The 54,553-nt window shown below is 62.0% G+C and carries 68 protein-coding genes (1 of these 68 running past the window's edge); 66 read left to right on the top strand and 2 right to left on the bottom strand.

Annotation, left to right across the window (positions count from 1 at the left end; all coding sequences use genetic code 11):
• Window positions 1-128 precede the first annotated feature (128 nt).
• The 9 genes from CR157_RS16715 to traN are packed head-to-tail and all read left to right on the top strand — an operon-like array spanning window position 129 to window position 10,378.
• The gene (locus tag CR157_RS16715; RefSeq protein WP_181422092.1) at window positions 129-845 is read left to right on the top strand and encodes a DsbC family protein; all 717 of its coding nucleotides are present in this window, start codon (window positions 129-131) and stop codon (window positions 843-845) included.
• Complete coding sequence (gene traC / locus CR157_RS16720) at window positions 845-3,292, top strand: type IV secretion system protein TraC (RefSeq protein ID WP_110284676.1); 2,448 nt, start codon at window positions 845-847, stop codon at window positions 3,290-3,292. Before CR157_RS16715 ends, traC begins: the two co-directional genes overlap by 1 nt.
• A complete protein-coding gene (locus tag CR157_RS16725; protein WP_146218710.1) occupies window positions 3,285-3,653 on the top strand; it encodes a hypothetical protein in 369 nt (122 codons plus the stop codon). The genes traC and CR157_RS16725 overlap by 8 nt, the downstream gene beginning before the upstream one ends.
• A complete protein-coding gene (locus CR157_RS16730; protein WP_110284678.1) occupies window positions 3,646-4,158 on the top strand; it encodes a S26 family signal peptidase in 513 nt (170 codons plus the stop codon). Before CR157_RS16725 ends, CR157_RS16730 begins: the two co-directional genes overlap by 8 nt.
• Window positions 4,133-5,383 carry a TrbC family F-type conjugative pilus assembly protein gene (locus CR157_RS16735; protein WP_181422093.1) on the top strand — a complete coding sequence of 417 codons (1,251 nt, stop codon included), beginning with the start codon at window positions 4,133-4,135 and terminating at the stop codon, window positions 5,381-5,383. Before CR157_RS16730 ends, CR157_RS16735 begins: the two co-directional genes overlap by 26 nt.
• Window positions 5,383-6,054 (top strand): EAL domain-containing protein, encoded by a 672-nt coding sequence (locus CR157_RS16740; protein ID WP_110284679.1) that lies wholly within the window; start codon window positions 5,383-5,385, stop codon window positions 6,052-6,054. Before CR157_RS16735 ends, CR157_RS16740 begins: the two co-directional genes overlap by 1 nt.
• Window positions 6,051-7,067 carry a TraU family protein gene (locus tag CR157_RS16745; protein WP_110284680.1) on the top strand — a complete coding sequence of 339 codons (1,017 nt, stop codon included), beginning with the start codon at window positions 6,051-6,053 and terminating at the stop codon, window positions 7,065-7,067. The genes CR157_RS16740 and CR157_RS16745 overlap by 4 nt, the downstream gene beginning before the upstream one ends.
• A gap of 9 nt (window positions 7,068-7,076) precedes the next feature.
• Window positions 7,077-7,583, top strand: a complete 507-nt coding sequence (locus tag CR157_RS16750; protein WP_110284681.1) for a DUF2726 domain-containing protein — start codon at window positions 7,077-7,079, stop codon at window positions 7,581-7,583.
• Complete coding sequence (traN, locus tag CR157_RS16755) at window positions 7,580-10,378, top strand: conjugal transfer mating pair stabilization protein TraN (RefSeq protein ID WP_110284682.1); 2,799 nt, start codon at window positions 7,580-7,582, stop codon at window positions 10,376-10,378. The genes CR157_RS16750 and traN overlap by 4 nt, the downstream gene beginning before the upstream one ends.
• A gap of 38 nt (window positions 10,379-10,416) precedes the next feature.
• On the opposite strand, the gene CR157_RS16760 is transcribed toward traN, so the two are convergent.
• Window positions 10,417-11,268 (bottom strand): hypothetical protein, encoded by an 852-nt coding sequence (locus CR157_RS16760; protein ID WP_110284683.1) that lies wholly within the window; start codon window positions 11,266-11,268, stop codon window positions 10,417-10,419.
• Window positions 11,269-11,438: 170 nt separating this feature from the next.
• Window positions 11,439-12,242: an AcaB family transcriptional regulator gene (locus tag CR157_RS16765; RefSeq protein WP_110284684.1), complete on the bottom strand. Its 804-nt coding sequence runs from the start codon at window positions 12,240-12,242 to the stop codon at window positions 11,439-11,441.
• A gap of 538 nt (window positions 12,243-12,780) precedes the next feature.
• Here CR157_RS16765 and CR157_RS16770 point away from each other — a divergent pair.
• The 57 genes from CR157_RS16770 to CR157_RS17055 form a co-directional block, all read left to right on the top strand.
• Window positions 12,781-13,179: a hypothetical protein gene (locus CR157_RS16770; protein ID WP_110284685.1), complete on the top strand. Its 399-nt coding sequence runs from the start codon at window positions 12,781-12,783 to the stop codon at window positions 13,177-13,179.
• A gap of 247 nt (window positions 13,180-13,426) precedes the next feature.
• Complete coding sequence (locus CR157_RS16775; RefSeq protein ID WP_110284686.1) at window positions 13,427-13,627, top strand: hypothetical protein; 201 nt, start codon at window positions 13,427-13,429, stop codon at window positions 13,625-13,627.
• A 281-nt stretch (window positions 13,628-13,908) separates the two neighbouring features.
• Window positions 13,909-14,922 (top strand): AAA family ATPase, encoded by a 1,014-nt coding sequence (locus CR157_RS16780; protein WP_219999966.1) that lies wholly within the window; start codon window positions 13,909-13,911, stop codon window positions 14,920-14,922.
• 194 nt (window positions 14,923-15,116) lie between these two features.
• A complete protein-coding gene (locus tag CR157_RS16785; protein ID WP_110284688.1) occupies window positions 15,117-15,698 on the top strand; it encodes a hypothetical protein in 582 nt (193 codons plus the stop codon).
• Between the two features lie 113 nt (window positions 15,699-15,811).
• Window positions 15,812-16,849, top strand: a complete 1,038-nt coding sequence (gene bet, locus CR157_RS23230) for a phage recombination protein Bet (RefSeq protein WP_110284689.1) — start codon at window positions 15,812-15,814, stop codon at window positions 16,847-16,849.
• A 67-nt stretch (window positions 16,850-16,916) separates the two neighbouring features.
• A complete protein-coding gene (locus CR157_RS16795) occupies window positions 16,917-17,930 on the top strand; it encodes a YqaJ viral recombinase family nuclease (RefSeq protein WP_110284690.1) in 1,014 nt (337 codons plus the stop codon).
• Between the two features lie 225 nt (window positions 17,931-18,155).
• The gene (locus CR157_RS16800; RefSeq protein WP_110284691.1) at window positions 18,156-19,568 is read left to right on the top strand and encodes a DUF3150 domain-containing protein; all 1,413 of its coding nucleotides are present in this window, start codon (window positions 18,156-18,158) and stop codon (window positions 19,566-19,568) included.
• Window positions 19,569-19,678: 110 nt separating this feature from the next.
• Window positions 19,679-20,332 (top strand): hypothetical protein, encoded by a 654-nt coding sequence (locus CR157_RS16805; RefSeq protein ID WP_110284692.1) that lies wholly within the window; start codon window positions 19,679-19,681, stop codon window positions 20,330-20,332.
• Window positions 20,333-20,398: 66 nt separating this feature from the next.
• A complete protein-coding gene (locus CR157_RS16810; protein WP_258364212.1) occupies window positions 20,399-22,357 on the top strand; it encodes a VWA domain-containing protein in 1,959 nt (652 codons plus the stop codon).
• Window positions 22,358-22,706: 349 nt separating this feature from the next.
• Window positions 22,707-23,309 carry a hypothetical protein gene (locus tag CR157_RS16815; RefSeq protein WP_110284693.1) on the top strand — a complete coding sequence of 201 codons (603 nt, stop codon included), beginning with the start codon at window positions 22,707-22,709 and terminating at the stop codon, window positions 23,307-23,309.
• A gap of 71 nt (window positions 23,310-23,380) precedes the next feature.
• The gene (locus tag CR157_RS16820) at window positions 23,381-23,854 is read left to right on the top strand and encodes a hypothetical protein (RefSeq protein WP_110284694.1); all 474 of its coding nucleotides are present in this window, start codon (window positions 23,381-23,383) and stop codon (window positions 23,852-23,854) included.
• A 10-nt stretch (window positions 23,855-23,864) separates the two neighbouring features.
• Window positions 23,865-24,191, top strand: coding sequence for a hypothetical protein (locus CR157_RS16825; RefSeq protein ID WP_110284695.1), 327 nt, complete (start codon window positions 23,865-23,867; stop codon window positions 24,189-24,191).
• A gap of 445 nt (window positions 24,192-24,636) precedes the next feature.
• Window positions 24,637-25,071, top strand: coding sequence for a hypothetical protein (locus tag CR157_RS16835; protein ID WP_110284697.1), 435 nt, complete (start codon window positions 24,637-24,639; stop codon window positions 25,069-25,071).
• A 222-nt stretch (window positions 25,072-25,293) separates the two neighbouring features.
• A complete protein-coding gene (locus CR157_RS16840) occupies window positions 25,294-25,662 on the top strand; it encodes a hypothetical protein (RefSeq protein ID WP_110284698.1) in 369 nt (122 codons plus the stop codon).
• 102 nt (window positions 25,663-25,764) lie between these two features.
• Window positions 25,765-26,361, top strand: a complete 597-nt coding sequence (locus tag CR157_RS16845; RefSeq protein ID WP_110284699.1) for a hypothetical protein — start codon at window positions 25,765-25,767, stop codon at window positions 26,359-26,361.
• Between the two features lie 79 nt (window positions 26,362-26,440).
• The gene (locus CR157_RS16850; RefSeq protein ID WP_110284700.1) at window positions 26,441-27,163 is read left to right on the top strand and encodes a hypothetical protein; all 723 of its coding nucleotides are present in this window, start codon (window positions 26,441-26,443) and stop codon (window positions 27,161-27,163) included.
• A gap of 96 nt (window positions 27,164-27,259) precedes the next feature.
• Entirely contained in the window at window positions 27,260-27,784 is a 525-nt protein-coding gene (locus tag CR157_RS16855) for a hypothetical protein (RefSeq protein WP_110284701.1), read from the top strand.
• Between the two features lie 58 nt (window positions 27,785-27,842).
• The gene (locus CR157_RS16860) at window positions 27,843-28,166 is read left to right on the top strand and encodes a hypothetical protein (protein ID WP_110284702.1); all 324 of its coding nucleotides are present in this window, start codon (window positions 27,843-27,845) and stop codon (window positions 28,164-28,166) included.
• A gap of 299 nt (window positions 28,167-28,465) precedes the next feature.
• Window positions 28,466-28,960 carry a hypothetical protein gene (locus CR157_RS16865; protein ID WP_110284703.1) on the top strand — a complete coding sequence of 165 codons (495 nt, stop codon included), beginning with the start codon at window positions 28,466-28,468 and terminating at the stop codon, window positions 28,958-28,960.
• Window positions 28,950-29,273 (top strand): hypothetical protein, encoded by a 324-nt coding sequence (locus CR157_RS16870; RefSeq protein ID WP_110284704.1) that lies wholly within the window; start codon window positions 28,950-28,952, stop codon window positions 29,271-29,273. Before CR157_RS16865 ends, CR157_RS16870 begins: the two co-directional genes overlap by 11 nt.
• Window positions 29,274-29,479: 206 nt before the next feature.
• The gene (locus CR157_RS22665) at window positions 29,480-29,635 is read left to right on the top strand and encodes a hypothetical protein (RefSeq protein WP_181422094.1); all 156 of its coding nucleotides are present in this window, start codon (window positions 29,480-29,482) and stop codon (window positions 29,633-29,635) included.
• Complete coding sequence (locus CR157_RS16875; protein WP_110284705.1) at window positions 29,625-30,077, top strand: hypothetical protein; 453 nt, start codon at window positions 29,625-29,627, stop codon at window positions 30,075-30,077. Before CR157_RS22665 ends, CR157_RS16875 begins: the two co-directional genes overlap by 11 nt.
• A gap of 95 nt (window positions 30,078-30,172) precedes the next feature.
• A complete protein-coding gene (locus tag CR157_RS16880; protein ID WP_110284706.1) occupies window positions 30,173-30,919 on the top strand; it encodes a hypothetical protein in 747 nt (248 codons plus the stop codon).
• 313 nt (window positions 30,920-31,232) lie between these two features.
• A complete protein-coding gene (locus tag CR157_RS16885; RefSeq protein ID WP_110284707.1) occupies window positions 31,233-31,628 on the top strand; it encodes a hypothetical protein in 396 nt (131 codons plus the stop codon).
• 95 nt (window positions 31,629-31,723) lie between these two features.
• The gene (locus CR157_RS16890; protein WP_146218711.1) at window positions 31,724-32,209 is read left to right on the top strand and encodes a DUF5983 family protein; all 486 of its coding nucleotides are present in this window, start codon (window positions 31,724-31,726) and stop codon (window positions 32,207-32,209) included.
• Between the two features lie 94 nt (window positions 32,210-32,303).
• Window positions 32,304-32,576 (top strand): hypothetical protein, encoded by a 273-nt coding sequence (locus CR157_RS16895; RefSeq protein ID WP_110284709.1) that lies wholly within the window; start codon window positions 32,304-32,306, stop codon window positions 32,574-32,576.
• A gap of 134 nt (window positions 32,577-32,710) precedes the next feature.
• On the top strand, window positions 32,711-33,634 hold the full coding sequence (locus CR157_RS16900; RefSeq protein WP_110284710.1) for a hypothetical protein: 924 nt from the start codon (window positions 32,711-32,713) through the stop codon (window positions 33,632-33,634).
• A 150-nt stretch (window positions 33,635-33,784) separates the two neighbouring features.
• The gene (locus CR157_RS16905; RefSeq protein ID WP_110284711.1) at window positions 33,785-34,237 is read left to right on the top strand and encodes a hypothetical protein; all 453 of its coding nucleotides are present in this window, start codon (window positions 33,785-33,787) and stop codon (window positions 34,235-34,237) included.
• 72 nt (window positions 34,238-34,309) lie between these two features.
• Entirely contained in the window at window positions 34,310-34,783 is a 474-nt protein-coding gene (locus CR157_RS16910) for a hypothetical protein (RefSeq protein WP_110284712.1), read from the top strand.
• Window positions 34,784-34,853: 70 nt separating this feature from the next.
• Window positions 34,854-35,312 (top strand): hypothetical protein, encoded by a 459-nt coding sequence (locus tag CR157_RS16915; protein ID WP_110284713.1) that lies wholly within the window; start codon window positions 34,854-34,856, stop codon window positions 35,310-35,312.
• Between the two features lie 300 nt (window positions 35,313-35,612).
• The gene (locus CR157_RS16920) at window positions 35,613-37,499 is read left to right on the top strand and encodes a phosphoadenosine phosphosulfate reductase domain-containing protein (protein WP_110284714.1); all 1,887 of its coding nucleotides are present in this window, start codon (window positions 35,613-35,615) and stop codon (window positions 37,497-37,499) included.
• Window positions 37,500-37,897: 398 nt separating this feature from the next.
• Entirely contained in the window at window positions 37,898-38,128 is a 231-nt protein-coding gene (locus CR157_RS16925) for a hypothetical protein (protein ID WP_110284715.1), read from the top strand.
• Between the two features lie 263 nt (window positions 38,129-38,391).
• Window positions 38,392-38,922: a hypothetical protein gene (locus tag CR157_RS16930; RefSeq protein WP_110284716.1), complete on the top strand. Its 531-nt coding sequence runs from the start codon at window positions 38,392-38,394 to the stop codon at window positions 38,920-38,922.
• Window positions 38,923-39,017: 95 nt separating this feature from the next.
• Window positions 39,018-39,506: a hypothetical protein gene (locus CR157_RS16935; RefSeq protein ID WP_110284717.1), complete on the top strand. Its 489-nt coding sequence runs from the start codon at window positions 39,018-39,020 to the stop codon at window positions 39,504-39,506.
• A 64-nt stretch (window positions 39,507-39,570) separates the two neighbouring features.
• A complete protein-coding gene (locus CR157_RS16940) occupies window positions 39,571-40,098 on the top strand; it encodes a hypothetical protein (RefSeq protein WP_110284718.1) in 528 nt (175 codons plus the stop codon).
• Window positions 40,099-40,103: 5 nt separating this feature from the next.
• On the top strand, window positions 40,104-40,310 hold the full coding sequence (locus CR157_RS16945; RefSeq protein ID WP_110284719.1) for a hypothetical protein: 207 nt from the start codon (window positions 40,104-40,106) through the stop codon (window positions 40,308-40,310).
• 280 nt (window positions 40,311-40,590) lie between these two features.
• Window positions 40,591-40,833, top strand: coding sequence for a hypothetical protein (locus CR157_RS16950; protein ID WP_110284720.1), 243 nt, complete (start codon window positions 40,591-40,593; stop codon window positions 40,831-40,833).
• A 103-nt stretch (window positions 40,834-40,936) separates the two neighbouring features.
• On the top strand, window positions 40,937-41,293 hold the full coding sequence (locus CR157_RS16955; protein ID WP_110284721.1) for a hypothetical protein: 357 nt from the start codon (window positions 40,937-40,939) through the stop codon (window positions 41,291-41,293).
• Window positions 41,294-41,615: 322 nt separating this feature from the next.
• Window positions 41,616-41,933, top strand: a complete 318-nt coding sequence (locus tag CR157_RS16960) for a hypothetical protein (protein WP_110284722.1) — start codon at window positions 41,616-41,618, stop codon at window positions 41,931-41,933.
• A gap of 78 nt (window positions 41,934-42,011) precedes the next feature.
• Window positions 42,012-42,266: a hypothetical protein gene (locus CR157_RS16965; protein WP_110284723.1), complete on the top strand. Its 255-nt coding sequence runs from the start codon at window positions 42,012-42,014 to the stop codon at window positions 42,264-42,266.
• A 43-nt stretch (window positions 42,267-42,309) separates the two neighbouring features.
• Window positions 42,310-42,699 (top strand): toxin of addiction system, encoded by a 390-nt coding sequence (locus tag CR157_RS16970; RefSeq protein WP_110284724.1) that lies wholly within the window; start codon window positions 42,310-42,312, stop codon window positions 42,697-42,699.
• 106 nt (window positions 42,700-42,805) lie between these two features.
• Entirely contained in the window at window positions 42,806-44,560 is a 1,755-nt protein-coding gene (locus CR157_RS16975; RefSeq protein ID WP_110284725.1) for a DNA cytosine methyltransferase, read from the top strand.
• 101 nt (window positions 44,561-44,661) lie between these two features.
• Window positions 44,662-45,090: a hypothetical protein gene (locus CR157_RS16980; protein WP_110284726.1), complete on the top strand. Its 429-nt coding sequence runs from the start codon at window positions 44,662-44,664 to the stop codon at window positions 45,088-45,090.
• Window positions 45,091-45,154: 64 nt separating this feature from the next.
• A complete protein-coding gene (locus CR157_RS16985) occupies window positions 45,155-45,898 on the top strand; it encodes an RHS repeat protein (protein ID WP_181422095.1) in 744 nt (247 codons plus the stop codon).
• Between the two features lie 178 nt (window positions 45,899-46,076).
• The gene (yfbR, locus tag CR157_RS16990; RefSeq protein WP_110284728.1) at window positions 46,077-46,676 is read left to right on the top strand and encodes a 5'-deoxynucleotidase; all 600 of its coding nucleotides are present in this window, start codon (window positions 46,077-46,079) and stop codon (window positions 46,674-46,676) included.
• Window positions 46,677-46,724: 48 nt separating this feature from the next.
• Window positions 46,725-46,925 carry a hypothetical protein gene (locus tag CR157_RS16995; RefSeq protein WP_110284729.1) on the top strand — a complete coding sequence of 67 codons (201 nt, stop codon included), beginning with the start codon at window positions 46,725-46,727 and terminating at the stop codon, window positions 46,923-46,925.
• A complete protein-coding gene (locus tag CR157_RS17000) occupies window positions 46,909-47,163 on the top strand; it encodes a hypothetical protein (protein WP_110284730.1) in 255 nt (84 codons plus the stop codon). The genes CR157_RS16995 and CR157_RS17000 overlap by 17 nt, the downstream gene beginning before the upstream one ends.
• Window positions 47,164-47,342: 179 nt before the next feature.
• Complete coding sequence (locus tag CR157_RS17005; protein ID WP_110284731.1) at window positions 47,343-48,245, top strand: hypothetical protein; 903 nt, start codon at window positions 47,343-47,345, stop codon at window positions 48,243-48,245.
• A 90-nt stretch (window positions 48,246-48,335) separates the two neighbouring features.
• Entirely contained in the window at window positions 48,336-49,181 is an 846-nt protein-coding gene (locus CR157_RS17010) for a hypothetical protein (protein ID WP_110284732.1), read from the top strand.
• A gap of 89 nt (window positions 49,182-49,270) precedes the next feature.
• Window positions 49,271-49,933: a hypothetical protein gene (locus tag CR157_RS17015; RefSeq protein WP_110284733.1), complete on the top strand. Its 663-nt coding sequence runs from the start codon at window positions 49,271-49,273 to the stop codon at window positions 49,931-49,933.
• Between the two features lie 80 nt (window positions 49,934-50,013).
• On the top strand, window positions 50,014-50,523 hold the full coding sequence (locus tag CR157_RS17020; RefSeq protein WP_110284734.1) for a hypothetical protein: 510 nt from the start codon (window positions 50,014-50,016) through the stop codon (window positions 50,521-50,523).
• Window positions 50,524-50,952: 429 nt separating this feature from the next.
• Window positions 50,953-51,522, top strand: a complete 570-nt coding sequence (locus CR157_RS17025) for a hypothetical protein (RefSeq protein ID WP_110284735.1) — start codon at window positions 50,953-50,955, stop codon at window positions 51,520-51,522.
• 89 nt (window positions 51,523-51,611) lie between these two features.
• Entirely contained in the window at window positions 51,612-51,908 is a 297-nt protein-coding gene (locus CR157_RS17030) for a hypothetical protein (protein WP_110284736.1), read from the top strand.
• 104 nt (window positions 51,909-52,012) lie between these two features.
• Entirely contained in the window at window positions 52,013-52,627 is a 615-nt protein-coding gene (locus CR157_RS17035) for a hypothetical protein (RefSeq protein ID WP_110284737.1), read from the top strand.
• A 72-nt stretch (window positions 52,628-52,699) separates the two neighbouring features.
• Complete coding sequence (locus tag CR157_RS17045; protein ID WP_146218712.1) at window positions 52,700-53,602, top strand: hypothetical protein; 903 nt, start codon at window positions 52,700-52,702, stop codon at window positions 53,600-53,602.
• An 82-nt stretch (window positions 53,603-53,684) separates the two neighbouring features.
• Entirely contained in the window at window positions 53,685-54,236 is a 552-nt protein-coding gene (locus CR157_RS17050; RefSeq protein WP_110284740.1) for a hypothetical protein, read from the top strand.
• A 102-nt stretch (window positions 54,237-54,338) separates the two neighbouring features.
• On the top strand, window positions 54,339-54,553 hold the beginning of the coding sequence (locus CR157_RS17055; RefSeq protein ID WP_110284741.1) for a hypothetical protein. Its footprint extends 403 nt past the window's final position; the window shows 215 of its 618 coding nt (coding positions 1-215); its start codon is at window positions 54,339-54,341; the stop codon falls past the right edge of the window.

Genomic DNA, 54,553 nt, shown 5'->3' on the forward strand with positions numbered 1-54,553 from the left:
TTCGTGCCGGGCTTTTTTGTGACTACCTCCTCGTCGTGCCCCTCAAGGGCATCTCGGGGCAGGGGTGGTTGCTTGCCTCGGGGATATGCTGAGCCCCATTCCAACGTCCTCCCTCGATGGGGTATCTGATGCGAGCACTACTCACCTCTGCACTACTGGCCGGAAGCGTGGTGGCAGGCCCGGTCATGGCGCAAACGAACTTCGAAGACTTCAACTTCTCCGACCTGGACATCCGCGGTGTTGTCGAGCTTCCGATCACGGGCATGAGTGCGGTCGACAACGGCGGACAGGTATTTTTCACCTCGAGCAATGGTCGCTTCGTGATTGTCGGTGAGATCTACGACCTCTGGAAAGGTGGCTCGCTGGATACCATGAGCCAGATCCAGGACGCCGCCACCCGAATCCATCTGGATGGTCTGCAGATCGACACCGCGAACCTCAATACGGTGTCGTTCGGCACCGGCGAGCGCACGGTGACCATATTTACCGACCCGCTCTGCGAGCATTGCCACGCACTGACCCAGGAAGCCAAGCAATACGCCGACGACTTCACCTTCGAACTCGTAGTTGTCCCGGCACTCGGTGACCGCTCTCACGAGCTGGCGAAGCAGCTGTACTGCGCAGAGGAGAAAGATGCTCAAGGCGTGGATGCGCTACTGAACGGCACCATCGACACCATGGCCACTGTCGCCGACTGCGACACCACTGGCTATGAACGCACCCTGATGACGGCAGAACTGCTGGGTGTCGACGGGGTTCCCTTCGTCATAGCCGACGATGGGCGGGTCAACCGTGGCCGCCCGTCGAATTTCGCGGATTGGCTCTATGCCGGGGAGGAGGGCTGATGGAAGTCGTCATCAACCAAGGTCGTCGCGACAAGCTGATCTCCAAGGAGATGCGTGCCGGGTCGCTGATCCCCGTCCTGGCTTACGATCCGACCAACCAGCTGTTCCTGAACGATGACCAGACGCTGGGGTTCGCTTTTCTGTGCGAACCGCTGACCTACGGCGATGAGAAGATCCAGGAGCGCGTCTCGGGCCTGCTGAACCAGCAGTTTCCGTCCGAGACAACGCTTCAGTTCATCATGTTCCGGTCGCCCGATGTAACCAACAAGCTCAACAACATGTTGACCCTGAGAGATGGTTTCAAGCATCCGTTGCTTAGCAAGGTGGTCGAGGAGCGTGCCGAGTTCCTGCGTAAGCACACCATGGAGAACCTGCACTCAGCATCCAACAAGGGGGTCTTCGACAACGGTCTGGTACAGGACCTCAAGCTGATCATCACCTGCAAGTGCCCGATTCGTAATCACAAGCCGGATAACGACGAGATCGATGAAATGGTGCACCTGCGCACCAAGATCGAGTCGGCGCTCAAGACCATTGGTACCAACCCTCAGCCCATGACGGCGAAAGGCTTCGTTCGGGTCATGGGCACCATGCTGAACTGGGGTCCGGGTGCGTCGTGGCGGTCTGGGCCGGATGGCTGGGATGAAGACAAGCCGCTGTGCGATCAGGTCTTCGACTACGGCACGGACATCACCGTGACGAAGGATAAGCTGACGCTCGGTGACTATCACGTCAAGGTGATGAGCGCAAAGAAGCTCCCGCCGATGTTCTACTTCGGCAATGCGCTGTCCTACGTGGGCGATATCTCAGGTGGCACCTCCTCGGTTCGTGAGAACTATATGGTGGTGACCAACGTCTTCTACCCGGTCCCTCAAAAGACCAAGGATAAGCTGGAGCAGAAGCGGAAGTTCACCATCAATCAGGCCTATGGCCCGCTGCTGAAGTTCGTCCCCATCCTGGCCGAGAAGAAGGGCAGTTTCGACATCCTCTATGACTCCATCAATGATGGAGCGACACCGCTGCAGATCAGCTACTCCGCCGTCATCTTTGCCCCGACGGAAAAGCGTGCACAGGCCGCAGCCACATCGCTGGCAGGCTACTGGCGGGAAAATCGGTTCTCGCTGCTGGAGGACAAGTTCGTCAACCTGCCGATGTTCATCAACTGCCTGCCGATGTGCACCGACCGGGCGGCAGTGCGAGACCTGAACCGCTACAAGACAATGACCAGCGAGCAGGCAACGGTCCTGCTGCCGATCTTTGGCGAGTGGAAGGGCACCGGCACCTTCCACGCCGGACTTCTGTCGCGCAACGGCCAGCTGATGTCGATGTCGCTTCATGACTCGAACACCAATAAGAACCTGGTGATAGCGGCCGAGTCCGGCTCGGGCAAATCATTCTGGGCCAACGAACTCCTGCTTTCCTATCTCTCTGAGGGAGCCCAGGTATGGGTGATCGATGCGGGCAAGTCCTACCAGAACCTCTGCTCGGTTCTGGATGGCGACTTCCTCCAATTCTCAGACGGTGCTGACATCTGCCTGAGTCCCTTCGAGTTGATCCAGAACTACGAGGACGAGGAAGACGCCCTGGTCTCCCTGGTCAGTGCCATGGCTTCGGCGAAAGGCCAGCTGGATGAGTTCCAGATCGCCTCATTGAAGCAGGTCATGTCCCAGCTCTGGCTCGAGCACGAGCAGAAGCTGAAGGTGGACCATATTGCGGAGCGTTGCCTCGAGTCGAGCGATCAGCGTGTACGCGATATCGGTGCCCAGCTCTTCGTGTTCACCACGAAGGGCAGCTACGGCAAGTATTTCGCCCACGACAACAACGTGAAGTTCAAGAACCAGTTCACTGTTCTCGAGCTGGACGAGCTTCAGGGTCGCAAGCATCTGCGCCAAGTGGTACTGCTGCAGCTGATCTACCAGATCCAGCAAGAGGTCTTCCTGGGCGAAAGGGACAAGAAGAAGATCGTGTTCATCGATGAGGCCTGGGACCTGCTCAAAGAGGGCGAGGTGTCGGTATTCATCGAGCACGCCTATCGCAAGTTCCGGAAGTATGGCGGCAGCATGATCATCGCCACCCAGAGTATCAATGACCTCTACGAGAATGCTGTAGGCCGCGCTATCGCCGAGAACTCGGCTTCCATGCATCTGCTCGGCCAGACCGAGGAAACCGTCGAGTCGGTACGCCGTAGCGGCCGCCTGACGCTGTCCGAGGGCGGGTTCAACATGCTGCGTTCCGTTCACACTGTGGCCGGCGTGTACTCGGAAATCTTCGTCAAATCCAAGAGTGGCATGGGCGTTGGCCGCCTGATCGTGGGTGAGTTCCAGAAGCTTCTCTATTCCACAGATCCCGTCGACGTCAACGATATTGCCCGGTATAGCCGGCAGGGTATGCCGGTCCCTGATGCCATCAACCAAGTGCTGCGTGATAGGGGGCTTGCCCATGACTGACACGATCAAAGCCACCGCCCAGCGTGGCCCCGGTGGGATGACGCTGTTCACCCTCTTCGCCCTTGCCGCGATCCTGGTCATGGGGTTCTTCCTCCATCAGCGCCTCAGTGACGTGGAGGCCACCAGTAGCGATGTACCGCCTCCGGCGCTGATCGTCGATTACGACCAGGTCTTCGCGAGCTTCCCGAGTGATGCGACGGACGAGGAGATGGAGGCCCTGATCATCAACCTGAACCAGAGAATCATCAGTCTCCAGGAGGCCGGCTACCTGGTGCTGTCCGCAGATGCGGTGCTTGGCGCACCGAACTCGCTGCGCGTTTCTCCCGAGTATCTCCTGAGCGAGGAGGGCGGTGATGAGTAAGCGCCAGCACCAGTCAACGCCACGCTTCGTCGCCAAGATGGGGGTCGTGGCTGCCCTCATCCTGACCACTGGGTACACCTTTGCCAGTCGCTACCACTTCGGCTTGGATACCCAGGAGGTGAAGTGCATTGGCGACTACAGCCTGTTTCTCGTGGATCGCCACGACCGGGACCTCCAGCCCGGGAACATCTACGCCTTTTCCGCCCAGGGCGTGGAGCCGTACTTCGAAGAAGGGACGCAGATGGTCAAGATCCTTCGAGGGGTTCCTGGAGACCACATTCGTGTCACCGAACAAGGAGATGTGTTCGTCAATGACAAGCTCATCGGTCAGGGCCTGATCCTAGCCGAGGAGGTGGGAGGTACCCCTGCCGACTTCGCTGGTGAGACGGTGCTCGACGAGGGCGCTTACTGGTTCATGGGTGAAACGCCATACAGCTTCGACTCCCGTTACTGGGGAACCGTCTCCGAGGAGCAGATCATTGGACAAGCACGCCCGATCATTTAAGCCGTCTCGCCTGGCTGCGGCCATGCTCCTGGCATGCACCTCGCTGTCCGTTGGTGCCGGCGAGCGAGGTGCCGCAAACCCGCTCACGGACGAAGATCTCGCCTGGGTCGAGCAGGGAGAGAAGGTCATCGAGCAGGCCCAGGACCGGATGGGCCAAGAGTCGCTGTTTCCTGACAACTACGAACGCGCTGAAGATGACGCGAAGCAGTTCTTCGCCGACCTGCGTCGCACCAACCCCACTCTGAAGGCCATGGATGCTCAGCAATCCCCGGAAGGGAAACGCTACGCTAACTACAGCACCCTGATCTTTGCCTCGTTCTCCCTCGAGCAGGAAGGGTTGGAGGACATTCTCGAACTGGCCTCTCTGGACGAGCAGATGGTCGTCGCGTTTCGAGGCATCCCCGATGACATGGAGATCGCTGAGGGGGTCCGTTTCCTTCAGGAACTGGCGCTGCAGTATGACCCCATACCCAACATCGTCCTCGATCCTACCCTGTTCCAGGACCATGACGTTTCAGTCGTCCCGACCATTGTAAGGCTCGAACAGCGCACCACCGTGGATGGTAATGACCGAGATGTCGTGGCACGTGTCACGGGCCTCTCAGACCCTGCATGGCTGGAACGTCAGATTGAACTGGGCGAGAGCGGCGACCTCGGAACGCGTGGGCCGGTAGCCGAGATTGGCGAGCGTGACCTGGTCGAGGTGATGAAAGAACGCGTCATGGCCATTGACTGGGACCGGAAGCGGGAACAGGCCCTTGAGCGATTCTGGACCAACCAGGAATTCGAATGGCTGCCGCCGGCCACACGCTCACGGACCCGTCGTCTTGACCCCAGGGTCCAGGTCCTTGAAGACATCATCGGACCCAACGGCGAGGTCATCGCCGAGCAGGGCCGGATCATAAACCCTCTCGACTCTGTTCCCTTCACCCAGGCCATTGTGGTGATGAACGCCACCGACCCTCGTGAAATGGAGCTGGTCCAGGAGGCGCTGCCCGACATTGCCAGTCAGCCTGGCGTGGCGCGGATGACCTTCATTGCCACCGAGCTTGACGCCGACGAGGGCTGGAACAGCTACACCGCGGTCTCCGACACCTTCGATGCTCCGATCTATCTGCTCACGCCGGACGTCAAGGAGCGCTTTGCCCTCGAGTACACGCCATCGGTGATCACCAGTGATGGTGAGGACTTTATCGTGCGGGAGCTCACCTGGGAGGACGTGTGATGACCAGCAGCCTGCTTGCACTGCAACCGATCGTCTGTGGGAAGACACGTTCGCACAGAGCATACGAAGCGCTGGCCCGCTTCCCCGGGCCAAACGGGCTGCGGGGTCCCTACGATGCGCTGAGGGATGGTCAGTGGGCCGCCTTGGATCGCGAGATGCTAAAGCATCTCCGTGATTGGACCCGCCTGGGCAACCGTCGAAATTCCCCTCTGTTCATCAATCTCTCCGCTGAGACTCTCGCGAACGACGATGATTTCGAGGCCTGGCTGGAAGACTTCGATGCCTTCCAGGCCGCAGACCAGACACCGGTGACTCTTGAGGTCAGTGAGTTTGTCGACGACGACCTGCTTGACCGGCGCTGGCCGAAGCTCGCCGCCCTCAGCCATGGCATTGCCCTCGATGACTTCGGTGCCCGCTTTGCCTCCTTGGACCGGCTCAAGGGTTACCCCTGGGCCATCTGTAAGTTCGAATGCGCGAGCCTCGACGCACCAGCGACCCAGGAAGCCATGACCTTCTGCCGACGCCGAGGCATTCAACAGGTGGTCGAGCGCATCGAGTCGTCCAATGATGCGGCCCGGGCCAGCGGCGTCGACCTGCACCAGGGGTACCACTACGGCCGCCCTCAGGCGGTCGCCATCGATTACAACGTACGCAAGGTGGGGGAGGCATGAAACGACTTCTCTGCGGGGCTCTCCTCGCGTTCGGCTGTGGCTTGGGCGCCAACAGCGCACTTGCCGCCGATCCCGGCTGCTCAAATTCCAACCTGATCGGCCCCAAGCTCGTGACCGACGTGTGCTGGAATTGCCTGTTCCCCATTCGGGTCGCCGGCGTGCCCCTGGGAGGCAGCAGCAACATGGTTCCCGAAGGTGCTGCGGATCGCCAGGTTTGCGCCTGCCAGGACAACAATGGCGTTCCCCACCCGGGCGTGGTCACCTCTTTCTGGGAGCCTGCTCGTCTGGTCGAGTTTCAGCGCGTGCCGGGTTGTTCCTCGGTGCTCAACGGCACCCAGTTCCCGATGGATCGCACGTTCCAGGGCATGCACGGCGGCACCGACTATGACGGTGGTGACGGTGCCTTCATGCACTATCACTACTACGCCTTTCCGCTGATGCTGATCATGGACATGTTCGTCTCCGGCAAGTGCAACGCGGACGGCTATACCGATCTGGACCTGATGTACCTCAGTGAGCTCGATCCTACCTGGAACAACTCCGAGCTAGCCTTCTTCACCAACCCTGAAGCCGCCGCCGTAGCTAACCCGATCGCCGCCGCTGCCTGCACCGCCGATGCCGTGTCATCTACTGCCGGACGCCCGCTGACCTCGATGTTCTGGTGCGCGGGCGCGTGGGGAGCCATCTACCCGATCTCGGGACACCAGACGGGGGGTGACGACGTGATGCGCACCAGCAGCCTGCTCAAGACCCGTGTCATGGCCGCCCTTCATCGCCGTGGCCTTGCGTGGCAGACCATGGGCACCTCGGCCATGTGCGGCGGTGGCCACATTCGTCCGACTCTGCCCAAGAGCCAGTACAAGTTCAGCCTGATCTACCCACTGCCGGAAACCGAGCGTGCTCATGTGATCGGCGAGTCCACGCTGCGCTGGGGGCTGGGCAGGACTATCCCGGGCATCGGCAACGACCCCATCTACACGATCTGGCGCTGGAATGACTGCTGCAACTGGTGAGGTGCGGATATGACGGAGCTATGGGTCGCCGCCGGGCTGCTCTTCGCCATCGTGGTGGGGGTGGCCTACTGGGGGTCGCGGTACCCCTACAAGGCTCAGAAGCGGCTGTTCTCCAATGCAGAGTGGCACTTCTATCAGAACCTGGATCGGGCGATCGGTGGCAGCTACCTGATCATGGCCAAGGTTCGCATCGCCGATGTGCTGACGGTACATGGGCGCAAGTCCCAGTCCAGGGGGTGGTGGCGAGCCTTCACGCGCATCAGCTCCAAGCATATCGACTTCATCATCTGTGATCGTGACAACGGCACCATCCTCTGCGGTATCGAACTGGACGACCGTTCTCACTTCCGCGGTGACCGCCGGCGCCGTGATCGCTTCGTCAACGGCGCCTTTGAGAAAGCCGGTTTGCCACTTCTCAGGTATCCCGTCCAGCGCCGTGGGTATGACATCCACGGCTTGAGGCGTTCTGTCCTTCAGGCCATCGCTGCGGCTCGCTCTCAAGGAGGTTTCGCATGACCCGCCACGGAAAGTTCTATCGTGCCATCGCCTGCGTGATGGTCATGCTGATGTTCTACATGCCCATGGCCGCTTTCGCGCAGTCTGTCGGCCCCCTGCCGAGTTCGGCGGACACCGCCAGGCATGCCAATGAGGGCCAGAGCTACGGCGAAACCATTGCACCAAGCGACATCGGCAGCTATGACAATGGCAAGGTAACGTTCCCGGGTGGGGGAGACGTCTCCCTCAACGAGCTGTTCCCGGACGCCCAGAGCGAGGAGGGAGGGAGCTCGAACTTCCCTCACGCCCAGCCGGAGGGAAACCTCAAGTCAGAAGCATCATCAGACCCGGGCCTGAATGCCATCGGGGGGACGGCGCTCTCGGGTATGCGATCGGAGGTCAGTCAGCCGGGCGGCCCAACCTCCATCCAGGGCATGGCCTATGAGGTCATCCACAAGGCGGGTGAGCAGTCGCGGCCGGATTTTTCCAACGACCCAATGCTCAACGCCAGCCGGGACACCTACGAGAACATCGACCTGGTGACCGAGGGGTTCTCGGACTGCAGCGTCGACGAGCAGATGAAGGAGTCATCATTCGAGGCACACGTCCCCGACTACAACCAGTGCATTCGCCGCAACAAGCCGGAAGGCGACTGCACCATCACCCACCATATCGAGATCGACACCGAGCCGACGGACCTGGTGTTCATCATCGACCGCTCAGCGTCCATGGACTCCGAGATCGCCGCATTGCGCGAAGGTGTGAGCAACTTCGCCACCCTTCTCAGCCAGGGGCGCAGCTCCAACCTGCGGGTCGGCGGCGTTGCCATGCGCAACGACAACCACCTGACCATGCACCGTAAACTGACTTACGACATCAATGCCTTCCAGAACTGGATAAATGGCGTGGTCACCGAGGGTGGGCAGACCAGCTCATGGAACGTGATCAACTGGACCGCTCAGAATTTCAACTGGCGCTCTGATCCTGAGGTTCACAAGGTCATCGTCATTATTGGTAACGACGATGACTGGGGGAGCTCGTCACCAGCGGTACAGAACCTGGTGGCCAAGGGCATCGACCTGTACGTCTTCCACAACAACTACACGAAGAGCTGGTACGGCACTCATGTCGATGACACCTTCGACAGCCGCACCTTCATGCGGCTCGCCCAGTTCTTCACCGTGGTCTACGACTACTGGGCACCGGACCAGTGCATCGACGATGCTATAGCGACTTTGGAAGAGTTCTGTGATGGCTCCTACTCCCAGTACCCGACGAACCCTCGGGACTGTGTCGACATCGATGGTTTCTATGTCTGCCCCGGTGACCCGATCTACAAGCAGCTGACGGCGCCACCGATCCCCGATGTTGACCGCCTGGCGGCTCGCGTCGACGTTACACCGCTCACCTGTGACTACGATCAGGGCACCGAGACGTGCTGGACCGATCAGTACGGTGATACCCAGTGCGTATCCAGTGGCGAAGCGATCGAGGAGTGCGCTCAGTACGAGAACGACCCCCAATGCGGCTTCGTGAAATCCGAGTGCGTCGATGGGGCAGAAGGGTCGAAGGGGACCTGTTACGTCCACGACGAGACCTGGGACTGCGGTGAGAGCTACGAAATTCCCACCCTAGAGAAGGAAGGCGAGTATACCTGCGCCGGCCCGATCCGCTGCATGGGTAGCGAGTGCTTCGACTTCCAGCCTGAGCAGAGCCAGGACTTCGCCCGGGCCACTGCGATGATGAATGCCGCACAGCATATGATCTCGGACATGACCTGCGAGGAGGGTCAAACCGGACAGGCCTGTACGATTTTTAAAGGTGATCCGGAGGAATGCAAAAAAGCTGTCAGCGGAACGGTAGACTGCTGTGAGAAACCGCAGGGTGTCTCATTAAAAGATTACCTAACACTCATTATGATGACACCCAAAATCGACTCCGCCATTATGGGTCTTGAACAGACCGATAAATTTTCAAGTATTGCTGGGGCTTATAATCATCTTCGGCAACCTGTGACTGATAGCTGGTCAACTATCACATCTCCCTTTACCTCTCGTCTTGAAAGCGCCACCGGGGCTTTCGACACACTCAAAGGTACAGTGCAAGATGCCATACTGGATGCTGTTCAGCCTTTGAAGGATAAATTGGCTGAGATGACGGCTGAGACGATTATGGGAGCAGCAGAGGATATCGCAATGGATGAGGCCGCATCGGCTGCAGCCAGCGAGGGTGCAGAGTCGTTTTCTCAGCAGCTTCTTGGCGAGGCTGGGGCGGCTATGCTTGGGAATATTATGTTGGCCTACCAGATATATGTTGTCTCAATGCTAGTTATCCAGCTTATATGGAAATGTGAAGAGGAAGAGTTTGAGTTAAACGCTAAGCGTGAACTCAAGTCCGCCCACTATATTGGTTCTTATTGTAAGACTAAGGTCTTGGGTTATTGTGTTGAAAAGCGTGAATCCTATTGTTCATACAACTCACCTCTGTCCCGTATTATGCAAGAGCAAGTTAGGAAGCAGCTCGACATGAGCTGGGGAACACCAGAAAATCCAGAATGCGGTGGAATTCCAGTTGCGCAGTTGGATCAGGTAGATTGGGATCTGGTGAACTTGGATGAATGGCTGGGGATTCTTCAGTCGCAGGGACTTTACAAAGGGGCTCAGGATTTTGATTTGAGCTCGATTACAGGGGCAGGTTCGCATTTGGATATCGATGGAAATCGAAATGATGCTATCGAGAGGACGCTGGGTCGCTTTGAAGATACGGATATCGATGCCTTTCGAGCGAACAGCCGGGATGAAATGCGACTGAAATAATATGGGAATGGCCGGACGAGATCCGGCCGAATCTTTGGTTAGATTGTCTTGATAAACAGCTGAGGTTCACCTCTTTCAAGGATCATGGGCGGTTGATTCTCTGTCGGTGACAGATAAATGTAGAACCATGACGGCATGTTGGCGGAAATCTTTGCCGCTACAGCGATAGAGGATATATCTGCCGACTCTTGAGCCTTGAAAACATATCGCATGGAACTGTTATGGTTAGTCGCTGGATATGAGAAGGATTCAACATCTAATCCCACAGCCTGCGGTGTTGGCTTAGCCTGATTTCTCGACGGGGGGACAAGAAGTGACACTATGCACAGCTGCTCCACTGTTGCTGCCGATTCGTATGAGTAGCAGCCGCGTTGCTCATTGACTAAAGCTAGTGTCGTGCCAGTACGGTTTGCAATTGCGTCGTGTTTGATGGTCTTGTCGGTGTAGTCTACGGAGAAGCCGAGATCCGCGGCGGACTGCTGTACTGCTTCGAAAAACCGAGTGTGCAGAATATCGTTGGCTTCATCACGATTGTTCGCTTCCGTCACCGGGACGAAGGCAAAAGCGCTATCACGTTCCATGTGCCCCGGTGCTGCAAACAGGGCGCCAGCAAGCCCTAGGCCCAGCGAGGTCCCGCCGGAGAGCCCCAGGCCCGCAGAGCTGTTGAACAGGGCCGCGTCGCTGAAGGCGTTGGTGATGTTGGTCATCGCCGAGCTGTATTCCTCGTCGCCCAGTGCGGTATCACGTGCCTTGTACAGTCCACCCGCCTGAGCCAGGTTGTAGGCGCGGCTGTTGTCCTCGCTGTACCTCGTGGTCGTGGCGGTGGTGGCACAGCCGGCTATGGTGGTCGCCAGCAGGGCAATCCCGGTCAGCTTGGTGAGAGTCTTCATCGTCTCGTCCCCTTGTTTTTGCCCCCGGCGGGGCGTGTTGGTGTGTTCTTCTGGTTCCATTCTACCGATCGACGCGATTACGCAAGCCTTCGATATGGGAGGAAAATCAGGCCCAAAAAAGCCCCTTCGACCGCGGTGGGCGAGGGGCTATGAATCGTCGTGACGGGCTATCAGGTGCTCGACGCCACTTCGGCCGTGGCCTTGGTGGCATCGTCAGCCTTCTCCTCGGTCTTGCCGGTCTTGGTGTCCGGGGCCTTCTTGGCGCCAGCGGCGGGCTTATCCGCTTCCTTGGCATCATCCTCGTCGTCGATGTCGCCATCCACCTCGCTGTCATGTCGATACGGCGCGGCGGCGTCCACCTCCTCGTGCTTGCCCTGGTTGTGGGCGGCCACGCGGGCACGCTTCTCGACCCCGATGATGCGGGAGGCCAGGCGGTTGAGCAGCTGCTGCCACTCGAGGCCGGCCTGGGTGCGCTGCTTGCTGGTCAGCAGGCCGTGCAGCCACAGGCTGTCGATCTTGGCCATCAGGCTGTCGAGCTTGCGTACGAGCCGCAGGAACTGGGCCACCTGGGGGGAGGTGATCTCGACGTCGAGGCTGATCGGGTTGGTGTAGCTCGGCACGTCCTGGATCTCATGCTGCGTGAACAGCACGTCCATCTGCTGGATCTTCTCCTCCAGCTGCTCGTCAGCCTTGGCGATGTGGCCCTGGACGATCTGGGACACTTCGTCGACCTGCTCGCGGACGCCGATGATCTGCAGGATCACGTCCAGAGAGAACAGGCTGTAGCTGACCCGAGTCAGGGAGCGCTCGACCACGCGCTGTGCCTGCAGGGTGTAGACGGTGAGGTTCTGCTTGAAGACCGGGCGCGAGTAGACCGGCTTCGGCTCGGACTTCTGGGACTTCCCCCGGGCGGGGGCAGTGGTTTGTGCAGCGGCTTGAGCGCTGGGGCTCTGAGCGACGGCGGTGTCAGTCATGGCGAATCCATCCATTGTGACAGGTTTTTGGTAAACGCCTTGCCACCATACCCCCGTGTCAACCATCGCCCCCTGTCGGGAAACGCCCTTTAAGGGCACGACGAGAGGGGTGTCACCCCCTGGATGATGGTTTATATTGGGGGTGTTAAGTCGCTCTGCGGCTTGCACCTGAAGGTAGCGCTGGCCTTCCCAAACAATCAGCAATTTTCCCCGCCACACCCTGTGGCACCTCTCGCTCCGGCGAGATCCCTGCGATGTCACCCTCGTGGTGTCGTCGTGTACCGAGAAGTGGTGCGTCTCACGCCCACCTCCCGGCGGCCCGTTGTTCAGGTCGTTACCCCCCCGTGGTTCGCTCAGCACCCCTCAGCCATCTGGTTGTGGCGCTGTTGTGTCCGGTACCTGCTCGTTCTCGCTTCGGTGAGTTCGTTCCGGTGCACCCTTGCCAGACCCTCGGACTCGTCTGAGGTCATTACCTACCCACTAGGGAGGCCCACTCCCTACATGGGGGTGCCCTCCGCCTATTGATGAGGAATCTCTCATGAGCAACGTTGAAGCATTCACCCTGCAAATCCTGATCGGTGGTCTGATTCTGTGTGCAGCCATCCTGTGGCTCACCGTCAAGCTGCTGGTCAAGACGGCACGACAGGCCATCCCTGTCATTGCCAAGGGCATTGCTAAGTCGACCCCGGCCGTTTACGCCGGTGTCTCCAAGGGCGTCTTCACCGCAGCCTCTGCGGCGCGTCGCTCCGGTGTTCACCACACGGTAGCCAATGCTGCCAATGTGGCGTCTCTGCGCTGTGTCGCTTCGCTGCAGGCCCTGGCCTGTCAGAGGAAGCAGCAGCCTGAGGAAGCAGCAGCACCTGTCGATCTCGGCAGCTGCTGGGACCAGTACGAAGCTCCCGCCTACCAGCGGAAGGGTGTCGTGCTGTCCTTCTGATGCTTGACTGACCCACGCCGGGACACTTCTCCCGGCAGGGGGCGGTGTCCTCTCAACCAGGAGATCGCTCCCATGGATCTACTGCCGACGTTGTTGTTCGGTATCAGCATCGCATCCCTGTCTGGCGCTGCCTTCAGCTACGCCTGGGCAACCGCGGACTGACCTTTGGCCTCTGGCCGTTTTCAACCCTCACGGGGAGCACTTCCCGTGATGGGGAGTGCTCCCTGCCTTGCTTGGAGCACTTCCCATGGAACGCTTGACTCGTATCTACGTAGAGATGGACATCCTTGCCTGGCTGGCCATGAACAGCATCCTGATGCTGCTGGTGGGTTCAGCCCTGGTATGGGTGGCACGCCTCGCGGCTCGGAAAATCTCCTATGCCCTCTGGGAGCGTCGCATTCGTCGCATCCAGAACGGTCGCCGTGAGGAGAGTCTGCGCAGATCATGATGTGGTGGACACGGAGGGGGCATCGCCCCCTCTGCTGTTCCCTTGCGACACCGGCCCAAGCGGGCCCGATGGTCGTATGCCCAAGCGGTGTTGTCCCGTCATAACAGCACCACTCGGACATCCGATTCTCGTGATGCTTCGGCATCGCAGAAGGAGGTAGCGCTGGCCTCCCGAAACAAGCAGCAACTTTCGTCTGACCTTACCTGCCCTTGCCGGGAGCCCACTCCCGCAAGGGGATGGGTGTCTCTCGGCTCAAGGCCAACTTGACTGGAGATCTACCCATGACCGTTTCAGCCCCTTACCAGGAGTTCCCCGTTGCCACCACGTTTGGCCTCGAAGTTCCGGCCAAGGTGATGGCGCTCGGCTTTGCCGATGCCAGCAACCCGCATATCCCCGCCAAGAGCGACGGTTATGCGTTCCGCCGAGTGTTCCTCCGGGAGCTCTTGGCCTTTCTGCGAGACCCGTCCGGTGACGCGCTGTATGTCACTGGTCCGACGGGCTCAGGCAAGACCTCCGGGATCTGCGAGGTGGCCGCCAGGCTCAACTGGCCGGTCCAGCAGGTGACCTGCCACGGCCGGATGGAAGTGACCGACCTCATTGGTCATCACACCCTGATGTCCCGTGTCCCCGGAGAGACGCCTGTCATGACCTTCCAGCACGGCCCCCTCGCGGTGGCCATGCGTGAAGGACACATCCTCCTCCTGAACGAGGTGGACATGATGGACCCCGGCGAGTTGTCCGGCCTCAACGACGTGCTGGAAGGGCGGCCCCTGGTCATCCCCCAGAACGCCGGCGAGGTCATCAAGCCCCATCCGATGTTCCGGGTGGTGGTGACCGGCAACTCGGTCGGCAATGGTGACGCCACTGGGCTTTACCAGGGCATCGCCATGCAGAACCTGGCTGCCATGGACCGCTACCGCATCGTGGAAGTGGACTATGCCAAGCCGGAGGTAGAAGCCAAGATCCTCGCCGCTGTGGCGGGGAGGCTGCCCGAGAACCTTCGTGATCGCATGATCAGCGTTGCCAATGAAATCCGTCGCCTGTTCAAGGGCGAGGAGGGCATGGGTGGCGAGATCGCTATCACGATGTCGACTCGGACACTGGTTCGCTGGGCCAAGCTCTCGATCCGGTTCCACAAGGCGGTCAACCCCCAAGGGGAGCGCAACGCGCTGGCCTATGCCCTTGATCAAGCCCTGCTGCGCCGGGCCCGCCCTGAGGAGAAGGAGGCCATCGTTCGCATCGCGAGCGATACCTTCGGCGACCAATGGGTGGACGGCGATCAGGGGGACGATTAAGGCCCTGGCCTGCCCCCGGTACACGCTGGGCACTTCGGTGCTCGGCGTGGCCTTCCACCCAGGCTTCCGGCCTGAACGTGTGTCCCGGAAGTGCTGGGTGTCTCACGACCCCTGGCACCGAGACCATTCTTCCCATCTCATCACCGCCGCGATCCAAGTGGGCAGGTGGTAAACGCAGATGACGTGAGGTTGATATGAGTGACGTTGCACAGGAAATGAATGCCCAGCCGGGCATGGCAGAGTGGAGCTGGCTGCTGCATCCCCCCAAGGATCAGTCCGTCATCCCGCTCAGGAAGGGGTTCATTCGCGGTGTGTTCGTTGACGCAGCCAAGCGGCTGGGCTTCAAACACGTCCAGGATGCCCCTGACGTTGAGAACAACGATGCTGACGGGTATCTCCCCAACGTCCTGATGGACACCGGGTCGGCCCGCATCGTTGTCGATCGCAAGATGCAGGATAACGAAGTGAACCCCGACACCCTTGAGGGTGGTGGATCGTTCACGGCAGCAGCCGGCCACAGGCCGCTCCTGGTGCTGTTGTTCCTGCAGAAGCGGTGGCGTGAGGAGTTCAACACCAGCGAGGGCGATACGATCGAGATCTGCGATGCGCAGCTTGATCTGTTCAACCTCACCAACTGGGAATCCCTCCAGCCGTTCATCGAGGCGTATCAGTTCGATGCACCGACCATGCGTGAGGATGCCGTGGCCCTGGGCCTTGTGGCTCCCATGCTGGATTACGATGCCATCGGCTGTGCCGAGATGGATGCCTACTTCTAACCAACGGCTTCGGTCGTGACCTGCTAGCCGCTACCACCCGGTAGCGGCTTCCCCCAGGGGACACCACGCCCCTCGGGGCATGGTGTCTCCGCTCTCTGCATGAGGAGACTGCCATGAGCAATGCAACTGTCCACCAGCATCCCGCCGCTCAGAACGAGAAGCGCAAGCTGCTGACCCGTTTCGCCGAGCGATTCGAGATCGAAGAGAAGGTCCTGCTGGACACGCTGAAGACCACCGTCTTCAAGCAGCGTGATGGCTCAGCCCCGACCAACGAGCAGATGGTGATGCTCATGATCGTGGCCGACCAGTACCAGCTGAACCCCTTCACGAAGGAAATCTACGCCTTCCCTGACCAGCAGAACGGCATCGTGCCGGTGGTTGGGGTCGACGGTTGGGCACGCATCATCAACAACCACCCCCAGTACGCGGGGATGGAGTTCGTCTATTCCGACGAGATGGTGAAGATGCCCGGCGCCAAGGTAGATGGCCACGTGTGGATCGAGTGCGTGATGTACCGAAAGGACATCGACCGCCCGATCCGGGTCCGCGAATACCTCGACGAGGTGTACCGCGAACCCTTCGTGAAGAATGGCTACACCAAGATCGGGCCGTGGCAGACGCACATCAAGCGGTTCCATCGCCACAAGGCGATGATCCAGTGCTCTCGCCTGGCCTTTGGCTTCACGGGGATCTACGACAACGACGAGGCAGAGCGCATCGTCGGCGGCGAGGTCGACGTGACCCAACAGGGTAGTCATAGCTTCCAGCGCCCCCAGGGCAGCGAGCAGGACGAGGCCCCGCTTCGTGAGCTCACTGATCCAGAGAAGGCGGCGATCGAGCCCATGCTCCAGAAGGCCATCCAGCGTTCCCAACAGCTGAACAACTGGACGCCGGCAGAGCAGTGGGTCCGGGAGAGCTTCCCGAGTGCCGAGCAGAAGGCGTATGCCCTGTCTCGCCTCGAGCAAGCCAAGGCCGCCACGCAGGCGGACCAACCTCCCCAGGAACCCCAGGACGCCACGGCGCCGCAGGGTTCTGCCACACCGGAACAGCAAGCGGCACCTGCTGAACCGGCCAAGCACCACGCCCCTGGTCACGATGAGTTTCCTCGCCCCGAGGATCGCTTCGATGATGAGGATGGCGTTGGTTTCTGACCCCGCCCCGGGTGGAGCTCCCGCCTGACGGCGGGGCTCTGCCCTCTGATCCAGAGAGGAGGGCTACATGAAGATCGTCGATCTGATCCAAGGCGATGATGCCTGGTTGGCATGGCGCAAAGGCGGCATCACCGCCACTGACGCGGCCATCCTGCTGGACCGCTCGCCCTACAAGACGCGCTGGCGCTTGTGGGCCGAAAAGTCCGGCTTCGCCCGGGAAGTCGATCTCAGCCTCAATCCTCTGGTTCGCCGGGGGAGAGAGAACGAGGCGCTTGCCCGCAAGGCGTACGAGGAGCATGCCGACGACATCGTGTTCCCGGTCTGTGTCGAGTCATCCGTGCACCCTCTGATGAGGGCCTCACTGGACGGCTTGAACTCAGCCAACGAGCCGGTGGAGTTGAAGTGCCCCAGCGATAAGGTGTGGGCCGAAGTGATGGCCGACGGCCGGCAGAGCCGAGCGTTCAAGCTCTACTACTGCCAGGTCCAGCACCAGATGTTGGTGACAGGGGCCAAGCGTGGCTGGCTGGTGTTCTGGCATCAGCAGCATGGCCTTGAGGTCTTCGAGATCAAGCTGAACGAGCTGCTGCTCAGGAAGCTGATCCAGGCTGCCGCCGAGTTCTGGCGGCAGGTGCTCGACCACAAGGAGCCACCCAAGGACCCGGAGCGCGACCTGTTCATCCCCGAGGGGGACGTGGCGAAGGAGTGGATCTACGCCGCGGAGCAGTATCGCTCTTATCAGACGGAGCTGGATGAGCTCGAGGCACGCATCAAGGTGCTCAAGGGCCATCAGGCACCGCATCTGGACCGTCTCAAGGACTTGATGGGGGAATACTTCTACGCCGACTACGCCGGCGTGATGGTGACCCGCTACAAGGCCAAGGGACGTATCAACTACTCCCGGCTGCTCAACGAGCAAGCCGGCAACCTCCAGGAGGGTGATGTAGAGCAGTACCGGAGCCCGCCGTCAGAGCGCTACCGTGTCACCGTCACGGAGTCGCTGGCGCCACGCAACATCGTCGATGAAGAGGCGCTCGCGCCACTTGACGAGGCAATAGAAGACGTGGACTCTTGTTTCTGGTAACTTCAAGGAAGGGGCGAGCAATGCTCGCCTTTTTCCAGAACCGCTTCGCCGCTGAGGCGATTCTGGAAAAAGGTTTCCTCTCCTCTGGAGAGCGAAAAACGTGGTAGCGCTGGCCACGTTCAACTAAACAATCAGCAATATCCCTTCCATGACCTAGCCCATCGGGTGCCACCACCCGACAGGGCAGGTGCATCTGGTGGGCTTCTTTCGTTAAGGAGCACCACCATGATCTCTCCCTCTACTACCACTACCGCGTCTCAGATCCAGCATCTGGACCAGGTGTGCGTGATCCATGCCGACTTCGATATCTGGAGCGGCCAAACCCGTCTTGATCCGAAGGACCTGAAGTTGGGTGTCGGGGGTGAAATTCCTCCGGAGAAGCTGGCGCTGTTGGGTAGCAAGAAGATCTGCGACCCCGCTCGCCTCAAGGGCTTCTCTCGTCTCAAGACCAAGGCTCGCCGCGTGCTGGCGCACTATGGCCTGCCTTTCATGAGCGGATGGGCGGTACCGGCCGAGAGGCTGGATACCATCATGAAGCAGCTCGACCAGATCAAGGACGAGTTCGAGAAGGTCCGCCAGACCTTCCTGACGCAGTACGACACCGCCGTTGAGGCGTGGATTGCCGACAACCCGGGCTACGAGGACATCATCCGCGCAGGCGCGATGCCCCGTAGCGTGGTGGAGAAGCGGATCGGGTTCGATTACGCGGTCTATCACATCCGGCCCGCCGGCGCTGCCTCCGAGCAACAGCTCGGCCGGCAGGTGGAAAGCCTTGGCAATGATCTCTTCTCGGAGATCGTCAAGGAGGCCAATACCTTCTACGAAGAGAAGCTTCGCGGTGCGTCAGAATTGTTGACCTCCACGCGGCCGACCCTTCAGAAGCTGTACGACAAGGTGGATGGTCTGTCCTTCCTCAACGCAGCGTTCGACCCGCTTGCCCGTCTGCTGAACGAGACGATCAAGGGGTACGCGACGTATGCCTCTGGAGGACGCATCCTGGCGCCCTACCTGTACCAGGTGGTGGCGGCAGTGTTGATCTGCTGTGACCGGCAAAAGATCGAGGGCTATGCCAACGGCACCGTCCAGGTGCAGGACATGGCGCCCGATCCCAGCAGCCTCGCTGCAGACCAGGCTCCGGCCCCGTCTGCTGCCGATGTTGCACCGGCCCCCACAGCTACCGAGCCGACCCCCGAACCGTCTGTCCCCGACGTTGCTGGCGCTGATGCTCAGCCTCAGTCGCCGGACCAGCCGGCACAGGGTTCAAGCCCGGTGGAAGCACCGCAACAGGCGGAGTCGCCAAGCTCGCATCGCGACAGCGATGAGAAGGAGGTGGCGTCCGAGGCTCCCGCCCAGGAGGCAGAGCCAACCATGCCTGTGACGGAAGCCGAGCCGGCGCTGGATGCCTCACCCGAGGCGCTCCAGGCGTCGATGGATCGCTTCTTCGCTGATTTCGAGACCGACCAATCCCCTGCGCCCGACGCAGAGGAGGAAGCGGTCGAGAGCAGCGCAGTCGCGCTCCCCACGCCGGCCCCGGCGCCTGTCCAGCCAACTGCACCGGCCATGCCGATGCAGGCGGCTCCCGCTCCTGAACCGGTCCCGGTCCCGGAGCTGGATGATGACGACGACTGGGCCTGGTAAGGCCCGTTCACGCGCCACCTTCGGGTGGCGCAGTCATCACCTTTCTTGCCACCCAGGCGGGGCGCCGTTCCCGCCTGGGGACGTGGCCTCGCACGCCTTGGAGACGTGCCATGCGCTACGTGCACTACTACACCCAGAAGGCCTCTGTTCCCGAGGAGCAGTGGGCCGCCTTCAAGAGCAAGCTGAAACTCGCCTTCAACAACCTCCCGGACAGCTCGACTAGTGCCGGAGGGATGTACAAGGACCGGCCGTTGGTCCTGTGCTCCGGCACGGGGCAGCAGGGGGTCCAGGAGGCAGACAAGCTGTTCGTCACCGGGCAGGGGGATGACTTCGAGGGTGAGGCCGTCTGGATCAACGGGTCCCGGCTGCTGGACCTCGATGCGGAAACCTTCATCCTGCCCAACGTGCTCGACCCCAATAACCAGGAGTGGATGCACTGCAATACCGAGTGCAAGCCCTACGACTGGTTCGTGGTCACGGCACTGATCCTCATCCACCACGAAGCCCCGGGTTGTTTCGAGATCTCCTCGGACGGCCGCAGGGAGCACTGGGAACCGGTCATTCGCTGGCTGGCCCCGGTCGTGGGACATGTGCTGTCGCTGCCGTCGGCAGTGGATGGAGTCGGGAATCGGTACTATCCCGACGACCAGCGCTTTTCCGATAGGTTCGGAGACGCCCTGGATGAAGAGATGGAGCCGAAGCCCCGGCCGGTTGCCGATCCGTTCGAGAACCGGTTGGTCGGACTCCCGAGCTTCTATTTCTAAACCCTTGAGGGGCACCACACCCCTCCGGGGGGTGGCCTGTCCCGCCTTTGATGCAGGAGCACCACCATGAAACCCATGAAGCGACGTACCATCGAGAATGCCCTTCCCATCGTGGCTGCCGCCTACGGGCGCAAGTTCGGTGTGAAGGTCAAGATCGGTCAGGACATGGCGTACACCGATGGCAAGAGCATCGTGGTACCCAACATTCCTGAAGACTGGCCCCACAAGGATGCCCTGTGGGGTTACCTGGCGCATGAGGCGGCCCACATCCGGTTCACCGACTTCTCGGTGGACATGGGCATGGGAACGCTGAAGCACCTGCTCAACATCGTCGAGGATGCCCGGATCGAGCGCGAGATGATCGCGATCTATCCCGGTACCGCCCGTTCCTTGAACGAGGTGGCGCGGTACATGGCTGCGGCTGGCCATTACCAGATCCCCAACGATGACTCCCCGGCGGCCTCCATCCTGGAGGGTTTCTGTCTCTACCACCTGCAATGCCGGGTGGTGGGGCAGGACGCCATCTCGGACATCCTCGAGGCCACCCGCGTGGTGTTCGAGAGGAAGTTCCCGAGGGGGGTGCAAGTACGGCTCCATGCGCTTCTGCGCAAGGTGCCGGCCCTGAGCAACACGGCTGAGGCGATGCACCTGGCCCGTGAAATCCTGAAGATGATTCAGGAGGAAGCGGAGAAGGAGCGGGAGCAACAGCAGCAGGGCGATCAAGGTGATTCGCAGCAGGCGCAGCAACAGGCCGGCGGCGGTGATCCTGATGACAGCGCTTCCCAGGGCTCTGGGTCACCCGGTCAGGATGATCAGGGTGATCAGGATGGCGGCGACGACAGCCAGAAGGCCGGCGGTAATGGCCAGCAGGGTGACGACGCCGATGATCAGGATGGTCAGGCTGGGAAGGGCGGTGACGATGCCTCTCAGGGTGACGACGCTTCGCAACAGCGAGGTGCTGGCGCCAATGAGGGGGATGGAGATGATGCGAACGGCCAGCAGGCCTCTGGCGATGACCAGGGGCAGGACGGTCAAGCGGACGCCTCGAAAGGGGATGATGCGAGTTCGCAGCCGGCAGGCAGCCGCGGCGCCGGGGCAAAGGATGCCCCATCTGGCGACGATGCTGCTCAGGTCCTGCAGCAGGTGCTTGCGGCAGGAGACGGCGACCACATCGGCGATGCCCATCAGTCGCTCCGTGAGGAGCTGGATGGTGTCGCACGACGTGAGGGTGATGCGAGCTACCGCACCGTGCGCGAAGCGACCGACATCGTCTCTCGAGACGCTGCCGGGAATGCGATGCGCGATGAGGTGAAGCGCACCACCAGTCGTATCCGCACTCAGCTGCAGGGGATGGTGCAGGCCAGCCAACGGGTGGCCCGGCGCACCGTTCGCCACGGCAAGCGGGTCGATGCCAGTCGTCTTCATCGCCTGCAGTCCGGCGATACCCGAGTGTTCCAGCGCAACACGACCAAGCGGCGTCCGAACACCGCGGTCCACCTCCTGGTGGATGCCAGCGGATCGATGAACCGTCAGGCCGACTGTGGCGATCGCATGTACCAGGTGGCCAGCAAGGCGGCCATGGCGATCGGCATGGCGTTGGAGGCGATCAACGGGGTCAACCCGGCAGTCACCTACTTCGGGGGCGACGGACACCAGCCGGTGTTCAGCGCAGTACGGCATGGTGAGAGGGTGGCGCCCAACGCGGGCAAGTTCACCTTCGCGCCGACGGGTACCACGCCCATGGCAGAAGCGCTCTGGTACTCCGCCTTCGAGCTGGTTCAGACGAAGGAGGAGCGCAAGATGCTGATCATCGTGACGGATGGCGACCCGGATGAGCCGGAAGCCACCCAGGCGGTGATCGATCTTTGCACCGCTAGCGGCGTTGAGGTCATCGGGATTGGCGTCGTGTCCGGTGCCATCGCGAGGTTCGTCTCGAACCACGTGGTGATCGACCAGGTCGAGGATCTGCAGAAGACCCTGTTCCGGCTGATGGAGCAGACCCTGACGGCAGAATTGGCTGCCTGATGGGTGTTCCGCCCGAGTGGCGATCAGGCTGTTCCCCGCGCAAGCGGGGGGCAGCCTCTCTTTTCTCGCGCCCTTGGAGGGCACGTCGGCAGCGTGTCATCGGGTCGACGACGAGCTAGAGTCATGATGTCTTGGGTTGCCATTGCCGGTTGTCGAGAGCCGGCAACGGCAACCCTGGATTCTCTCTCCTCTGGAGAGCGATCAGTGGAAGCGCTGGCCACTGTCAAAACAATCAGCATTTTTCCCAACCCACTGCGGGCGCCAGCTGGCGCTTGAGCAGTTCCCCAGCCTGGCGGGCACCTTCCCGTCAGGGAGGGCGTGCGCCTGGCCACGACCAAGGAGCACACCCATGTCTGCATTCACCCCCGCACCGATACTCGTCCATGGCGCACTGACGCCGTTCCCGATCATGTGCCTGACCGTCGGCGCGGCAACGCTGCTGGAGGTCGTCGATCAGTACGATGTGCTGGATAACCTCTTCGGACCCTCGGAAGGCCTGGTGGTCGATTTCGTGGCGTCAGGCGAAGACGAGGCCAGCGAGCTGGCAGAACTCGTCGGCTATCCCGGCGCCCCGAGCGATCTTCAAGGCCACTGGCTGGTGCTGGAATGCGCCATGCCACGCTGCGAGACCGAGCTCGAGACCCTGGCCTACGCCAGTGCCATCGCGCCCTTCGCCTCATTCGAGAGCAACGGGCGCGTGACGGACCCTCGGCAAGCCATTGAGCTTTTCGAGACTGGCATCAAGGGGCTGCGCACTCGGGTCAAGGCCGAGATGCTCTCAGGAGCCATCGGTGAGGCTGAGCGTACCTATGCGGTCATGCAGCAAGTTCTGGGCCTGGCCGAGGATGCGCTGAAGGCCGAAAGCCGTGACGGCAGCCACTGTGCGCAGCACGGATCGCTGTCGGAGCGTCTCGAGGCGTTCCTGGTGGAGCGCCACAGCAAGGCAGCGTGATCGCTGCTTGACCCTCGGAGGGCCCTACCCTCCGGGGTAGGACCCTCCGCACACATACGAAGGAGAGTCCCATGACCAAGCAAGACTATGTCCCCCGCCCGCAGCTGTGCGAGGCCGTGGCGCTAGGCATCCCTGCCGATCGCCTCGAGGCCCTCCAAGTGCACTTCGAGGTTTATACCTCCAGTGACACCCGGGAGATAATCCTCGACATGAGCGCGATCGGTGAAGAGCAGATGCCCGAGCTGGAAGAGGCCCTGGGCTTCGATGCTTCCGTCCTCGGGTCGGGTCTGGTGAATCTGTGGGCTGAGTCCCCGCAGCCGCTCCAGTCCTACGCGGTGCTCTACCGTGACCCCGAGCAGTCCGTGCTCGACCCGCCCACGATGTTCCGCTGCCAAGCGGAGGATTGCGACCATGCGGAAGAGCAGTGCCTGTTTGCGAACCTTGAGGCTGATGTGATCTGGATCGTCCATGTCAATGACGACGAGATGGATGACGTCGAGGTGATCGAACGCGCACTCAAGATGTACTACACAGCCGATATCTAAGGAGGCCTTGATGTCGCTGCTAACCAATGAGCACCTTGCCCTGGAGAGGGTGAAGCGCATGGGGGTGGACTCGGCCCGAGCACGTCTCGACCGGCTCTGCGCAGATGCAGAGGCCCGCATGCAGCAGGCCCTGGAGAACGAGCACCCCGGTGCTGTGCCGAGCGGATATACCCTGCTGAACTACATGAGCGATGCCGAGCTGGTGCTCCGGCATGAGCTCGTCCTCGGGCTGAATCTCCACATTGATGAACAGTTGGAAGCCAAGTACCGAGTCACCGCCCGCCTGATGGCGCGGCGCCAGCAACGCCAGAGCCTACGGTCCCGCCGTCAGGCCTGAACGTTCCAGCACACGACACGTGTGCTCCACCCACCCTGTCGGGGGCCTTCCCCGTCAGGGAGTGGCCTCCGCGCAGGTAACGGAGAGGAGGCCGGGCATGGCGACTGATCCGATGTTGGGCAAGCTGGTACCCGCCTGTGGCGGTGCCGAACAGCCTTTCACAGTGAAAGGTCGGCGTTGGCTCTACTGCTGGCACCCTAGCTCGGGGCGTCACGCCTACCTGGATGTCGATAATGATCGTGTGGTCTGGAACCGGAGCTTCCATCCGGTGACGGCACCACATCTTGAGTTCGAGGAGGAGGTCATGCCGCCCCCTCGACCTGCACCACGGGTCGAGCCTGAGCCTGACCCGTTCTACTGGTAGCCCGCCGGGCTGCTGGATAACCCCCACGGGGCCACGCGCCCCTGGGGGAGCTGTGGCCCTTCTTCATGAAAGGAGGCTGCCATGGCTGCCAAGCGTCGTATTCGCGTGCTACGCGAGGAGGTCCAGCTTTCCCTGGACCTGAGTGCCCCGGCACCCGATGAGCGGTCATCACCGCCATCGGCCCGGGTCGTCCCGTTCCCCACACCAGTGGCGGTACCCGAAGAGCCGGCAACGCCGAAAGAGCCCGAGGCTCGTCAGGCTGCGCCACTCGTCGAGGAGAAGCCGTTCTGGTCGGAGCAGGACATTCGAGAGCTCCGTGAAGGGCTGCTGCACCACACCCTGCATCAGTTGGGTGACCCCCGCGTGACCGAAGCCACCAAGGCTGAGATCAGGCAGTGGGTGGCGTCAGACGAAGTCGGACCTTTCTCCTTCGCCGTCTGCGCCGGTGCCTGTGGCTATGACCACGAGGACCTTCGCGAGCGTCTCCACGGTCTGCTGGATCTTATCCAGTCGTGATGCGAAAGTAGCCAGGAGGGGGCATTGCCCCCTCCCGGTTTTCCCCGCTGCCTCTGGCTGTTCCGCATGCGGAACAGGGGTGCCGAGGAAAGCCGAGATTCACTCTCCTCTGGAGAGCGATCAGTGGAAGCGCTGGCCACTGCATAAACAATCAGCATTTTTCCCACCCTCACCGGGGTACTGCCCCGGACAGGGGCGTGCCTCGTCTCAATGGAGACGCGTATGTATTCCCGCACGACCCCTCACTCGATGCAGCAGCTGGTGCTTTGCCCAGCGCAGCCTGCACCGCACGTCCTGCGCATCACCTTCGCCGAGAACGACGAGCTGTGGTGCTACGAGATCCTGCGAACCCCGCCCTCGGGGCTCAGCAGCCATCGGCTCACCGAGTGGATCGATGATCTGACCTACGCCCTCAATGCACGGCACCGCGTCGCATTGGCCAGGGAAGCCAGCGCCAAGCTCTATCAGTCGGTAGAGGAGCGCCAGGTACACGCTGCATGGCTACATGCCCATGCCGACGCCCTGACCCGCGAGGCCAAGCTGGCTCGCACCCTGGCTACTCGCCTGGGTGCGGCATGCGAGGCGGCGTAACGGCTGCTCGCCGACTCTGAGCAGCTCTTTCTGTCACACCTCTATCGGAGCCGCGTCCCCGATACCGGGGCCGGCTCCTGTCTTCACGAAAGGAGCACGATGATGAAATCCAGCCAGAACTCTCTCGCACAGCGGGTAATGGGCACTGGTGGGTATGCGGTGACGCCTGACCTTGCCGAGGCACTGAATGGGGCTCGGCAAAGCGTCGCCTGTTTCATGGAGAGCAGCGATGAGACGCGTCTCGACAACTACCTTGGGGCTCGTATGGCCGTCAGCAAGCTGGTCTTCAGCTCGCGTGCCGTGCAGCTTCTCGAAGGTGTGGAGATGCCAGTGCCGAATGACCTTGTGTCCTGGGGTGGTCCTGATCCGTCCTCGACATGGCATCAGGTACAGAGCTGGTGCAGCGGGCGTCTCCTTGATTTCGCCGGGGTAACCTACCCCGATTGGCGAATTGCACTGTCCGCTCCCGATGGCCTGAAGCGGTTGACGGGGCTGATGGCGCTGATCGATGAGCTGCCGGAGGAGATGTTGGACCTCAAGCAGTTCGACGGTGACTGCAGCGGTTTCGAGACTCTTCGCAAGGCGATGCGTCGAGAGGCCGTGTCACTGGTGGCAAGTAAGCAGCACCTAGTGCACATCCTGGAGCTCTGGGATGCCGCGGTGACCGCTCTTCCGGGTGACGACGCCATCGCGGCGTAACCCTCACAACGTTTGTTCCCCACGGGGGCTGTCTTGGCCCCTCGGGGTCATGCGGCCCTCGCTACCCAAGGAGAATCGCATGAACCATCAAACGCCTCACCGTGTTGTCGTGACCGTGACCGAGACCCGCACCTATGAGCGTGTCCTCGAGATCTCCGACGAACAGTACAACGCCCTGTGCGTTCGTGACACCGATGATCAGCTGATGGAGCTGATGGATGGGATTCAGCCGCAATGCTGCATCTCGGACACCTCCATCAACCTGGTCTCTCCCCTGTGTCCGTTGACGCCGGTCGATGATTCGCCGGTCGAGGCGACACTGACCTTGCTGATGGAAGGTGGGGTCATCCAGAACATGTCGGCGGATAAGCCGCTGCGCGTCCTGGTGGCCGATCTCGATCTGGACGAGGACAGCCTCGCCGAATACCGCGAACCCGCCGACGGGACAGTGGTCATCGGTGATGCCCTTGTCACCGATCACCGCCCCCAGGTAACTCGGGAGGCGGTGAGCAGTGAAGTGCTGGCCTACCGTGTCGCCATGAAGCATGGCGGTGCGGTGGTCGATGCCCTGGAGAAGCTTGGCCTTTCGGAAACCGAGCTCGCTCGGGAGCTGGAGGCCTCCGCCGCTCGAGGCGCCTTGCACAACTGGCAGGGAATGGACCTGCAGAAGCCCACCGTGCGCCAGCTGCTGGTGGACGAGCTTCTGCAGGTGGCCATGTCACTACCGGTCCAGGAAGGTTTGGGCTGGAAGGACGTGTGGCGTGAACTGGAGCAGGCCAACCGCGCCTCCGCGGCGGCGTAGCCCCAGGAGCTGGACCTTGCATCATCATTCAACCCGACAGGGGGACGCTCTCCCTGTCGGGGGGAGGTCTCCCGTGCACCGCAATGGAGACCCACCATGACGATGTCATCACGCAACACCAAGCCTCAGCAGGCTGATCATCCCCACTACGCCTGGCTGCGTGAGCAGCTCGACGAAGCACAGCGGGACGGGGATCAAGGCCTGATTCTGCTGCTCTCCGATGGGCTCGAGTTTGCCCAGGCATGCAATGCCGCCTGGCACCGCATCCTCGAGGCCGCCCAGGGCAACCTGGTCGGCATGGAGGTCGTCGACAAGACGCTGTCTCGTTACGCCGCCATCCTGCAGGACGCCTCGGAGCCGGGTCGGTTCCGAGCGCAGTTCTTCGATGCCAATGGCTTCAGTGGCCATGCCACCTACAACACGCCGGAAGATGTCCTCGAGCGCCTCGTCCAAGACGGGTATCGGGAGCCGGCAGTAGGGGCCATGAATACGCTGAGCCAGACGCGAGAATGGTCCCTGGGAACCCTCATGGCCCATCTCATTGCCAAGGTGAACGCCGGCAAGCTGACCTACCGCGAGATGCAGGACGAAATGCACGCGGCAGACGCCAGGCTCACTTGACCCAACAGGGGCTCCTCCGCCGGCCGGCGGGGGGCTCCTGCCTATCATGGAGAGTCCCATGCCTTACATGACGAACGTACCGCCGCAACCTGCCGTAGAGGATCACTCCTACGGGCTCTACGAGGTGACCCTCCCGGGGTTCGATGGCGGCACCGATGAGACCGATGACCTCGTGCTCTGGATGGTGCTGTCCGACGAAGAGGCGGCGGCCATCAAGCGGATGTGCTGCTGGGCGCCCAACGCCTTCGGCAAGATGCCGGGCATCGAGCTCGACGCCGCTGGCATTGATTTCGATACCCGCAAGCCTGGGCAATTGGACGCCCTGAAGGCACGGCTGTCACCGGCGCGACTCGAGCGTGACCGGCTGGCGCGGGCAGAGTGACGCCTGCGACCTATCGGTAAAGCTACGGTACTACGGTAATACCAAAGTGCCGTAGTTTTCACCAAGCCCTCGCGAGGGGGCTTTCCCTTCGGGGGCGTCCGCCGCCGGCCCTGAACGGAAAGCCGAGTTTCTCTCTCCCCTGGAGAGCGATCAGTGGAAGCGCTGGCCACTGCATAAACAATCAGCATTTTATCCAACCCACTGCGGGCGCCAGCTGGCGCTTGAGCAGTTCCCCAGCCTGGCGGGCGACCTTCCCGTCAGGGATGGCGTGCGCCTGGCCCCTACCAAGGAGTACGACCATGACTGCAACGTATCTGTCCGACCTGGAATGGATGGGCATCGATGCCTTCAGCCGGCCTGTCTGGAAAAGTGTCACTGACCGGCAGTGCTACTGCCTCGTGGACATGCTTGTCGACGACACCCCCGAGGCGCAGCAGCTGGCGCTTCAGGCCTTGATCAACGACCCCTTCATTGAGCTCTACAACAAAGGCTCAAGCGTGGAGGGAGAGCCGTCCCACCCCGTGCCTTTCCGGCAACGCCCATCGGGCCTGCGCTGCATCTTTGCGCCGGCCGGACAGGAGATGTTCGTGGCAGGAGAGCAGTACGCGACCCTTCCGGCATCCCACGCGGGAGATGGCTCACATGACCCGAGGTGCGTGGCGTTCCGGGATAGTCTGGGAGCGCTGAAGTCCATCCGGCTCGAGCCCGGATTGCCCAAGAGCTGCCGGACGGGTGTCCAGGCATCCGGGGGTCGCAGCCTGGCGCTGTTCGAGGAGGTGCGTGATGACCGTTAAGTGGCATTTCAACGTCATCGCCAGCGCGTCAACTAAGGCGCTGGACCACCTGCCCGCCGCGGTGGGTGCCGAGACGGGATGGCAGCCGGCGTCGAGCCTCACCAGGGCCAAGCGATCGGCCGCCAGCATTGCCCACGCCTTTGCCCAGCTGACGGGTGACATGGGGTTTGAGCCTTGCTGGCGCCGGGTCACCCCGGATCGTTACGAAGCATCCTCGTCGACCGGCGAGGTTCACGTGATCGTGGCGCGTGCCGGGTCCGGTGCAGGAGAGACCGACGCTACCCACGGGTTTCGCCGAGGTGTCGCCTCGTAATGAGGCGGCCGAAGCGGACCTGTGGCGTGCCGTGATAGTGATCTCGATCGGCTTCACGCCCTTCGGGGTCACGACTAGCCAGTGGCACCCCCGCCCGGGGGTGCTATTGTCCCTTCAAGCCCTCGCGAGGGGGCTTTCCCTTCCGGGTCGGTCGGTACCGGCCCTGAGCGGAAAGCCGAGTTTCTCTCTCCCCTGGAGAGCGATCAGTGGAAGCGCTGGCCACTGCCAAAACAATCAGCATTTTCCCAACCCACAGCGGGCGCCAGCTGGCGCTTGAGCAGTTCCCCAGCCTGGCGGGCGACCTTCCCGTCAGGGATGGCGTGCGCTTGGCGATCACCAAGGAGCACGACCATGATCAATGACCCCACCACCCTCGCGTTTCTGGCGGCCGGCTTCCTCGGCAGCGAACAGGCTGACGCTGCCGCCGAGCTTGGTTTCTCCCGAATCGATGTGGTTGAACAGCTGACCACCCTCGCCCCAGCCCTGGATGCCCTCTACGAGCAGCACGGGGAAGCCTATGAAGGCTGCTTCGCCTACGACGTGGCGGAGCCGATGGGCGGTTGGTATGCCCTCTACATGGACGAGCATGGCCAGCTTCCCAGCGAGGAGGAATTCCTCGAGGAGGGCTGCCGTTACCTCGGCCTTGAGCCACGCAGCCCGGAAGCCAAGGCACTCGATGCCATCCAGGCCGTGCTGAGTGGCCAAGAGTGGAACCCCGATCACCTGGACGCCGTGGCAGCGATCGTCCGCGGCACTGGCCGTGAGATCAAGGACTGCGACGACACCCTGGATGATGCCGCTTAACCCCCGAACCGCTCGGGTTACCTGCCGGCTGTGCCGGCTTCGGTGGCCCCCGCCCCTGGGCGGGGGCCACCGCCCATGACCAAGGAGACATGACCATGTCCTTTTCCCAAGTGACGCTCTCGCAGGTAGAGCTTGATACCGTGCTGGCCGCTCTTCGCCTGTTCCAGGCCACACCCCGGAACCAGGTCCCGGAGGCCATCATGGAGATCGCCACGGATCACAGCGCCTCGGCGCTTCACCCCGAGGAGATCGACGAGCTCTGCGAGCGACTGAACGTCTCCCCGGAGGAGCCGTCACGTGCAGGGCAGGGCGACTACCATCTGGTGAGCTATGGCCACGGTGAGCATGGCGAGGAAAGCCTGGCGGTAGTGGATAGCCAGCAGTTGCCGATCCTTGAAGGATTGTGCGCTGACCAGTCCATGCCGTGTGTGGTGGTAGCCGGTGGCTTGTCCGTCGTGCCCGACGACCTGGCGCGTCTTCATGCGGGGCTGGATCACGCGGTGATCCAGCTGGTCGGGATGCAGACGCTCTTCCGCTATGCCTGCGGTCGCTGTGACCACGCCTGGACACAGCTGCTGACCGGCGAGCGCTGGCGCCAGCAGTGTCCCATCGAGGACTGTGATGGGGAGGCCGTGGCGGCATCGACCACGGATGCCGGCCTCGCGCCACCTGAGGGTGTTCGGGTCGAAGAGGTCCTCGCCCCAGGTGGTGACGGCGTTCGGTACCGCTGGGTCTCACCCTGTGGCGAGACAACTGGCCAACCCGAGCGCACCCCTCGCCAGGCGCATTACGACGCCTGGACGTGGTTCCTCAAGGCTGATGCCTACCAGGACGTTGGTTGAGGCTGGCCGCACATTCCCGGCAGCGGTATGCTGGGGCTGTTCGATGCACGTTCAAGCTCACCCCTCGGGGTGGGCTTTCCCCAGCGGGTTGGTGCCCAAGGCGACAGCACGATGCGGAAAGCCAAGTTTCTCTCTCCTCTGGAGAGCGATCAGTGGAAGCGCTGGCCACTGCAAAAACAATCAGCATTTTCCCTTCCGGCAACGTTCGCCTGCGTGTGAACCGAGCTTTCCTCGATGCTTCGGCATCTTCCCCTTGTGGGCCATCGCGCCCATTAGGGGTGCATGGCCCCGTGAACCCTCATGGAGCCTTCTCATGTCTCATGAATCCGCCTTCGGGCTGCAGTGCCCGAACTGTGACGCCACGGATCACTTCGAGATCACTGTCGAGGCCTTCGCCTCGGTCAGCGGTGATCAGGTCGATGATCTGACCGGTGGTGAGAACGACTGGTACCCGGCGAGCAGCATTTCCTGCCGCGCTTGTCGTCACAGTGGCCTGGTCTGCGATTTCGATGGCTCGCGTATCCCCGGGGAGGAGGTTCCTCCCTTCGGCTACGGCATCGAGTCGAACGGCAAGATGGGCCGTGACCGCCAGTGGCGCTGGTATCACCCAGCACCGCATGGCGGGCACGGCAATTGGTGTTCAACGGACATCGAGGCCTGTATCGATGCCCATGGCAACGCCGACTGGCCGTGTCGCACGACTGACTAGCGTTACCCCCCCCAGCCGCCCACGGGCGGCTTTGCAACCCTAACGGGGCCCTCTCGCCCCCTGGGGTGATGGCCTCTCTCGCAAGGAGAAAGACCATGTCTGCTGTAAACACCAACTGCCTGGAAGGAATGGCCTGCCCGGAGTGTGGTTACACCGAGCGCTTCAAGATCATTGCGCTCACCACGGCCACCATCGCCGATGATGGCTGTGAGGACCATGCCGACTTCGAGTATGACGAGGACGCTCGTTGTGAATGCGTCAGCTGTGACCATGTTGCCACTGTGGGCGCCTTCTACGGCCGACCGCCAAAGCTTGCCTTCCCTGAGGAGCAGCGCATGGCGGTGATCTCCACCGGGCATGTGACCGAAGAGGACAGCGAGGCGATACCTCGGTTGATCCGCAACGGCACCATCAACGGGATGACCCGCGAGCATGGCTGGATGATCTCTGTCAGCAGCAACGACGGGGATCTTCCCAGGCTCCACGCGATCCTGAACGCCGCTCGCGAGAGTGGTTTCCACTGGGTGCTGCTGGACTGTGACGGTGACACTGTCGATGGCCTCGAGGTCTTTGACTGGTAGCCGGGACAGTACCTTCCCCCCCTTGGTCCACTGATCTGCTACTGCCGCCCAGTCGCCCTTCGAGGCGGCCGGGCGGCTTCCAGGAGGCATATCCATGGTTCGCTATGTGATGAATGAACACGGCCACTTCTTCGTCGTTGAGCTCAGCATCGATGAGGCAAAGCTGAGCGGCTGCGAGCTCTACGACACCTACGACGACTTGATGGACGCCGTTTGCCGGCGTCACTCGCTGAGTCGAGAGGAAGTGGAGGCGTGTGAATACGTGGTGAAGGACACCAAAGATGGCCCGGCCATCTTCGAGGATCGAGGTTTCAGCGAACCGGTGACGGGTAGCGTCGAGGCCGCGATCAGTCAGTACATCATGTGATGTCAGAAAGCCGTCGTTCGATGGCCTCGAGCGACGGGCGATGACCAACAGTCCCGGCAATCGGGACTTACCCCCTGGGGGCACACCACGCCCTCGGGGGTGGTGTGCTCCTCTCTACCCGAAGGAGCAACATCATGACCAAGCCAATCGGTTTCTACGTGACCTTCCAGCGCTTCACCCCTGAGTCCATCGATATGGGCGACGCGGAGAGCCGCGGCTGGTGGGACAGCGGCAACTGGATGACCGATGACAAGCCGGAGGCACCCGCCTTCATCTTCGACCCTGACCTCGACTTCGATGAAGACGAGCATCAGAGCGTCGATGACGCCGCGGTGCAATGGGCCGTCGACCGCCTCAAGCGGGAGGGCGCCACTCAACCGTCTTCCACGGAAGACCCGGAGTGGTGGTCCACCGAGTCAGAGGTGGAGGACTTCGGCACCGGCGCCACACTGGTTCGCAGCTTCCACTTCGAAGGGTTCACCCCGGAGCAGCAGGAGGCGATCAACCGGACGATGTTCGGACAGGACACCAAGCCGATTGCGACCCGCAAGGTCGAAATCACGCTGCGTGCCCTGACGGCCATGGAGTACACCGTCACAGTGGACGTGCCTGCAGATGCCGACGATGAGGATCTCCACGAGATCGCTCGCGAGCTCTACAGCAACACCGATGGCGGGGAGTTCCATGATGATGAGGTGACCTGGGACGAGGGCACGCACACCTGGCAGGAGGTCGACGACGATGCGTCCGAGACCCAGTCCAGCGTGCTGCACCTGACCTTCCGGATCACCGCCCCCGAGCCGGTTGCGGAAGACTTCGAGACCCTGATCAACGAGGCGGACTACACGGTCAGCCACGACCTGATCGAGGGAACGGAGATCACCGAGGTGGATGAGTCGTCACAGCGTGTCATCGTGGCGGCGACCCTCCACCACACGGTAACGGAGCAGGGGGCCCAGGAGATCGCTCATGGGCTACACCACCTGTTCCAGGCCGCGGATGCGAGCCTCCAGTATGCATCGGAGCTCGTTGACGTGGACTTCCCGGCATGGGTCTGACCCTGTCCTGGTAGTGGCCTGCCAAGGGCACTACCCCATGGGGGCCATCGGCCCCCATCAACACATTCTGGAGGCCATCCGGCCTCTTCCCCCGGCGGGGCCACTTCCCGTCAGGGGGTGGTGCCCGCCTCATCCCTGAGGAGTAGCACCATGAAGCTTGATTTCATCACCGTGACCCTGACCTGTAGCCAGTGGGCGGACCTTGAGCGCCTGCTGGACCGGGGCCATGACGACCTGTCGCACTACCTCGAGAACGGCGACCCCAAGGAAGATGGGTTCGACCCGGAGGAGGTGGCCGAGCTGGATCGGTTGAGCCAGGGCGTTGCCACGGCTGACCTGACGCGCCAGCTGGTCGCGGCTCGTTACAAGAGCCCCTGGTCGGACGACGATGCCGCTGTTGCCAGCAAGGAAGGGTGGAACCTCTTCCGCGCCGAAGGCAGCGAGCTGACAGCGTCCTTCTGGGACATCGAGCGTGAAGATGACCAGGAGCCTGCGGTGTTCCGTGATGACACCGAGGCCCTGAGACACGTCTATGACAAGGCGAGTGCCGGCAGTGAGCTTCATCGCCGTGCCCTTGCCCTGCACATGACGATTGCTGACTGACCACTTCCCATCGGGGCTCTCTCCCGCTGGGGAGCTGAGCCCTGCTTGTCTACCCGCTGAAGGAGATGAAGCATGGCCTATCGCACTTATACCGGTGTCTCCCACCATTTCGAGGTGGAAGCCATCGTGCTGGAGGGTCCCGGCAATGACGTGACCGTCGTCGATCCTGACGTCACCACGCCGACGGAGTGGGCGGTCTACCGCCGCCCCATCGAGCCGGACGCCGATGGCTTCCGTCGCGCAGAGCACCACAGCGATGCCGTCTGCAGTGAGGCAGCTAGCCGCATTGCGGCAGAGCTGGCGCTGGAAGAGCTGACCCAGCTGACGGTTCCGCAGGTGCTGACCGAGAAAGAACGGCAGCGGTACCTTCAGGTTCACGGCGCCCTTTGCCCGATCTGCCAAGCCAGTGAGATCGAGAGCGGGGCGGCGGAGTTCCAGGGGCATCAGGTCGTCCAGGAGGTCACGTGCCTCCGCTGCAAGAGTGAGTGGATCGACGAGTTCCGCTTGGACAATGTCTCGCTGCAGCGCCGTCGTGCTGCAAGCTAACCCTTAAACCCTCTCGGGGCGCGATCCCCGAGAGGGGATGCGTGCCCTCCCTGACTGTTGGGAGATACGCATGAAAGACATGATCTACTTCAACTGCTGTGTGGACTGGGACCCGAAGGATGTCCACGTGGATGGCGGCCTCTGCGACATGATCGATGAGGAGGTTTCCATCACGCGCCGGACGTTCCTGGCCCACGTTGATCCCACCGAGCTCCACCACGTGGAATCGATGCTGGGTTATGCCAAGCACCCTCGCCAGGGGCTGACGATGGCAGGTGACTTCCACGTCTCCTACCACCGCTCCCGGCTCCATGGCGAGTGTGTCTACTACTTCAAGCATTCGGCGATCGAGTATGTCTTCATCGATCCCGAAAGCCGCTTGAGGTCCCGCTGGCTGAACCACTACGAGTGCTCCGAATGCGGCAACGAATGGAGCGACGAGTGGAGCTGCCAGTGTGATGACCGCTGTCCTGCCTGCGACACCAGCTGCTCCCCCATCGAATCCGATGATCTACGGGAAGCGGCATAGCGGGGGGGCAGCCATGGTCGGCCCGGGGGTGACCCCGGGCTGCACCGTGCTACTCTAGCCTTGGCTCCGCATCGCGGAGCCGGGCTTTCCCTTCCGGGTTGGCTAGCGCCAGCCTGGAACGGAAAGCCGAGTTTCTCTCCCTCTGGGAGCGAATCAGTGGAAGCGCTGGCCACTGTCAAAACAATCAGCATTTTTCCCATCCCACTGCGGGCGCCAGCTGGCGCTTGAGCAGTCCTCAGCCTGGCGGGCGTCCTTCCCGTCAGGGGCGGCGTGCGTCTGGGCTATCTGCCTGGAGGCATTATGAATACCGCAATCCATACCATTCCCACCGTGGAAATCGCCCAATGGCCGAGCGTCGACTATGCACCGCACTTCGCGGGCATCGTCGAGAAGGCCGAAGTAGCGATCCGGCGCATCGGCGAGATCATTGACGCTGGCTACACCCTTTCCGGGGCGATCAGCTTCGGTAAGGACAGCTCGGTGATCCTCGTGCTGATGCTCGAGGCCATCAAGCGCCGTGTCGACGCGGGCATTCAGGTCCCCACCTGCTATGTCTCGCACAGCAACACCCTCGTGGAGAATCCCGCCATGGATACCTACACGGAGGCGATGCTGGTGGAACTGGAGGCCTACACGCAACGCCATGGCCTGCCTGTCGAGGTGGTGAAGGTGACCCCTTCGATCACCTCGTCCTTTGCGTACAGCACCATCGGCCGCGGCAAGCTGCCGGTGTTCGCCGGCGCGTCACGTGCCTGCTCCATCGACTGGAAGCTGCGCCCGCAGCAGAAGGCGCTGAAGCAGATCCTGGCCACTCTGCAGAACCCGGGTGACCTGGTGACCCTGCTGGGAACGCGCTTCTCGGAATCCGCGACACGTGGCAACAACATGCGTGGCCGGGGCGAGAATGCGACAGACCTGGTGCCAACAGAGGGAGGTGGCTACACCTGTTCGGTGATCGCCGAATGGGAAGTCACCGACGTCTGGGAGCTCCTGATGGCCTGTGAGGGGCGCCGCAACGGCCCCTATCGGACCTATGTGGAGGACTTCTCCTGGTGTCTTGAGCTGTACAAGGACGCCAATGAGGGGCTCTGCGCGATCATCACCGGCGACGGTGGCAATCGTGCGTCGTGCGGTAGCCGGCATGGCTGCTGGAACTGCACGTCCACCGGCGATCGTGACAAGAGCATGGAGGCGATGATCGATTCGGCGCCGGAAAAGCACGGGCACCTGGATGGGGTGAACCAGCTGCGTAACTTCCTGATCCAGACCCGCTGGGACATGTCCCGTCGGGAGATCCTGGGCAGGAAGGTGTCGGAGGCGGGGCACTTTGGCGTAGGGCCGACGAACTACTCGGCCGATATGCGCCGCGAGTTGCTGCGCTACCTGCTGACCCTGGATGTGCTCGAGGAGGAGCGTGCCGAAGCGCATGATGCGGCGATGTTCCGAGGTGACATCACGGATGGCGGCCTGGAGATGATCCAGAGCCTTCGTGGCATCACGTTCCAGCACATCACGCCCAAGCAGTTGATCGCGATCGACTTCGCCTGGAGCCTGAGCCACGGGTTCGGCCATGCCTTCCCCGCACTGCGGGAATGGTATGAGATCCGTGTTCTGGGTAAGCGCTATCCCATCCCGCCGCTTGAGGCGGTGCAGAAGTCGGGGGTGCCGGCCATGTGCTGGTATCCGATCCCTGAAGGTGAGGGGCCGGCTTACGAGGAAGGCTTGCAGGATGCCTTCATTGCCGCGGCCAACCGTGAGCAGTACCCGTCACGTCCGCCCATGCGGACCATTCGGGACCGCTACCAGGGGAAGCCCCGGCAGGTCGTGTACTACGAAGAAGCCGATGAAATGGAGATCGATGCGGCGGAGGCCACGCTGTTCGTCGAGGCCTTTGACGAAGAGCGCTACCTCGTGTCGCAATCCTTCCCAGCCTGGGACTCAGCCAAGATCTACCTGAACCATGGGTTGATCAAGCTGGGCCGGGGCAAGGCGGCTGACTACGACGAGCTGGCACGCCGGGCGCAGTATTGGTCTCGTGTGCAGCGACGTCTGGGTGGTGACGACCTGGGGGAGTACCTCATGGCCAACGCCATCAGCGATGCCGAGCACAAGCGCCTGCTTGAGGCGCTGGCGCCGGCACAAGCCGAGGAGCCTCAGGGCGGGCAGGTCTACGATCTGTTCGCATGACCCTCCGCGGGGCCTTGAGTGACGGCTTTTGCGGCTGAAACGCCCTTGAAGGGTGCCACGGGGCCTGCCCCTGCTGGCGTCACTTGGGTAGACTTCAACCTGACCAGCCCCCCACCGGGGGGCTTTCCCCTGCGGGTTGCCGGTGGACCATCCAGCCTGCAGCGGAAAGCAAAGTTTCTCTCCCTCTGGGAGTGAATCAGTGGAAGCGCTGGCCACTGCCAAAACAATCAGCATATTACCTTTCGCAGCGAGCGGCCCCGCCGTGCTCTGCGTTACCACCGGTGCTACATCACCTCTCATGGTCGAGCGTGCCCCTACGCGAGACCTGAACCTCAGCCTTCACGGGAAGACATCTTCCCGGTGGGGGTGTCCTTCCTGTGATTCACCAGGAGGGCACCATGGGCATGAAGCGAGCTCGCGAGCTGATGCTGCGTGCTATGCTGGATGTGGTGGATAGATCGGCTGCGACGATGTCGGCAGCATGCTTGGTGGCGGCACTGCTGGGTACGGTCATCCGTCCCGACAAGCAGGCTACCGCTTACCTGGGATCTGTCCTGTTCTTCCTGCTGGCCTGTGCGGCAAGCACCATCAAGGCCATGCTCGACATGGATACGGAGGATGAGTCATGAATGACCTGCTTGAGTTCCTGGTCGGCGTGTCTCCCATTCTGCTGATCATGTTCGGCACCCTTGGCGCAGGGCTCTATGTCCTGATCCGGCGCAGGAAGCACCACCACTGAATTCCCTACCACAGTGATCGGCCCTGCCGTGATCTGTACTTTCCACTGGCGCTGAGCGTCACTCCCATCGCTCATTGAGCGATTTGACCCTTCCCGGCGGGCGTTGCCCCCGCTGGGGCGACGTGTGCTTGGGCATTACCCAAGGAGCATGTCATGACCACCACCCTTACTTCCGATCAGGCCCAGCGCATCCTCGAGATCCTCAGTGATGTCCATGATGAGCAGCAGCCTGACAACCCGGAGTATGCGGCAGAGGTCGACGCCCTGTGTGCTGCCTTGCAGCCACAGACGTCGCATCTCTACACCGTCGTCTACCAGAACGAGGAGGGCTACTTCTTCGAGTTCACCGCTCGAGCGGAGAAGCACGACGACGTTCTGGCGATGCTGGAGGCCCACCCCCATCTCCCGCAGGTGGAAGGTGAGCCGATCACCATCGTGGTTCACCATGCCGAGTACCTGCTCCCGACGGTGGATGCAGAGCACCCAGCCATGGTGGGCGAGCACCTCTACTACCGTGATCCCGATGACGATGCTTCCTCCGGTCTCTACCGGGTAGCCTCGGCGCCGGACCTGGTGGAGGAGGAGTGCAGCGACGAGGAGTATGCCGGTAGCGTGATCCGGCTCGTCAATGATGCCGGTGCCGAGCTCGAGGCCTATCCCACCGAGCTGCGCCGTATCGCCTGACGCCTCTGCCTTGCCCCTTGCGGGCATTCCCTACTTTGCCCTATCGGGACACCGCGCCCGACAGGGCAGGTGTCCCCATGTCCAGGAGACACCTCATGACAACTCAGCCAACCGAGCTGTACCTGATCGATGCCCATGAATTCGATGGGACCAACATCAATCCGTTAACCCCTGATCGTCGAGTCGCCTACACCGGCTATCTCTACAACGACAAGGGGCCGAACCTGACCGTTGAGGAGTATCTGGCCCACCCCAGGACCACGGCGTTCGAATCGCCAAAGGTGGTCACCTGGGATGAGCTGGAGCCCTTGATCAAGGCGGCACACCGTCGCCTGTACACCGATAAGCCGGCCCAGTCCGTCAGCGACGACACCTACGAGGAGATGCTGTCAGCCTTGCCGCCGGCGAAGATGGGTATCCGTGAGGGCATGGAGTTCTTCCTGATGTCCGAACGCCTCACGGGTTCGATCACGGCCATGTACGCCCGCAAGGGCGAGCATTGCCTGACCAAGTCGGTCGATCTCTACGATCACTCGACCTGGATCACACCGGCCGACTTCGCGTCGGACCACGCCGCTGCTTGACCCACCCCGCCGGGAGCCTTCTCCCGCTGGGGGGGAGGCTCCCTCATCGATGAGAGAGGAAGCCATGAAGAAGCGACTGACCATTACCTACCAGGTGGCGGATGATGCCACTGGCAAGGCGCCCCACCCGGATCATGAGGAGTTCCTCGAGGAGCACGCCCAGGCGTGTCTCGCCGAGATGATCCAGGAGGGCTACCGAGAAGGGCAGCTCTTCAACTCGCTGCGCGTGACCACGGGCGACGAGGGTGAAGAGGTGTCGCGTTGCTACAGCGCGACATGGCAGTGCCTGTACGAGGTCGTCGATGATGAGATGTCCGAGGAAGGCCCTGCCGAGGTCGCCCCGGGAGACGACGAGCAACCGCTCGAGTTCAACCAGGATACCGACTACTCCCTGAAGGATGGCCACCCCAGCTGTTGGATCACAGTGCTGGATGCCGCCAGCGTCTACGTCAGGACCGATGGTGAAGCGGTTGCTGTGGAAATCTATCCGCGCAACCACGAGGACGGTCCCTCCGTTGTGGAGGCCTGCGCGACCATCGCCGAGATCGACGCTGTGGCAGATGCCACTGACGACACAACTGACCAGGAGTGATTGCCATGCCCCGTGTACTGAAGAAAGCCTTGAAGGCTGCCCGTCGCCGCTTCCGTGATTCACTGCCCTACGCCTATGCGCAGGGGTGCTGGGAGCGTGCACGCTGGGGTGACGGCTTCGGCCGCACCCACGAGACGAACGCGAGCTGGTCTGACGCCTATGACTATGGCGCCAACCTGGCGGATCGTCTGATGTTCTGGCGGGCTGTCTAGCCTTGCCTGACGGCTCCCTCTTCTCAGGAAGAGGGGGCTTTCCCTTGCTGGCGCTGATGCCGGCAGCGGAAAGCCTGCGTCGTCATGCCCTCCAAGCGCACCACCGACCAGGTGAGGCGCGAGGTGAGGACGTAGGATGACCCTATCAGACTGGCATTGCCGGTCTCGATGAAGGTAGCGCTGGCCTTCTCAAACAAGCAGCAGATTTCACCCACCACAAGCCGCAAGCACCGTTGTGCCCCCGGGCCGGCGTTTGCGGCATTGCCAGCAGGAGATTCCCATGACCCACGATCCCTCATTCATCGGGTTCGGTTCCCTTGATGCAGCCCTGGAGTACCAGGTCGACCATGGCGGCTGGGTGTTCGATGCCCAGGATGCGGAGGAGGCCATCTGGTTTCCGCCGACCACACCGCCCAGCAAGATCATGCTGCATCCCGCCACCCGGGGCTTCTCGGGGCGGTTGCTCAGTGATCCCGCCGACTCCTCGGCGTTGTCGTTCCAGCCGGCGTCCGAGGCGGCATAGCCCATCACGCTGTAATGAGCGGTCATCGTGCGATGGCCGACTTCCAACCCCCGGGGGCCTTGTCCCCGGGGCTGCCCCTGTCATGACAGAGAGGTGATCCACCATGACCGACCACGTGCTGAAGCTGGTCGAGCATCAACGTGACAGCAACCAGGAAGAACTGGAACGGGCCCTGCACCGAGTAGGGCAGCTGGAGCGCGAGCTCGATGAGGCCAGGCTGCAACATCGCCAGCATGTCGAGCCGCTCATCGAGGCACTGAAGCCCTTCGCCACTGCCTGGGAGGGCACCAAGCCGACCCCGGACTGTACCGAGCGGGCCTATTGGCGCCGGCTTGAGCGGGCGCTTGCGGGGTTCCACTCGGTGAGAACCCCGTCAGGAGAGCGATTCGTGCTGACGGGCGAGCACCTTCGCCAGGCGGCGGGTGCCCTGGAAGGCGCTGCACTACCCGATGTCGAATAGCCCCGGTCGTGCCTTCGGCACCAGGCCGATTCGGTGACCTTCGCACTCGACGAGAGCGTTCACGCCCTTGAAGGGTGCGACGGCCCCTTTCCCCCACCCACCCCGTGGGTATACTGACTGCAGAACCAGCCCCTTCCCGAGGGGGCTTTCCCTTACAGGTTGCCGTCGTTCAGCCTGCAGCGGAAAGTAAGGTTTCTCTCCCTCCGGGAGCGAATCAGTGGAAGCGCTGGCCACTGTCAAAACAATCAGCATTTTCCTGTACTGCCTCTGGGCGCACCTGCCCAGACGGCATGGTGCGTCCCCTGATCGATGGAGATGACCCATGTCGCACGCAGAATCCCTCGTGGATTATTCAGAGAGCTTCCAGGCGGCGCTTATTGCGCAGGGCAAGGGCAGCAACTTCCTTTCCCTGACCCGCCTCGATGAACCCTTCGAGCGCTACGACGGTAAGCGAGCTTCCTATGAGCTCAACTACCGTTGGCTCAGCACTGACTGCCAGGAAGAGGATGATCAGGCTTGGGCCTGTGTCCAGGGTGCCGAGTGCACCTACTGGCAGCACAAGGAGATCACCAAGCTCCTTCGCCAGCTGAAGCGCCATGACGACGTCGACCTGTTCGAGCACTTCGACCTGTTCGGCTGATCGTTCCTTCCCCCACCCCGCTGATCGGGCCACCGCGCCCGGGAGGGTAGGTGGCTCCGCTCGATAAGGAGACACCTCATGACCACTGCAGTGACCCGCGTGTCGGTTCGCCACACCGGGGCCCCTAGCATCAAGCTGCAATTCCACCCCAGGGCGACCATGCCCGAGCGGTTGGAGGCGCGAGCAAGCCAGCTCGGTATCACCACCGAGCAGCTGATCCATCGCTTCATCAGCGATGGGATGCGTGACCACAGAGCCGACTTTTCACCGGCTGCGCTGGGAACCTCGATCGAGGACTTCCTGGTGCAGAACGGTGTGCTGAAGGCCGCGTGATCTCGCCTTAACCACAACTGTGCCCACTGGGCAGGAGGACGCTATGGCAAGCCCCCTCTCTGCCCTTGTGGGCGGAGTGCTGCTCGTCTGGTGGCCAGAGGACGAAAATCCTCGCCATCCAGGCCCCAAGTTCCGCCCGGGATATGTGATGGATCTCGACGTCGCCAATCGATGCGTTCGGATTGCGTATGGCACCAGCCAACGCACCGAGTGCCAAGGCGCCGGAGAGATCGTGATCACCCATGCGGAAATGCCGACGCTCAAGCTGGATACGAAGTTCTGCCTGCGGCGATCCAAGTGGATTCCGCTGGCGCCTGAGTTCCTGTCCAAGAGCCAATCTGGTGCTGACGTCGTCTACCTCGGGCCACCGCCCGTGGCACGTGCTGATGACTTCCTCAATGCGCTTGCAGAGGCGGGTCAGCTGGACGACTGACGCATGACTGAACCAGCCGGGCCCTAGGGTCCGGCTTTTCCCCCTGCGGGGCCTCCACCCCGCCATGGGGCGGTTGTGGCCCTGCATTCTCTGATGGAGTAGACCCATGACCACAATCGTCAACACCAAGCTGGGCGAGACCCGCGGCAAGCGCCGCATCTACCTGGACGGCGCCAAGCTGGCGCGTGAAGGGTACCAACCTGGCGACCGGTATGACCTGGCCCTCGAGGATGCACGCGTCGTCATCAAGCTCCACGATGACGGCAAGTACATGGTCTCGAAGCGCCAACGCAACGGCACCCTTTATCCCGTTATCGACATCACCCGCGCTGAACTGGCGGAGCTGTTCGATGGCGTGGCCATGCTGCGAGTGCTGATTGCCAAGGGCAAGATCGTTGTCACGGCCCACCACCAGGAAGGCAAGGTGGCGGAGCGGGTGGAGCGGCTGCTCTCGAAGATCAGGACCGGGGAGCCCCTGCGGGTCGCCTCGCTCTTCCACGGCGGTGGGGTCCTAGATGCTGGGCTTCACTCCGGGTTGGATCGTGTCGGCGTCGCGTCGAAGATCGGCGTTGCCGTCGAAATCGAATCGACCTACCTGAACGCGAGCCTGGAGAACAATCCCGAGCTCTGGGATGACACCTCCATCCCGATCGAGTCTCCCGTGCAGCATGTCGACCTCGGTCGAAACCCACCGCAGATGGACGTTCTGTGCGGCGGGGTGCCATGCACCGGCGCTAGCCGTAGCGGGCGTTCGAAGAACAAGCTCGAGCATGCAGAGGATCATCACGCCGCCGGCGCGATGTTCTTTTCGTTCCTCGAGTTCATCAAGGTGCTCAACCCTGCCGTGGTGATTGGCGAGAACGTACCGGAATATCAGAGCTCTGCCAGCATGTCCGTGATTCGCTCTGTCCTGAATGACCTGGGATATGAGCTTCAAGAGCGGGTGCTGAACGGCAATGAGTTCGGCGTTCTCGAAGATCGCAATCGCCTGTGCTTCGTGGCGATATCCAAGGGGCTGGAAGGGGTCTTTGATCTGGATGCGGTGACACCGCACAAGACCAAGGAAACCTGCCTCTACGACATCCTGGAGCCTTTCGAGCGCATCGCTGAGGACCGCTGGAAGTCATTCGACTACCTCGCGGACAAGGCGACACGGGATGCCGCGGCTGGAAAGGGGTTCAAGCGCCAGTTGCTTACCGGCGCCGAGGCCTCCTGTGGCACCGTGGGGCGCGGCTACGCCAAGGCCCGCAGCACGGAGCCGTTCCTGGTGCATCCGCACGATAGCTCACTGTCACGTCTGTTCATTCCCTGCGAGCACGCTCGTCTGAAGGGAGTGCCGGAGACGCTGATTCGTGGCCTGTCGGATACCCGAGCCCATGAGGTGCTGGGCCAATCCGTCTGCTTCCCTAAGTTCGAAGCTGTCGGCATGGCTCTGGGAAGGTCGCTGCGATCCGCAGCCGGTCTTCCTCAGGACCACCTTATGGAGGTCGAGGTGCAGGTGCTGGACCCTGAGAACGACGGCACGATTGGTGGCGAAGACCTGGACTGGTTCCCCGCCACCCTGGATGTCCTCTCGGGTCGGCTGGCGCTGGTTGGCGAGGGTCGCCGCCAGGGCTGGCCGATGGCCGTCTCGCAGCATGGCGTTGAGATCCGTCTGCAAGGACAGATCATCGCGTTGCCTGTGATCAGCGGTGGTCCCGAGCCTGAATGTCCTGGCGCCTCAGTGGGCGTCTACGACGCGGATCACATCCGTGAGCATGGCGAGTCGGTCATTACCGATCTCGCCAGCGTTCCAGCCCGGCACGTTCTGGGGAAGGGCGCTTCGTCGATCGCCGGCCAGGCCTTGTCCTGTGCTGCGTGATCTCAGCCGTCGTCCCCGAGAGGGGGCGGCGGTTTTCTTCCACCCTGTCGGGGGCCACTCCCGCCAGGGAATGCCTCGACATCCACGTTAGGAGAAATGCCATGTGGATCGAGACGGTTGTCCGCCTGCCGCCGGAAGATTCCGGCCTGCAGCACTCCATCATCCGGCTGCACAACAGCTGGGTGGACTCGCGGCGGATCGACAAGCGTCGGTTCTTTCGGCGTGAGCCGGTGGTCATCATCAACCCGGAGACGGGGGACAAGGTGATGCGCTACGTCATGGGTTCTGCGGGGCTGCCGGGGGTAGGGCGCACCTCTGTGGCACTTGACTACGATGCCGTGGATGCCCTGAACATCAAGTTCAAGGAACCCGTGCGGCTCGAAGTCCGTCGTGCTCGCATGCATGAGGTGTATCTCTGGTTCTGGAACCATCAGGATCTCAGTGTCCGCCACTCCCTGCGCCTGGGTCTCATCGGTGCTGGACTTGGTGTACTGGGTTTCCTGGTGGGCACAGTGCCCTTGCTGTTCTAGTGGCCTTGGCCACCTGCCTCAACCCCCCGCTGGTCGCTATGACCGGCGGGGGGTTTTTCTTTGCGTGGACGTTCTCTCTACAACGCGGGATGACCTGGCGGCATTCGGGAGCCTGCTCCGTAGACACTCCCGCACCGATGCCCTGGGCCAGGTCACCACCTACACCCATGACGCCCTCAACCGGCTCACCCGCATCGCCACCGACGATCCCGCCGAGCCAGACGTCACGCTCGGCTACGACGATCCCGGCGCCGAGCATGGCATCGGCCGCCTCACCTCGGTCACCGACGGGGCCGGGGTCACCACCTACGACTACCACCCCAGCGGCGAGGTGAAGCGCGAGACCCGCAGCGTCGACGGCGAGAGCCACACCCTGGCCTACACCTACGACGGGGCCGGGCAGATCCACACCATCACCTATCCCAGCGGGCGGGTGGTGACCTACCAGCGCGACGCCGCCGGCCGGGTGAGCCAGGTCACCACCGAGGAGGGCGGTACCGTGACGGTGCTGGCCAGCCAGATCGAGCGGGCCCCGTTCGGCCCGATCACATCGCTGACCCGGGGTAACGGCCTCACCGAGACCCGGAGCCTGAACCAGGCCTACCAGGTCGAGCGCATCACCGTGCCCGGCATCCTGGACCGGGACTACGGCCACACCGTGGATGACAACGTCGCCACCATCGACGACCTGCTCGAATCGGCCCGGCACCAGGCCTTCGGCTACGACGCCGCCGATCGCCTCACCTCGGCCACCGGCGACTACAGCACCCTGGGCTTTGATCACCGAAAATCACCACCCCGCCCTTAAAGGGCACTACCAGACGGTTGCCCCTCTCGCAGATGCTCTACCCTGAAGCCATCTCGTCCATCCGTGGACTTGATGAAGGTAGCGCTGGCCTTCCCAAACAATCAGCATTTTCCCTACCCGCCCTGCGGCACACCTGCCGCTAGGCAATGGTGTGTCGCCTCTATGATGGAGATACACCATGTCCTACGGATTCATTGGCCTGGCCATGCGCCAGCACCTGATCCGCCGCTGGTCCCTGATGCGTTGCGTGTCCCCGGAATCTGTTCTGGAGCACACCGCGTCCGTGACCATGCTCACCCTCATCGCCGGCACCATTGCTCGTGAACGCGGCAAGGTCATCGACCTTGAACGCCTCATGGGACACGCCGTGGTCCACGATCTCTCCGAAGTGCTGTGTTCGGACATCGTGACCCCGGTGAAAAATGCCACGCCGGCCCTTCGAGCTGAGTTCCGCAAGCTCGAGGACGCTGCTGAGAAGCAGCTTATCGGCACGCTGCCGGACAGCCTCCAGAACCCCATCCAGAGCTACTTCGAGCTGGAAGGGTACGAGGAGACTCTGTTCAAGGCGTGTGACGTCTATGCCGCGTTCATCAAGTGCAAGCTTGAGATCGCTGCAGGCAACTCCGCTGAGTTCCAGCAGGCATTCGACACCCTGTCGAGCACGCTGGAGGCGCTCAAGGGGGAGTGCGAGGAAATCGAGATCTTGGACGACTGGTTCGGAGGCTCGATCGGCGTATCCGTCGATCAGCTCATGGCCCGTCCCGAGATGACCTTCTGACCACCCAACCCAACCAGCCAACCCCCAGCCTCATCAGGAGAAACACCCATGTCTGTCGCTCAGTTCGGAATTCCAGCCCTGCAGGACAACGGCGCCACCGCGGTGGTGCTCAACGAAGAAGGTCAGCCGGCACTCTTCATCGAGAAGATCGAGGTAGACACCTCGGTATTCGATCCACGTGAAGAAAACTGGCAGGCCCGCGTGACCGAACGGGACATTGAGGAGGCAGTCAATGCGCTCTTCCTCTGAGGTGCCGTTCACCATCAAGGCCTTCGGGAATGATCGGTCCTGCCACGATGTGGCAGGAGTCGAGAAGACCCTCAGGGCCGAGTATGCCGATCAGTCGGTAGCGATCCACTACCGCAGCGGCAGGACAGGCCTGACCAAGGTGCTGTTCGTCGACGTCGATGTGGACGCTGTCCGGCAGAGCTACGGGGATCGCCCTGTAGTCGATTTTTCCCAACTCGCCTGTGACGCCCAGCAGTGATGGCGACGCTTGCGTTCTACCTACCCCGTCGGGGCACTCGCCCCGACAGGGGGAGGTGCCTCAGCACACTGCAGCTCTGAACCAGCCCCGGCAATGCCGGGGTCTTTCTCTTTCCCTTCCCTAGCGGGGCATCACCCCGCTAGGGGAATGGTGCCCCATCATGTTGATGGAGCCCGACCATGACTCACTACAACACCTTTATGCAAAACCGCCTCCAGGCGTTCGCCTATCCTGCGACGGAGCTGGACCTCTACGAGTGTTCCGGCTTCAGCCAGGGTGATGGTGTGGCCTGGTACGGCATTCTCGATTCAGCTGCGCTGCGGGCCCTGGCCCAGCGGCAGGTGAGTGGTTGTGATGGCCATGCGCCACAACAGTCCGCCTACCAACGGCTGCGTAGCCGGCTCGAAAGCAAGCGCCTCTTCGAGCTGTTCGATCTCTATGACGGCCTTGGCCAGGAGCTCTCGCTCGAGATCTACCGCAAGGGCGACGGCCGCTACCACCACTGGAACGCCATGGGGGTGGCTTACCCCGAGAACGCTCTGGACATGGAGCAGCTGAAGGAGCTGGTCGAAGAGGACTCCTCGGAGCCGGATCTGCACCTGAAGCGCTGGACTGTCTATGAGCGGGCTTGGGACCACTTCTTCGCCTGGCTGGAAGAGGATCTGAAGCGCACCTCTCGAGCCATCGATGGGGAGCTTCAGAACATCAAGCTGGCGGAGTATGTCGAGGAGGCCGAGGTTTGGTCCTTCGAGACGGCGCGTTATCGCTTCGAGCTCCATGAGTTCAACGATGACGACCTTGTCGGTATCGGACCCTGTGAATGGGACGAAGAAGCCATGATGGACTTCCTCTCGACGCTGGCGGCCGACGAAGGGCGTGTCACCAACCTGAAGGCGGTGATACTCGATCGAGAAACCGGCGATGAGCTGGCCTCTGACTGCATCTGGTACTGGTTCGTGCCCAAGAACGAGAAGGGCATGGGCTTCAACCAGGGCCGGCGTTCGGTCTTCGCCGAAGCAATCGATGAGGTGCGCCGTCAGATGTCCGCTGCCGAGGCTGGCAGCTACGCCGAAGCGGCGTGATGAAACAGCGGGTGCTCAGCCGAGCCCTTGCTTATTCGAGGGCCCAACTCCCGTCAGGGGGTAGGGCTCTCCTGGATGACAGGAGGTCCCATGGGACATTACTCGTACTATCTGAAATGTCGACTCCAGGAGCTTGGCTACCCGGCGCTCAACCTGGAACTCCATGAGTGTTCGGGGTTTGTGCAGGGCAGTGGGGTGGCCTGGTATGGGCGCCTCACTGCAATGGATTTGCATGCCCTCGCCAGGCGCATGATCCGCGAGCAGGCCCGTTCGCCTTACGACTCTGCCTATGCCCGCCTTGTCGGGCGCAGGGAGGGGAAGAGGCTGCTGGAACTGCTGACCTTCATGGACACCCTGAAGGCCGACACTGTCGAGATCTACACCAAGGGTGAGAAGTGTGGCGACCACCACGCCTACTCGATGGGGATCGATGATCAGCTGGACTGGGATCACATCTCCGCCATGACAACCCAAGGCCAAGGGGTTCTCGAGATCTACCAACGCCAGTGGCAACGCCTGATCCAATGGCTGTGGGACGATCTTGAGCGCACCTCTCTCGCCATCGACTCCGAGCTTCGCAACATCAAGCTCGCCGAGCGTGACGAGGGGACCGTGGTCTGGGCGCGACGCACTGCTCGTTTCAAGGTTGAGGTCATCAAGACTCGCATCTCCGAGTTCGACCTCGAGTATGAAGAGGGCGAGTCCGTGATGGAGCTCCTCTCGGAGGTGGCCAAGGGACAGAAGGAACTGTTTGGCCTGAGCGCTTACGTGGAGACGCTGGACACCGAGATGGAGTTGGCAGGGGTGCATTCCGCGCCTTTCACCCGATCGCTCACCGACCGCTTCTTCGACGGCGTGTTGTCGGACGTGGTGTACGAGGCGATCGACGAGGCCCGTGATGTACTGAAGGAACTCGAAGCTGCCCAGGCAGCTTGATACCGACCGGCTCCTCTGGGGGCCGTTCACCCAGGAGCCTTGCCCCCCACCGGGGGCGGGCTCTTTTTCTACGTCCAAGGAGGCTTTCCATGACGCTCACGATCGATGTCCCGGCGGAACGCTGGGAAGAGCTCGCGAACATCAACACCTGCATGGCCGCGTCCAGCTTCGATCCGAAGAAGGGCAAGCCACTGTCAGTGAAGTCAGATGTCTTTCAGGGCCACCGCTATACGGCCTTTGGCAATGTCTTCGGCCCCTGGGGTGTGAAGCACAAGCCGACCATCTGGGCCTATCGGCTGGTGCCGGAGGCACTGTACGAGGGCGAAATGACCCTGGTCTACCACGATGAGGTCGCGATTGCCGAGGGTCGGCGTGCCCGCGGCGATCATGCAGGCCTGGTGGTGACCGTGAATGGCCATCGCATGGTGTGTGCCGACAGGGTGGACCTGGTGTCCGGCCTGCCGGGCACGCCGCCTCTGTCACTGCCCGAGGCACAGGCATGGCGAGATCGGGTCACTGCCACGGCATTCGCCGATGACCGAGAGGTCACCTGGCATGCCTATGCGGGACACCCGGTAATCCGGTACCACACGGGACGTGGCATCTCTTCGGCACTGCTCTGGTCGATCGACGGCCGGCAGGTCACGGAGATGTGGCTGGATAGGGAGCTCGAGCTGGACCCGCCTGATAGCCTCGCGGCGGTTCCTTCGGTCCCTGCTGGGGCCCAAGGACAGCTGGGGATGCTGTTCTGACGTAGCGCCGAGTGGCGCTGACCACCCATCGGGTCTCGCTCCCCACTGGGAGCGGGCCCGATGCCTATGAGGAGAATCTCATGACTGCAAGTACACCTGTCGCCTTTATTAGGCGCCAGATGGAGGCGCGTGGCTACCCGATGGCCAGTATCTTCAGCTCCATAGCTTACGAGCCGGAGGAGGTTGCGGGACTGGCCCTGGAAGGCAAGTTCTACCATGTCGATCTCATCCCGCTGCTGGAGATCTGCTACCCCAGCCAGGGAGGTGATGAAACGCCCCAGGTGAGGATCAGGAACCGGTTCCGGCAAGCCCGGGTCCGTAAGGCCCTGGACCTCATTGATCTGGCGTATCGGGGACTGTGTCTTGACGTCTGGGTCGACCCTTCGAAGGGGCCGCTCCTGACCGACCAGACCACAGTGAACGATGACTTCGACTTCGTCTTGTGGACCGAGGAGACCGAGGAGGGCAGGGAACTGCTTACCCCCTCGTTAGCCGAGGCTCGCAGCCAGTTCGTCAAGGATCTGCGTCGACGTGTCGTTGCCGACTGCGCCGAGGTGTTCAAGGAGCTGATGGCAGTGAGAAAAGCCTGAGGGCGCTGGACTATCGTCCATCTCACCTGTTCCTTTCCACCCGCCGCGTTATACTGACCCAAGCTCACCCCTCGGGGTGGGCTTTCCCCAGCGGGTTGTCGCCCAAGGCGCCAGCTCGATGCGGAAAGCCGAGTTCCTCTCCCTCTGGGAGTGAAGCAGTGGAAGCGCTGGCCACTGTCAAAACAATCAGCATTTTCCTCACCGTGACCCCAGGCCTGGCCTGTAAGGTCATTCCCAAGCGACCCCGTCGCTCCGGCGCCTTGGGTGCCGTTCCTCTGTCGGTGACTCTCTGAGCTCTCCACGGCCATCCGGCCGCGGCGTCCTTGGCGTGCTCCCCAACCACGTCCCGCGTTCGCGGTGTCGTTCTCTATGGTACTGGCTCCTCTTGTGGGGTGACCGGCCCCATGCTGCTATCCAGGAGGTAGTTCCATGTTCGATATCAGCACCGATGACAGCCTCTTCATCCGTCAGCGCCTTCGGGAGCTCGGATACCCGGATGGGCTGGCATTTGGCGCAGAGCCATATTCCTTCCAAGAGCCCGACGGCCCGCCGTTGGTCACGCTACAGGGGAACCTGCAGCGTGAGCGGCTGCTGGCGCTGGTCCAACTACCAGTGACGGTAGGAGGGCCGCCTTCGGCCTACCGTGAGCTCGCGGCGAAACGCTGCCAACGGGACATGGCACTGGCATGCGATGCCTATGAGCTGTTTCATGAGCGCGATGTTCGGGTGCATATCGAAGCCGATATGTCGTCCCCTCCCCGGAACCCCGAGGAGATCGCCTTTCGTGAAACGGATCTCGCACTGATCGCTGACCTGGCGAAGAGTGTCGAGATGGGTATCAGGAGTGACCTGGTCTCTGAAGAGCGCCTGTCATTGACCTCGCTGCAAAGGCTTGACCGAGTCTGGCAGCAGTCCCTCGAAGCTCTAGCCGAGCAGATGCGCCACGATGCGCGGATGCTGACGGAAGAGCTGTGGTCACGTCTCGACGTGGCTGCCTGAAGCCACCTGCCCTGGGCAGGTGCCAACCCCGATGGGGCGACCCGCCCCCTTGGGGCGGTAGTGCCCCTTTGATCGAAAGGAGCATCACCATGGCGAATCCAGCCCGGAATCATGACGGAAAGCGCCCCTCGAGCACCCGGTATGTGGTGCTGCATGAACACACCTTGGGGTACATGTCCGGCTCGATGGTGGGTGTGCTGCGCTCGTCAGTCTTGCGCGGCGCCCCCTACACGCTCGAGCCGGGTGTTGTCCCGCTTCCTCGTGATCCCGCTGATATGCGAGACGCTACTCTCAAGGACTTCGAGGACTTCCGTGTCACCGTGCCACCGGACTTCGGCTATGCCGAGGCCGGATGCGCGTTACACGAGAACCAGCCAGGGACCTGAGATACCTGCATGTCTTGCCCGAGCCCCCATTGGGGGCTCTTACCCCCATGGGGCGACTCGCCCCCTGGGGCGGTCGTGTCCCTTCTGCTGAAAGGAGCACCACCATGATCCAAGAGACCGTAGCGGTCGAAAAACCGCCATTGCAGGCGCACCTCGAGCTCTGCCTGAGTCAGCTGCATCATTTCCCGACGCATCTGGTGAGGGCGTTTCCCGTGTTCGACGAGGAGGGTCGGTTCGACCCCGGCGCGGGCTCCGAGACCTTCCTTGGTCTGGAGCTTGCCGGCGATCTGGATCTGACCTCGATTGAGCAAAAGCTGCAGCAACTCCTACATCCCAACAACCAGCCCGCGGAGCTTTCCGGCTTTCAGTCGGTCCTGCTGGCTCGTCGGCGCCGGATGCTGGACAAGCTGCACATCATCGTCAACGGAATCGACGACGATGACGGCGAGCTGAAGGTGCCAATCGTGCCTTTCGTCGAGCCACCCTACGGGCCCGACTCGTGCTGCCTGGTGGTGCCATACAAACTACCGGAATGGACGGCCCACTGGCTGTCCTGGTGCGATGACCCGGGTGAGCTGACGCCAGAGGCGATGCTTGAGGCCATCCGCTTCTGCATCAACCTGATGAACGATGAGCTTTCCGGCGTCCTGGCGGATCTGGAGGCCCATGCCAGAGCCTTCCTCGATAATCCGGCCACGCCGGCGTCTATCGCGGCCTGACGCTCTTACCCACCCCGACCGGGGCTCTCTCCCCGGTTGGGGCGAGGGTCCCTCCTATCCCTGGAGGACACCATGACCGAGAGCCAACGACACGACGAGTGGGGCGCCCTGCAGCGCTACGCTGAGCAGGTGCTCACTCGGCGCGGATTGCCTCGCATCAAGCTCGAACTGACCTGTGATGGTGACGGCCTGCCATGTGGCATTCGTCCTGTCGGAGGGCAGCTGACGATTCCAACCCTTCGTCACCAGCTGGATCGGCTGACCGAAGAGAAGGTCCATGACATGGGCATCAGCCCCTTCCGCCGTATCCATGCGCGACGGATGCGCAAGGAGGTCAGTGCCATGCTCCACCGTGTAGAAGCGGCGGAGCCGTCGATGGCCATGGAGATCAAGACGCCCTCGCTGCCGCAGGAGCGCCCCACGCTGTCCCGTCGATTCACCCTGTCTGGGGTGCTGCCCATCGTGGAAGCTGCCGGTGGGGCTTCGATGCCGACAGAGCAGGAGCGGCTTCTGATCCAGTTCCTGGATGAGGTTCATGAACGGCTGGCGCTGGACGTCGAGGAGATCACCGGTGTGTGCCGCAGGGTCGTGCCGGCGAAAGCTGACTCAGGCGTCTGGCGAACCGTGCGAATCTATCGGACACCACGCTACACGGTGGAGATCCGATGCTACACGTCGCACCTCGACTTCCTCGCTGAAGAAAGGCTGAAATCCTGGTCTCTTGAGCAGCTGGTCGATGACATCGACGCCATTGCGGAAGGGCGAAAGCAGCAACGCTGTCTGCAGTGCGTTATCACACGGCGTGACACCGGTGAGGGCTTGGAAGACGCCATGATCTTCGCCTGTGTCGACGCACCTGGTGGCCGCTCACGTGAGCGTCGGGTGGTTGCCAAGGCTATCCGGCAACTCCGTAGTGAACATGGTGGCAGGGACGGCCTTCGTCCTCAGCCAGCCATTAGCGCGAGCGCGGCCTGAGGCCGCCTCGTGGTCTCTATCCTTCCGGGGGTGCTACCCCGTAAGGGGAGGCCTCCTGGAATTCATCCCTCAGGAGGTCTCCATGGCCAACGCCTTCGACATTCCGGCGGTAACGCGAGAGCTGGTGGTCGCCGCGGGGCTCCCCGCTGACATCGGCTATGTGAAGTCCGCTGTTGAGAGCCAGCCGGCCGGTCGGTTGTATCCCGAAGAAGCAAGAATCCGCTTCCATGGGGTGCTGCCCTGGGCGGCTGTCTGCTCGCTTGCGACATTGCTCTATCAGGGTAGAGCTTATACCGGTATCTACCCTGCCAGGGCCCGGCGACAGAACCGGTTGCTGCTCGGGCTAGCCAATGGGTTCGCCGCCAGAGAAAGCAGCATTTCGATCACGCTCACCGAGGATGGTGATCTCCGATCGTCGGTCAGCCCCAAAGGACTGGGTGTTGTGCTCGAGCAAGCGCCTATCCAGGGCCCAATGCCCCCGGGACCAGGGATCACACCCCATGAGGCGACTAGCTTCCTGGCGGCCCTGGAATACGACATCCGTCGCTATCTGGGGCACCTGTCTGTCGCCATCCTGGCGCAGCTTGAACAGCAGTATGCGGCCTGGCGGTTGGAATCAGCCGACAAGGCATGAGGAAGGGTAGATGCCAGCGGACTTCTGCTGGCGCGTACCCTCACTGACCAGGCGCCGAATCCCTTCTTGGGATGCTGGCGCTTACAACCCAAGGAGGTTGCCATGACACACGATGACGCCGTCAGGCGCATGAAGAACCGGCTTCGCCTGTGGGGCTTCCCCGCGGATGCGAAGACAACACGACTGCACTACTTCCTGAAGCTCGATGACCCTGATCAGGAGCCCTTCGTGAGTATGCAGTTCCAGTGCCACTCAGCGGCGGTTCTCCGACCTCTCATGGCTCGGATTTACCGGCCACGTCGTGAGACGTCCGCCTT

Source organism: Halomonas sp. LBP4 (assembly GCF_003202205.1).
Taxonomy (GTDB): Bacteria; Pseudomonadota; Gammaproteobacteria; order Pseudomonadales; family Halomonadaceae; genus Halomonas; species Halomonas flagellata.

Excerpts from the sequence above, each read along its gene's own strand:
- CR157_RS16715 (WP_181422092.1), top strand. The coding sequence starts at position 129 with ATGCGAGCACTACTCACCTCTGCACTACTGGCCGGAAGCGTGGTGGCA.
- traC (WP_110284676.1), top strand. The coding sequence starts at position 845 with ATGGAAGTCGTCATCAACCAAGGTCGTCGCGACAAGCTGATCTCCAAG.
- CR157_RS16725 (WP_146218710.1), top strand. The coding sequence starts at position 3,285 with ATGACTGACACGATCAAAGCCACCGCCCAGCGTGGCCCCGGTGGGATG.
- CR157_RS16730 (WP_110284678.1), top strand. The coding sequence starts at position 3,646 with ATGAGTAAGCGCCAGCACCAGTCAACGCCACGCTTCGTCGCCAAGATG.
- CR157_RS16740 (WP_110284679.1), top strand. The coding sequence starts at position 5,383 with ATGACCAGCAGCCTGCTTGCACTGCAACCGATCGTCTGTGGGAAGACA.
- CR157_RS16745 (WP_110284680.1), top strand. The coding sequence starts at position 6,051 with ATGAAACGACTTCTCTGCGGGGCTCTCCTCGCGTTCGGCTGTGGCTTG.
- CR157_RS16750 (WP_110284681.1), top strand. The coding sequence starts at position 7,077 with ATGACGGAGCTATGGGTCGCCGCCGGGCTGCTCTTCGCCATCGTGGTG.
- traN (WP_110284682.1), top strand. The coding sequence starts at position 7,580 with ATGACCCGCCACGGAAAGTTCTATCGTGCCATCGCCTGCGTGATGGTC.
- CR157_RS16760 (WP_110284683.1), bottom strand. The coding sequence starts at position 11,268 with ATGAAGACTCTCACCAAGCTGACCGGGATTGCCCTGCTGGCGACCACC.
- CR157_RS16765 (WP_110284684.1), bottom strand. The coding sequence starts at position 12,242 with ATGACTGACACCGCCGTCGCTCAGAGCCCCAGCGCTCAAGCCGCTGCA.
- CR157_RS16770 (WP_110284685.1), top strand. The coding sequence starts at position 12,781 with ATGAGCAACGTTGAAGCATTCACCCTGCAAATCCTGATCGGTGGTCTG.
- CR157_RS16775 (WP_110284686.1), top strand. The coding sequence starts at position 13,427 with ATGGAACGCTTGACTCGTATCTACGTAGAGATGGACATCCTTGCCTGG.
- CR157_RS16780 (WP_219999966.1), top strand. The coding sequence starts at position 13,909 with ATGACCGTTTCAGCCCCTTACCAGGAGTTCCCCGTTGCCACCACGTTT.
- CR157_RS16785 (WP_110284688.1), top strand. The coding sequence starts at position 15,117 with ATGAGTGACGTTGCACAGGAAATGAATGCCCAGCCGGGCATGGCAGAG.
- bet (WP_110284689.1), top strand. The coding sequence starts at position 15,812 with ATGAGCAATGCAACTGTCCACCAGCATCCCGCCGCTCAGAACGAGAAG.
- CR157_RS16795 (WP_110284690.1), top strand. The coding sequence starts at position 16,917 with ATGAAGATCGTCGATCTGATCCAAGGCGATGATGCCTGGTTGGCATGG.
- CR157_RS16800 (WP_110284691.1), top strand. The coding sequence starts at position 18,156 with ATGATCTCTCCCTCTACTACCACTACCGCGTCTCAGATCCAGCATCTG.
- CR157_RS16805 (WP_110284692.1), top strand. The coding sequence starts at position 19,679 with ATGCGCTACGTGCACTACTACACCCAGAAGGCCTCTGTTCCCGAGGAG.
- CR157_RS16810 (WP_258364212.1), top strand. The coding sequence starts at position 20,399 with ATGAAACCCATGAAGCGACGTACCATCGAGAATGCCCTTCCCATCGTG.
- CR157_RS16815 (WP_110284693.1), top strand. The coding sequence starts at position 22,707 with ATGTCTGCATTCACCCCCGCACCGATACTCGTCCATGGCGCACTGACG.
- CR157_RS16820 (WP_110284694.1), top strand. The coding sequence starts at position 23,381 with ATGACCAAGCAAGACTATGTCCCCCGCCCGCAGCTGTGCGAGGCCGTG.
- CR157_RS16825 (WP_110284695.1), top strand. The coding sequence starts at position 23,865 with ATGTCGCTGCTAACCAATGAGCACCTTGCCCTGGAGAGGGTGAAGCGC.
- CR157_RS16835 (WP_110284697.1), top strand. The coding sequence starts at position 24,637 with ATGGCTGCCAAGCGTCGTATTCGCGTGCTACGCGAGGAGGTCCAGCTT.
- CR157_RS16840 (WP_110284698.1), top strand. The coding sequence starts at position 25,294 with ATGTATTCCCGCACGACCCCTCACTCGATGCAGCAGCTGGTGCTTTGC.
- CR157_RS16845 (WP_110284699.1), top strand. The coding sequence starts at position 25,765 with ATGAAATCCAGCCAGAACTCTCTCGCACAGCGGGTAATGGGCACTGGT.
- CR157_RS16850 (WP_110284700.1), top strand. The coding sequence starts at position 26,441 with ATGAACCATCAAACGCCTCACCGTGTTGTCGTGACCGTGACCGAGACC.
- CR157_RS16855 (WP_110284701.1), top strand. The coding sequence starts at position 27,260 with ATGACGATGTCATCACGCAACACCAAGCCTCAGCAGGCTGATCATCCC.
- CR157_RS16860 (WP_110284702.1), top strand. The coding sequence starts at position 27,843 with ATGCCTTACATGACGAACGTACCGCCGCAACCTGCCGTAGAGGATCAC.
- CR157_RS16865 (WP_110284703.1), top strand. The coding sequence starts at position 28,466 with ATGACTGCAACGTATCTGTCCGACCTGGAATGGATGGGCATCGATGCC.
- CR157_RS16870 (WP_110284704.1), top strand. The coding sequence starts at position 28,950 with ATGACCGTTAAGTGGCATTTCAACGTCATCGCCAGCGCGTCAACTAAG.
- CR157_RS16875 (WP_110284705.1), top strand. The coding sequence starts at position 29,625 with ATGATCAATGACCCCACCACCCTCGCGTTTCTGGCGGCCGGCTTCCTC.
- CR157_RS16880 (WP_110284706.1), top strand. The coding sequence starts at position 30,173 with ATGTCCTTTTCCCAAGTGACGCTCTCGCAGGTAGAGCTTGATACCGTG.
- CR157_RS16885 (WP_110284707.1), top strand. The coding sequence starts at position 31,233 with ATGTCTCATGAATCCGCCTTCGGGCTGCAGTGCCCGAACTGTGACGCC.
- CR157_RS16890 (WP_146218711.1), top strand. The coding sequence starts at position 31,724 with ATGTCTGCTGTAAACACCAACTGCCTGGAAGGAATGGCCTGCCCGGAG.
- CR157_RS16895 (WP_110284709.1), top strand. The coding sequence starts at position 32,304 with ATGGTTCGCTATGTGATGAATGAACACGGCCACTTCTTCGTCGTTGAG.
- CR157_RS16900 (WP_110284710.1), top strand. The coding sequence starts at position 32,711 with ATGACCAAGCCAATCGGTTTCTACGTGACCTTCCAGCGCTTCACCCCT.
- CR157_RS16905 (WP_110284711.1), top strand. The coding sequence starts at position 33,785 with ATGAAGCTTGATTTCATCACCGTGACCCTGACCTGTAGCCAGTGGGCG.
- CR157_RS16910 (WP_110284712.1), top strand. The coding sequence starts at position 34,310 with ATGGCCTATCGCACTTATACCGGTGTCTCCCACCATTTCGAGGTGGAA.
- CR157_RS16915 (WP_110284713.1), top strand. The coding sequence starts at position 34,854 with ATGAAAGACATGATCTACTTCAACTGCTGTGTGGACTGGGACCCGAAG.
- CR157_RS16920 (WP_110284714.1), top strand. The coding sequence starts at position 35,613 with ATGAATACCGCAATCCATACCATTCCCACCGTGGAAATCGCCCAATGG.
- CR157_RS16925 (WP_110284715.1), top strand. The coding sequence starts at position 37,898 with ATGGGCATGAAGCGAGCTCGCGAGCTGATGCTGCGTGCTATGCTGGAT.
- CR157_RS16930 (WP_110284716.1), top strand. The coding sequence starts at position 38,392 with ATGACCACCACCCTTACTTCCGATCAGGCCCAGCGCATCCTCGAGATC.
- CR157_RS16935 (WP_110284717.1), top strand. The coding sequence starts at position 39,018 with ATGACAACTCAGCCAACCGAGCTGTACCTGATCGATGCCCATGAATTC.
- CR157_RS16940 (WP_110284718.1), top strand. The coding sequence starts at position 39,571 with ATGAAGAAGCGACTGACCATTACCTACCAGGTGGCGGATGATGCCACT.
- CR157_RS16945 (WP_110284719.1), top strand. The coding sequence starts at position 40,104 with ATGCCCCGTGTACTGAAGAAAGCCTTGAAGGCTGCCCGTCGCCGCTTC.
- CR157_RS16950 (WP_110284720.1), top strand. The coding sequence starts at position 40,591 with ATGACCCACGATCCCTCATTCATCGGGTTCGGTTCCCTTGATGCAGCC.
- CR157_RS16955 (WP_110284721.1), top strand. The coding sequence starts at position 40,937 with ATGACCGACCACGTGCTGAAGCTGGTCGAGCATCAACGTGACAGCAAC.
- CR157_RS16960 (WP_110284722.1), top strand. The coding sequence starts at position 41,616 with ATGTCGCACGCAGAATCCCTCGTGGATTATTCAGAGAGCTTCCAGGCG.
- CR157_RS16965 (WP_110284723.1), top strand. The coding sequence starts at position 42,012 with ATGACCACTGCAGTGACCCGCGTGTCGGTTCGCCACACCGGGGCCCCT.
- CR157_RS16970 (WP_110284724.1), top strand. The coding sequence starts at position 42,310 with ATGGCAAGCCCCCTCTCTGCCCTTGTGGGCGGAGTGCTGCTCGTCTGG.
- CR157_RS16975 (WP_110284725.1), top strand. The coding sequence starts at position 42,806 with ATGACCACAATCGTCAACACCAAGCTGGGCGAGACCCGCGGCAAGCGC.
- CR157_RS16980 (WP_110284726.1), top strand. The coding sequence starts at position 44,662 with ATGTGGATCGAGACGGTTGTCCGCCTGCCGCCGGAAGATTCCGGCCTG.
- yfbR (WP_110284728.1), top strand. The coding sequence starts at position 46,077 with ATGTCCTACGGATTCATTGGCCTGGCCATGCGCCAGCACCTGATCCGC.
- CR157_RS16995 (WP_110284729.1), top strand. The coding sequence starts at position 46,725 with ATGTCTGTCGCTCAGTTCGGAATTCCAGCCCTGCAGGACAACGGCGCC.
- CR157_RS17000 (WP_110284730.1), top strand. The coding sequence starts at position 46,909 with ATGCGCTCTTCCTCTGAGGTGCCGTTCACCATCAAGGCCTTCGGGAAT.
- CR157_RS17005 (WP_110284731.1), top strand. The coding sequence starts at position 47,343 with ATGACTCACTACAACACCTTTATGCAAAACCGCCTCCAGGCGTTCGCC.
- CR157_RS17010 (WP_110284732.1), top strand. The coding sequence starts at position 48,336 with ATGGGACATTACTCGTACTATCTGAAATGTCGACTCCAGGAGCTTGGC.
- CR157_RS17015 (WP_110284733.1), top strand. The coding sequence starts at position 49,271 with ATGACGCTCACGATCGATGTCCCGGCGGAACGCTGGGAAGAGCTCGCG.
- CR157_RS17020 (WP_110284734.1), top strand. The coding sequence starts at position 50,014 with ATGACTGCAAGTACACCTGTCGCCTTTATTAGGCGCCAGATGGAGGCG.
- CR157_RS17025 (WP_110284735.1), top strand. The coding sequence starts at position 50,953 with ATGTTCGATATCAGCACCGATGACAGCCTCTTCATCCGTCAGCGCCTT.
- CR157_RS17030 (WP_110284736.1), top strand. The coding sequence starts at position 51,612 with ATGGCGAATCCAGCCCGGAATCATGACGGAAAGCGCCCCTCGAGCACC.
- CR157_RS17035 (WP_110284737.1), top strand. The coding sequence starts at position 52,013 with ATGATCCAAGAGACCGTAGCGGTCGAAAAACCGCCATTGCAGGCGCAC.
- CR157_RS17045 (WP_146218712.1), top strand. The coding sequence starts at position 52,700 with ATGACCGAGAGCCAACGACACGACGAGTGGGGCGCCCTGCAGCGCTAC.
- CR157_RS17050 (WP_110284740.1), top strand. The coding sequence starts at position 53,685 with ATGGCCAACGCCTTCGACATTCCGGCGGTAACGCGAGAGCTGGTGGTC.